This is a genomic window from Gordonia sp. NPDC003429 (assembly GCF_053588575.1).
The window spans coordinates 56,332-114,002 of sequence record NZ_JBSFQF010000009.1 but is presented as its reverse complement, the minus strand read 5'-3'; the positions used below and the strand labels follow the sequence as shown (position 1 = coordinate 114,002).

Annotated in this window: 52 protein-coding genes and 1 pseudogene (1 of these 53 running past the window's edge); 14 read left to right on the top strand and 39 right to left on the bottom strand. The window is 67.2% G+C overall.

Going from position 1 to position 57,671, the window contains the following annotated elements; all coding sequences use genetic code 11:
* The 8 genes from ACWDSI_RS12905 to ACWDSI_RS12870 form a co-directional block, all read right to left on the bottom strand.
* Positions 1–221: the beginning of a prenyltransferase gene (locus ACWDSI_RS12905; protein WP_449756770.1), read on the bottom strand. Its footprint begins 808 nt before the window's first position; only the first 221 of its 1,029 coding nucleotides appear in the window; it begins with the start codon at positions 219–221; its stop codon lies off the left edge, out of view.
* Entirely contained in the window at positions 218–961 is a 744-nt protein-coding gene (locus tag ACWDSI_RS12900; RefSeq protein ID WP_449756769.1) for a class I SAM-dependent methyltransferase, read from the bottom strand. The genes ACWDSI_RS12905 and ACWDSI_RS12900 overlap by 4 nt, the downstream gene beginning before the upstream one ends.
* Positions 962–989: 28 nt before the next feature.
* Positions 990–2,291 (bottom strand): glycosyltransferase family 4 protein, encoded by a 1,302-nt coding sequence (locus ACWDSI_RS12895; RefSeq protein WP_449756768.1) that lies wholly within the window; start codon positions 2,289–2,291, stop codon positions 990–992.
* Between the two features lie 47 nt (positions 2,292–2,338).
* The gene (locus tag ACWDSI_RS12890; RefSeq protein ID WP_449756767.1) at positions 2,339–4,027 is read right to left on the bottom strand and encodes an FAD-dependent oxidoreductase; all 1,689 of its coding nucleotides are present in this window, start codon (positions 4,025–4,027) and stop codon (positions 2,339–2,341) included.
* Positions 4,028–4,147: 120 nt separating this feature from the next.
* Positions 4,148–5,134, bottom strand: coding sequence for an SMP-30/gluconolactonase/LRE family protein (locus ACWDSI_RS12885; RefSeq protein ID WP_449756766.1), 987 nt, complete (start codon positions 5,132–5,134; stop codon positions 4,148–4,150).
* Between the two features lie 46 nt (positions 5,135–5,180).
* Entirely contained in the window at positions 5,181–5,759 is a 579-nt protein-coding gene (locus ACWDSI_RS12880; protein WP_449756765.1) for a DUF3558 domain-containing protein, read from the bottom strand.
* Positions 5,756–6,655: a DUF3558 family protein gene (locus ACWDSI_RS12875; RefSeq protein WP_449756764.1), complete on the bottom strand. Its 900-nt coding sequence runs from the start codon at positions 6,653–6,655 to the stop codon at positions 5,756–5,758. Before ACWDSI_RS12875 ends, ACWDSI_RS12880 begins: the two co-directional genes overlap by 4 nt.
* Before the next feature lie 70 nt (positions 6,656–6,725).
* A complete protein-coding gene (locus ACWDSI_RS12870) occupies positions 6,726–6,920 on the bottom strand; it encodes a hypothetical protein (RefSeq protein ID WP_449746667.1) in 195 nt (64 codons plus the stop codon).
* A gap of 152 nt (positions 6,921–7,072) precedes the next feature.
* Between ACWDSI_RS12870 and ACWDSI_RS12865 the strand changes: the two genes are divergently transcribed.
* Positions 7,073–8,788, top strand: coding sequence for a DUF222 domain-containing protein (locus ACWDSI_RS12865; protein WP_449756763.1), 1,716 nt, complete (start codon positions 7,073–7,075; stop codon positions 8,786–8,788).
* 28 nt (positions 8,789–8,816) lie between these two features.
* Here ACWDSI_RS12865 and ACWDSI_RS12860 read toward each other — a convergent pair whose 3' ends face one another.
* The 6 genes from ACWDSI_RS12860 to ACWDSI_RS12835 all read right to left on the bottom strand — a co-directional run bounded on the left by ACWDSI_RS12860 (position 8,817) and on the right by ACWDSI_RS12835 (position 17,445).
* A complete protein-coding gene (locus tag ACWDSI_RS12860; RefSeq protein WP_449756762.1) occupies positions 8,817–10,406 on the bottom strand; it encodes a hypothetical protein in 1,590 nt (529 codons plus the stop codon).
* Between the two features lie 119 nt (positions 10,407–10,525).
* On the bottom strand, positions 10,526–12,211 hold the full coding sequence (atzF, locus tag ACWDSI_RS12855) for an allophanate hydrolase (RefSeq protein WP_449756761.1): 1,686 nt from the start codon (positions 12,209–12,211) through the stop codon (positions 10,526–10,528).
* Positions 12,208–14,229, bottom strand: a complete 2,022-nt coding sequence (locus ACWDSI_RS12850; RefSeq protein ID WP_449756760.1) for a 5-oxoprolinase/urea amidolyase family protein — start codon at positions 14,227–14,229, stop codon at positions 12,208–12,210. The genes atzF and ACWDSI_RS12850 overlap by 4 nt, the downstream gene beginning before the upstream one ends.
* 13 nt (positions 14,230–14,242) lie before the next feature.
* Complete coding sequence (locus ACWDSI_RS12845; RefSeq protein WP_449756759.1) at positions 14,243–14,959, bottom strand: urea amidolyase associated protein UAAP2; 717 nt, start codon at positions 14,957–14,959, stop codon at positions 14,243–14,245.
* Positions 14,960–14,970: 11 nt separating this feature from the next.
* A complete protein-coding gene (locus ACWDSI_RS12840; RefSeq protein ID WP_449756758.1) occupies positions 14,971–15,843 on the bottom strand; it encodes an urea amidolyase associated protein UAAP1 in 873 nt (290 codons plus the stop codon).
* A gap of 54 nt (positions 15,844–15,897) precedes the next feature.
* Positions 15,898–17,445, bottom strand: coding sequence for an amino acid permease (locus tag ACWDSI_RS12835; protein WP_449756757.1), 1,548 nt, complete (start codon positions 17,443–17,445; stop codon positions 15,898–15,900).
* A gap of 236 nt (positions 17,446–17,681) precedes the next feature.
* Here ACWDSI_RS12835 and ACWDSI_RS12830 point away from each other — a divergent pair, with 236 nt between their 5' ends.
* Both ACWDSI_RS12830 and ACWDSI_RS12825 read left to right on the top strand, forming a co-directional pair.
* Complete coding sequence (locus tag ACWDSI_RS12830) at positions 17,682–18,335, top strand: TetR/AcrR family transcriptional regulator (RefSeq protein WP_449746675.1); 654 nt, start codon at positions 17,682–17,684, stop codon at positions 18,333–18,335.
* A 79-nt stretch (positions 18,336–18,414) separates the two neighbouring features.
* On the top strand, positions 18,415–18,918 hold the full coding sequence (locus tag ACWDSI_RS12825; protein WP_449746676.1) for a MarR family transcriptional regulator: 504 nt from the start codon (positions 18,415–18,417) through the stop codon (positions 18,916–18,918).
* Positions 18,919–18,992: 74 nt separating this feature from the next.
* Here the strand turns inward: ACWDSI_RS12825 and mmsB are convergent, their stop codons facing one another.
* Genes mmsB through ACWDSI_RS12810 form a run of 3 tightly spaced genes read right to left on the bottom strand, consistent with a single transcriptional unit; the run spans position 18,993 to position 22,607 of the window.
* Complete coding sequence (gene mmsB / locus ACWDSI_RS12820; protein WP_449756756.1) at positions 18,993–19,862, bottom strand: 3-hydroxyisobutyrate dehydrogenase; 870 nt, start codon at positions 19,860–19,862, stop codon at positions 18,993–18,995.
* A 35-nt stretch (positions 19,863–19,897) separates the two neighbouring features.
* On the bottom strand, positions 19,898–21,061 hold the full coding sequence (locus tag ACWDSI_RS12815; RefSeq protein ID WP_449756755.1) for an acyl-CoA dehydrogenase family protein: 1,164 nt from the start codon (positions 21,059–21,061) through the stop codon (positions 19,898–19,900).
* Positions 21,062–21,068: 7 nt separating this feature from the next.
* Positions 21,069–22,607, bottom strand: coding sequence for a CoA-acylating methylmalonate-semialdehyde dehydrogenase (locus ACWDSI_RS12810; protein ID WP_449756754.1), 1,539 nt, complete (start codon positions 22,605–22,607; stop codon positions 21,069–21,071).
* A 202-nt stretch (positions 22,608–22,809) separates the two neighbouring features.
* Here ACWDSI_RS12810 and ACWDSI_RS12805 point away from each other — a divergent pair, with 202 nt between their 5' ends.
* A complete protein-coding gene (locus tag ACWDSI_RS12805) occupies positions 22,810–23,268 on the top strand; it encodes a flavodoxin domain-containing protein (RefSeq protein WP_449746680.1) in 459 nt (152 codons plus the stop codon).
* 5 nt (positions 23,269–23,273) lie between these two features.
* On the opposite strand, the gene ACWDSI_RS12800 is transcribed toward ACWDSI_RS12805, so the two are convergent.
* A complete protein-coding gene (locus tag ACWDSI_RS12800; protein WP_449746681.1) occupies positions 23,274–24,149 on the bottom strand; it encodes a DMT family transporter in 876 nt (291 codons plus the stop codon).
* Between the two features lie 97 nt (positions 24,150–24,246).
* Positions 24,247–24,777 carry a DoxX family protein gene (locus tag ACWDSI_RS12795; protein WP_449746682.1) on the bottom strand — a complete coding sequence of 177 codons (531 nt, stop codon included), beginning with the start codon at positions 24,775–24,777 and terminating at the stop codon, positions 24,247–24,249.
* 146 nt (positions 24,778–24,923) lie between these two features.
* Here ACWDSI_RS12795 and ACWDSI_RS12790 point away from each other — a divergent pair, with 146 nt between their 5' ends.
* From ACWDSI_RS12790 to ACWDSI_RS12775, 4 genes are all read left to right on the top strand, one after another.
* Complete coding sequence (locus ACWDSI_RS12790) at positions 24,924–25,226, top strand: hypothetical protein (protein ID WP_449746683.1); 303 nt, start codon at positions 24,924–24,926, stop codon at positions 25,224–25,226.
* A complete protein-coding gene (locus tag ACWDSI_RS12785) occupies positions 25,223–25,717 on the top strand; it encodes a SixA phosphatase family protein (RefSeq protein ID WP_449746684.1) in 495 nt (164 codons plus the stop codon). The genes ACWDSI_RS12790 and ACWDSI_RS12785 overlap by 4 nt, the downstream gene beginning before the upstream one ends.
* A 160-nt stretch (positions 25,718–25,877) precedes the next feature.
* Positions 25,878–26,240, top strand: coding sequence for an ArsR/SmtB family transcription factor (locus tag ACWDSI_RS12780; RefSeq protein WP_449756753.1), 363 nt, complete (start codon positions 25,878–25,880; stop codon positions 26,238–26,240).
* Between the two features lie 74 nt (positions 26,241–26,314).
* Positions 26,315–27,931: a SulP family inorganic anion transporter gene (locus ACWDSI_RS12775; RefSeq protein ID WP_449746764.1), complete on the top strand. Its 1,617-nt coding sequence runs from the start codon at positions 26,315–26,317 to the stop codon at positions 27,929–27,931.
* 19 nt (positions 27,932–27,950) lie between these two features.
* Here the strand turns inward: ACWDSI_RS12775 and ACWDSI_RS12770 are convergent, their stop codons facing one another.
* The 5 genes from ACWDSI_RS12770 to ACWDSI_RS12750 all read right to left on the bottom strand — a co-directional run bounded on the left by ACWDSI_RS12770 (position 27,951) and on the right by ACWDSI_RS12750 (position 33,804).
* Positions 27,951–28,964 carry an esterase/lipase family protein gene (locus tag ACWDSI_RS12770; protein ID WP_449756752.1) on the bottom strand — a complete coding sequence of 338 codons (1,014 nt, stop codon included), beginning with the start codon at positions 28,962–28,964 and terminating at the stop codon, positions 27,951–27,953.
* Positions 28,965–29,006: 42 nt separating this feature from the next.
* Complete coding sequence (locus tag ACWDSI_RS12765) at positions 29,007–30,245, bottom strand: Y-family DNA polymerase (protein WP_449756751.1); 1,239 nt, start codon at positions 30,243–30,245, stop codon at positions 29,007–29,009.
* 91 nt (positions 30,246–30,336) lie between these two features.
* A complete protein-coding gene (locus ACWDSI_RS12760) occupies positions 30,337–31,068 on the bottom strand; it encodes a hypothetical protein (protein WP_449746688.1) in 732 nt (243 codons plus the stop codon).
* A 239-nt stretch (positions 31,069–31,307) separates the two neighbouring features.
* Complete coding sequence (locus ACWDSI_RS12755) at positions 31,308–32,108, bottom strand: carbon-nitrogen hydrolase family protein (protein ID WP_449746689.1); 801 nt, start codon at positions 32,106–32,108, stop codon at positions 31,308–31,310.
* A gap of 4 nt (positions 32,109–32,112) precedes the next feature.
* On the bottom strand, positions 32,113–33,804 hold the full coding sequence (locus ACWDSI_RS12750) for a flavin monoamine oxidase family protein (RefSeq protein WP_449746690.1): 1,692 nt from the start codon (positions 33,802–33,804) through the stop codon (positions 32,113–32,115).
* 19 nt (positions 33,805–33,823) lie between these two features.
* On the opposite strand from ACWDSI_RS12750, the gene ACWDSI_RS12745 reads away from it, so the two are divergent.
* The 3 genes from ACWDSI_RS12745 to ACWDSI_RS12735 all read left to right on the top strand — a co-directional run bounded on the left by ACWDSI_RS12745 (position 33,824) and on the right by ACWDSI_RS12735 (position 36,374).
* Positions 33,824–34,024: a hypothetical protein gene (locus ACWDSI_RS12745; RefSeq protein ID WP_449746691.1), complete on the top strand. Its 201-nt coding sequence runs from the start codon at positions 33,824–33,826 to the stop codon at positions 34,022–34,024.
* A 176-nt stretch (positions 34,025–34,200) separates the two neighbouring features.
* Entirely contained in the window at positions 34,201–35,604 is a 1,404-nt protein-coding gene (locus ACWDSI_RS12740) for a PepSY-associated TM helix domain-containing protein (RefSeq protein ID WP_449746765.1), read from the top strand.
* On the top strand, positions 35,601–36,374 hold the full coding sequence (locus ACWDSI_RS12735) for a DUF5134 domain-containing protein (RefSeq protein ID WP_449746692.1): 774 nt from the start codon (positions 35,601–35,603) through the stop codon (positions 36,372–36,374). The genes ACWDSI_RS12740 and ACWDSI_RS12735 overlap by 4 nt, the downstream gene beginning before the upstream one ends.
* 21 nt (positions 36,375–36,395) lie before the next feature.
* Here the strand turns inward: ACWDSI_RS12735 and ACWDSI_RS12730 are convergent, their stop codons facing one another.
* Complete coding sequence (locus ACWDSI_RS12730; RefSeq protein WP_449756750.1) at positions 36,396–37,271, bottom strand: hypothetical protein; 876 nt, start codon at positions 37,269–37,271, stop codon at positions 36,396–36,398.
* A 164-nt stretch (positions 37,272–37,435) separates the two neighbouring features.
* On the opposite strand from ACWDSI_RS12730, the pseudogene ACWDSI_RS12725 reads away from it, so the two are divergent.
* Together ACWDSI_RS12725 and ACWDSI_RS12720 are read left to right on the top strand one after the other, a co-directional pair.
* Positions 37,436–37,809: pseudogene (locus ACWDSI_RS12725) on the top strand (VOC family protein).
* A 32-nt stretch (positions 37,810–37,841) separates the two neighbouring features.
* Positions 37,842–38,363 carry a hypothetical protein gene (locus ACWDSI_RS12720; protein WP_449746695.1) on the top strand — a complete coding sequence of 174 codons (522 nt, stop codon included), beginning with the start codon at positions 37,842–37,844 and terminating at the stop codon, positions 38,361–38,363.
* On the opposite strand, the gene ACWDSI_RS12715 is transcribed toward ACWDSI_RS12720, so the two are convergent.
* Genes ACWDSI_RS12715 through ACWDSI_RS12670 form a run of 10 tightly spaced genes read right to left on the bottom strand, consistent with a single transcriptional unit; the run spans position 38,279 to position 47,617 of the window.
* The gene (locus ACWDSI_RS12715; protein ID WP_449746696.1) at positions 38,279–38,911 is read right to left on the bottom strand and encodes a hypothetical protein; all 633 of its coding nucleotides are present in this window, start codon (positions 38,909–38,911) and stop codon (positions 38,279–38,281) included. The genes ACWDSI_RS12720 and ACWDSI_RS12715 overlap by 85 nt on opposite strands.
* Positions 38,908–39,771, bottom strand: coding sequence for a serine/threonine protein kinase (locus ACWDSI_RS12710; protein WP_449756749.1), 864 nt, complete (start codon positions 39,769–39,771; stop codon positions 38,908–38,910). The genes ACWDSI_RS12715 and ACWDSI_RS12710 overlap by 4 nt, the downstream gene beginning before the upstream one ends.
* Before the next feature lie 48 nt (positions 39,772–39,819).
* Entirely contained in the window at positions 39,820–40,779 is a 960-nt protein-coding gene (locus tag ACWDSI_RS12705; RefSeq protein WP_449756748.1) for an MlaD family protein, read from the bottom strand.
* Entirely contained in the window at positions 40,776–41,804 is a 1,029-nt protein-coding gene (locus ACWDSI_RS12700; RefSeq protein ID WP_449746699.1) for an MlaD family protein, read from the bottom strand. The genes ACWDSI_RS12705 and ACWDSI_RS12700 overlap by 4 nt, the downstream gene beginning before the upstream one ends.
* Complete coding sequence (locus ACWDSI_RS12695; protein WP_449756747.1) at positions 41,801–42,910, bottom strand: MlaD family protein; 1,110 nt, start codon at positions 42,908–42,910, stop codon at positions 41,801–41,803. The genes ACWDSI_RS12700 and ACWDSI_RS12695 overlap by 4 nt, the downstream gene beginning before the upstream one ends.
* The gene (locus ACWDSI_RS12690; RefSeq protein WP_449756746.1) at positions 42,904–43,920 is read right to left on the bottom strand and encodes an MlaD family protein; all 1,017 of its coding nucleotides are present in this window, start codon (positions 43,918–43,920) and stop codon (positions 42,904–42,906) included. Before ACWDSI_RS12690 ends, ACWDSI_RS12695 begins: the two co-directional genes overlap by 7 nt.
* A gap of 54 nt (positions 43,921–43,974) precedes the next feature.
* On the bottom strand, positions 43,975–44,940 hold the full coding sequence (locus tag ACWDSI_RS12685) for an MlaD family protein (protein ID WP_449756745.1): 966 nt from the start codon (positions 44,938–44,940) through the stop codon (positions 43,975–43,977).
* The gene (locus ACWDSI_RS12680; RefSeq protein ID WP_449756744.1) at positions 44,937–45,959 is read right to left on the bottom strand and encodes a mammalian cell entry protein; all 1,023 of its coding nucleotides are present in this window, start codon (positions 45,957–45,959) and stop codon (positions 44,937–44,939) included. Before ACWDSI_RS12680 ends, ACWDSI_RS12685 begins: the two co-directional genes overlap by 4 nt.
* 13 nt (positions 45,960–45,972) lie before the next feature.
* On the bottom strand, positions 45,973–46,836 hold the full coding sequence (locus ACWDSI_RS12675) for an MlaE family ABC transporter permease (RefSeq protein ID WP_449746704.1): 864 nt from the start codon (positions 46,834–46,836) through the stop codon (positions 45,973–45,975).
* A 1-nt stretch (position 46,837) separates the two neighbouring features.
* Positions 46,838–47,617, bottom strand: coding sequence for an MlaE family ABC transporter permease (locus ACWDSI_RS12670; RefSeq protein ID WP_449756743.1), 780 nt, complete (start codon positions 47,615–47,617; stop codon positions 46,838–46,840).
* Positions 47,618–47,892: 275 nt separating this feature from the next.
* Between ACWDSI_RS12670 and ACWDSI_RS12665 the strand changes: the two genes are divergently transcribed.
* Positions 47,893–48,501: a TetR/AcrR family transcriptional regulator gene (locus tag ACWDSI_RS12665; protein ID WP_449756742.1), complete on the top strand. Its 609-nt coding sequence runs from the start codon at positions 47,893–47,895 to the stop codon at positions 48,499–48,501.
* A gap of 221 nt (positions 48,502–48,722) precedes the next feature.
* On the opposite strand, the gene ACWDSI_RS12660 is transcribed toward ACWDSI_RS12665, so the two are convergent.
* The 4 genes from ACWDSI_RS12660 to ACWDSI_RS12645 form a co-directional block, all read right to left on the bottom strand.
* Positions 48,723–52,679: a DNA-directed RNA polymerase subunit beta' gene (locus tag ACWDSI_RS12660; protein WP_449756741.1), complete on the bottom strand. Its 3,957-nt coding sequence runs from the start codon at positions 52,677–52,679 to the stop codon at positions 48,723–48,725.
* A 39-nt stretch (positions 52,680–52,718) separates the two neighbouring features.
* Positions 52,719–56,231 (bottom strand): DNA-directed RNA polymerase subunit beta, encoded by a 3,513-nt coding sequence (rpoB, locus tag ACWDSI_RS12655; protein ID WP_449746708.1) that lies wholly within the window; start codon positions 56,229–56,231, stop codon positions 52,719–52,721.
* 254 nt (positions 56,232–56,485) lie between these two features.
* Complete coding sequence (locus ACWDSI_RS12650; RefSeq protein ID WP_449756740.1) at positions 56,486–56,848, bottom strand: hypothetical protein; 363 nt, start codon at positions 56,846–56,848, stop codon at positions 56,486–56,488.
* On the bottom strand, positions 56,811–57,671 hold an 861-nt coding region (locus ACWDSI_RS12645; RefSeq protein WP_449756739.1), incomplete at its 5' end, for a hypothetical protein. The genes ACWDSI_RS12650 and ACWDSI_RS12645, both read right to left, overlap by 38 nt.

The following is a 57,671-nucleotide window of genomic DNA, read 5'->3' as shown; positions in this document are numbered from 1 at the left end:
GACCACTCGTAGGCGCGTTCGGCCTCGTCGACGAAGCCGGTGACCGACAGCGCCATCGCCGATTCGATGTGGTCCCACGGGTCGGTCTGTCCGCCCGGAAACCACGGCAGCGCCCCGGAATCCTCCTGCATGGCAGCGATCGCCGCGCCGGTGGCATGCATCTGTGCACCGGTGACCACTCCGTCGATCGAGAGCGCCCCGATGTCGGGAGCGGTGGTCATACCCCGCGGGTGTCCTCGGGTGTGCCCGAATCGGGTTTGCGCAGGTAGAGCGCCACCGACTTACCGATGACCGGGTTGAGTAGTCGTTCGCCGCACCGGGTCAGCGCGGGTGCCGACATCATGTCCCACACCAGCAGCCGGTGGTAGGCGCGCACCAGCGGGTTCTGATCGTTGTCCACACCGACGGCGCACTTGAGCCACCAGTAGGGGGCGTGCAGGGCGTGGGCATGGTCGGTACCGGTCACCTCGAGTCCCGCGGCGGTGAGCTTCGCGCCGAGTTCGGAGGCCTTGTAGATCCGGACGTGGCCACCCTCGACCTCGTGGTAGGCGTCCGACAACGCCCAGCACACCTTCTCCGGCCAATAGCGGGGCACGGTCACCGCAGCCACGCCGCCCGGCCGCAGCACCCGCACCATCTCGGTGATCGCGGCCTCGTCGGACGGGATGTGTTCGAGGATCTCCGACATCAGCACCACGTCGAAGGTGCTGTCGGCATACGGGAGTCGCAGTGCGTCGCCGACCTCGGCGCGTGCCTTGGCCTCGGCGGGCACCTCACCCTCGGCCATCATCGCGTCGAACATCTCGCCGACGTCGGCCATGTCCTGTTCGGACTGGTCGAAGGCGATGACGTCGGCCCCGCGCCGGAACATCTCGAACGAGTGCCTGCCCTGCCCGGCCCCGATATCGATCGCCTTGGTGTGCGACCCCACGCCCAGCCGGTCGAAATCCACTGTCAGCACTCGCTCCCCTTTCGCTCCGCCGCACTCGTCATCGGCGGCGTTGCCCGTTTGTGTCGTCGCGGTTGGTGTCGTCGCCGTTCGTGTCGTCGCTCTGGACCCCGGCCAGCACGGTCTCGTAATGCGCGGCGGTTTTCGCGGCCACCGCCGCCCAGCTGTAGCGTTCCTCGACGCGTCGCCGACCCGCCGCACCCATCCGGGTGCGCGCGTCGGCATCGTCGAGCAGCGTGCCGATGGCCTGCGCGAGGCGACCCGAGTCCCGCGGCGGCACCAGCAGCGCGGCCTCACCGTTGTCGCCGACCACCTCGGGGATCGCTCCGGCACGCGTGGCCACCAGCGGTGTGCCGCAGGCCATCGCCTCCACCGCGGGCAGCGAGAACCCCTCGTAGAGCGACGGCACGCACGCCACTTCCGCCGAGGCCATCAACTGCGCCATCTCCTCGTCCTCGAGACCCGATACCACCCGCACCCGCGAGCCGATGGCGAGCTCTTCGATCATCGCCGCCGACGGGCCGTCGGGATCCAGCTTGGACACCAGGGTGAGTTCCACGTCGCGTTCGGAGCTGAGTTTGGCAATCGCCTCCAGCAGGTAGGACACACCCTTGAGTGGGGCGTCGGCGCTGGCCACGCACACCACGCTGCCCGGGCGCCGCTGCTGCGCCGGCCGGAACACGTCGGTGTCGACGCCGAGCGGGATGGTGGTGATGCGGCCCGACGGGATGTCGAATGCCTTGCGGATGTCCACCTCGCTGCTGCGGGAGACGGTGAGCAGTTCGGGGATGCGGCGTGCCACCCGCCCCTGCATCCGCAGGAACGAGTGCCAGCGCCAGGCGGTGATCTTGCGCCACCCCTTGGCCGCCTTCACCGCCAGGCTGCGGTCGCGCGTGATGGGATGGTGGATCGTCGCGATCAGCGGGAACCCGGCGCGCTGGATCTGCAGGAGTCCGTAGCCGAGGCATTGGTTGTCGTGCACGATGTCGAAGTCGTCGCGACGGTCGGCGAGCAGCCGCGCCACCCGCAGGCTGAATGTCAACGGTTCGCCGAAGCTCGCGGTCCACATCGAACCGACCTCGATCGCGTCGATCCAGTCGCGATACTCGCCGAGGCGCGGTGTGCGGAACGGGTCGGGTTCGTCGTAAAGGGCCAGGCTGGGCACCTTGGTGATCGTGACGCCGGCGTCGACGGCCACCTGGTCGAGTTCGGGGTAGGGCTGCCCGGAGAAGATCTCGACTTCATGTCCGAGGAGCGCCAGTTCACGACTCAGGTGACGTATGTACACCCCCTGCCCGCCACAGTGCGGTTTGCTGCGATAGGACAGCAATGCCACTCGCACCTCGCGCCCCTACCTCTCCCTCGTGTTCGCCCCACCACAGGCCCCCATCAGATCACCGATCCCGCGACCGTTCGCGCGGCGTCCTCGAGGTCGGTGATTCGTACCAGCTTCACCCGCCGTCGGCCGGCCTGCTTGCCCGCGTCCCGTTCGGCGGCATCGATGCTCTTCCAGCCGGCCAGGTCGACGCGACGCGCACCGCGGTCGGCGACGAGTTCGGGCACGTCGTCACGCGACGCGGTCGGCTGCGGCAACGTACCGGCGATGAAGTCGGCGATCAGGGATTGGGCCGTCTCCTGCCCGCACATCCGGTTGCGCCCGATGCCGCCGGTGGCGCCGCGTTTGATCCATCCCGTCACGTAGAGGCCCGGAATGATGTCGCCGTCGGCCGCCGTCTGCACTCGTCCCTCGCTGTTGGGGACCACGCTGTGCGCCGCGTCGAACGGAACGTCGGCGATCGGCATGCCGCGGTAACCGATGGCCCGCAACACCAGGCCCGCGTCGAGGTCGAAACGTTCCGCTGTGGGCGTCACCGCCATGTTCTCGCCGGTCTGGGCGTAGGTGTTGCGGACGCAGGTGAGCTTTTCCACCTTGCCGGACTCCCCCGAGATCTCCACCGGGGAGGCCAGGAACCGGAACACGATGCGCTTGTTTCCCGGCGTGGTGGGGCGTTCGGCGAACTCGCGGGCAAGCCGCACCTTCGTCGCGATCGTCGAATCGAGCGTGCCGTCGGACTCGGCCGCCTCCGACACGGGGTCGAGGGCCAGTTCGGCGGGATCGATGACGATGTCGACGCCGTCGACATCACCGAGCGCGAGGAACTCGCTGTTGGTGTAGGCGGCCTGGGCGATGCCCCGCCGGGCGAGCAGCACCACTTCGCTGATATTTGAGTCGCGCAACCTCGCCAGGGCGTGATCGGCGATGTCGGTGCGCGCCAGCACGTCGGGATCGGTCACCAGGATGCGGGCGACGTCGAGTGCCACGTTGCCGTTGCCCACCACCACGGCGCGCTCGCCGGACAGGTCGACGTCCAGATCGGCGTAGTCGGGGTGCCCGTTGTACCAGGCGACGAATTCGGTGGCCGGCAACGATCCCGGAAGGTCCTCGCCCTCGATGCCGAGTCGCTTGTCGGTGGGCGCACCCACCGCATAGATCACCGCGTGATACCGGGCCAGCAACTCATCGTGCGTGATGTGCGTGCCGACCTCGACGTTGAGGAAGTAGGAGAAGTTCCGTTTGGCGGCGGTGATGGCGAAGGTCTTCTCCACACCTTTCGTGGCGGCATGGTCGGGTGCGACCCCGGCACGGACCAGGCCATACGGGGTGGGCAGCCGGTCGAACATGTCGACGCTGATCTGGGGACGCCGGACCAGTTCTTCGGCGGCATAGAACGCGGCCGGACCGGCTCCGACGATGGCGATGTGCAGATCGCCCTCGGGCAGCTTCGGCGCCTTCGTGGGCGGGACGATGCCCCCGTCGACGTCGTGGTCGGTGTAGTAATCAGCGTTGATCTGCAGGTAGGGCTCGTCCCGCTCGGTGAGCTGATCGTCGGGCAGGATGGCCTCCACCGGGCATTCGTCGATGCAGGCACCGCAATCGATACAGGTGTCGGGATCGATGTAGAGGCTCTCGGCGGTGAGGAATTCCGGCTCGTCGGGCGTCGGGTGGATGCAGTTCACCGGGCACACGGCAACGCAACTCGCGTCGTTACAACAGGGCCTCGTGATGACGTGCGGCATGGTTCTGCTTTCTCGCCCAGCATGGGTGGAACGTGTTCTAGTTTTCCGCTGACTGTACATCAGTCGCGACAACCGGAGCGAGCGCGGGACACGCCCCGCCGGCCGTTCACGGCTGCCCATTCACCGTAGTCGTACGGCCAACAGTTCACCCGTCTCGGATGCCACCACGAGGCGCTGGGACTCCCCGGGCCGATGCGCGATGGCGGTGACCGGCCGGCCCACATCGACGACGCATCGCTCGCCGGTTTGCAGGTCGACGATGAAGACCTGGCCGGTGACGGTGCCGACCGCCAACGTGTGCGGTCCCAGTGCGTCCACATCGTCGAGGAACCCGGGCCGTGGAGCGGTCAGGTCGACGGCCGCCCGGGCCTTTGCCGGCGCGTCGAGCGGGACCGCGAGCACGCGGCCGGTGGCGCTTGCGGTGAGTGTGACGTAGAGGGTGTCGCCGATGACGACCGCACCGTTGGTGCCGGTGCCGTTGACCGTGCGTGTCGGCGCGAAGTTCTGCGGCGATGCCGCGGTCCACTCCTCGTCGATGGACCCATCGGGGCGCAGCCTCACCACTCCGAGCGCACCGTCGGTGACGTAGGCGTACCCGTGTGCGTCGAACGCCAGGCCGTTCGGTGCGCCGAGCCCGCGGGCCCACACCTGCGGCACCGGCCGGGCCGCAGCCGGGTCGAACCGCATCACCGTTGCGGTCCGGGGTGCGCCCGGCGCCCCGTTGAGTGGCAGGTTGCCCGAGTTCACGTAGAGCTTCCCGTCGGGGCCGGGGCGTACCGCTCCGGGTGCGGTCACCGGAACGGTTGCGGTCACCCGGCCTGTGGTGTCTCGACGTTGCACCGTGTTGTCCAGCAACCGCGACGTCCACAGATTTCCGGCGGCGTCGAAGGTGAGGTTCTCGGCCCACGCGGTCGGCGAGGGCGAGCCGAACAGCGTTGTCACGGTGGCCGCGCACTGCGGGGTCGGCGGTGGCGCCGCCTGCGCCGGTGTGGCCGCGAGGAAAGTGATCACCACCGTGACCCCTGCCGCCCAGACCCCTGCCACCCAGACCCCTGCCACCCAGACCCCTGCCGCCCGGATCACCGTGCTCCACAGCCGACGACCCACGTCGTTCTCCTGTCTCGCAGTCCGCCCCGGTGTCAGGGCCGGCCGGTCACTGACCGCCGTTGAGCAGTAATTCCATCAGTTTCTCCGGCGCTGCGCAGGGGTCGGCCGCGGCGGTCCCCCCGACCGGTTCCACCCAGAAGGTGTAGACGCCCCGACTGGGCGCGCGCGTGGTGACGCCGCAGACGGCCGGGCGTTTGGGGTCACGTTGGGTGAAGGCCGCCTGGCTCGCGATCTTGATGTTCTCTGTGGTGTACCCGAGACGTTTGGCCGTCTCCTTCTCGACGTTGTAGTCGCCCCACTCGAACCAGTTGAAGGTGACGTTCGCGGCGGCGGCGCCGTCGACGATCCACCGGCAGATCGCGCCGTTGAACGTTCCGCGTGCGCTGGTTCCACCGACGGCCTTCGCGATCTGGGCGGCCGAGAGCACCTGGCATTCCAGGGTGAGGCGGTCGAACTGATCGGTGTCGACGTTGCCGGGCTGTTCGGCGTTGGCCTGCTCGGAGGAGACGGCCTGGCCGTCGACGGTGCAGCCGGCCACCGCGGCGACGAGAAGCGCCGACACCAGCACTGCCAGGAAAAGACGGAGTCGGCTGTTCACGGACACCGCACGCGGCCGGGGACTCATGACGACCGCTCGATCGACATCTGGGCCAGCTGCTTGGCCGAATCACAGATCGCGTCGCTGCTCGGCGGTTGCTGGCCGAGCGGGACGCTGCCCGCGCTCAGCGACCACTCGAAGAAGTCGGCACCGAACCCGATGCCGATCTCGCAGATTCCGGAGTCGGATGCGATGAACCCCTTGTGCCCCTTGATCTCGATGTCTTTGGTGGAGTCACGCGAGAGTTGCTCGGTGGCACGTTCACGGCCGATCGGCGACCCCCGGTACCAGTTGAAGGATGCCACCGGGCCGGTGCGGTCGTCGCTGGCACTCCATTCGCACACCGACGGGTTGTTGACGGTGTTGGTGAGTGTGCCGATGTTGGCGATCCGATTCACCTCTTCGGTGGTCACTCCCCCGCACTCGCCGAAGAACGGGCCGGCGCCCGCCTTGCCGGGAGCCGTCGGGCCTTTCGGCGTCGCGGGATCGTTGTTGTCCGACCCCGACGAACACCCCGCCACGAGGCCGACGATCGCCGCGGCCACCACGATCAGCATCCCGCCGTCGCGCATCCGCAGCCGGTCGAGTTCACGTCGTTCACGTTTGGTGGGCCGCCCGGCCCCGCGGTCACGACGCGGCTGACCGGCCAGGATCTCCTTGGCGGGCGGGGGCGGGCTGCGATCGATGTAGCACTCGGCGGCGGCGGGCGCGGACACCCGCTTGCTGATCAGCCGGGTGACTTCGACGATTCGTTCCCGGCCGGCGAGTCGGACCCGTACCTCATCGCCCACCACGACGTTCTGCGCCGGTTTGGCGGTGGCCCCGTTGACGCGGACGTGGCCGCCGCGGCATGCGTCGCCGGCCGCCGACCGTGTCTTGGTGAGGCGGATCGCCCAGATCCAGCTGTCCACCCGTGTGCTCATGTGTTCCGGACGCTCACGACGGCAGGAAGGGAGGATGCGGCGACGACAGATCCTCGCACGTGATGCCCGCCTACTTCTGCCGGGTCAGCAGGTACACGCCGCCGGCCACCGCGACCACTCCCACCACCACCGCCAAAAACCAGTTGGTGAAGATGCCGAGGAGCAGAAAGACGACAATGCCGGGCGACACCGCCACCAGGCTCATCCCCGGATGCTGGCGGACGACCTGCGACAACGCCTTGCTCTTGGCTGGATCAATCGCCATGCGCTCCACAATAGCCAACGCCGACGAGGAGCCGATGCTTCTGCGCGCACGTCTTTGTCGGTGGCCGGAGGTAACGTGATCACACACTCATCGAACACAGGTTCGATGAGAAGGTCCGCGGGTGACCGTGCGACGGAAGGCGGTGATGGCGGATGGTCGACGCGGTGGTACCCCAACCGCTGCCGCACACGGCGTCGCCGTGGCCCGCGCTGGCCACGGCGTTCCTGGGCGGCATCGATCCCACCGCCACAGCCGCGGCCTCGGTCAACGACCTGTTGATCGGCACGCGCGAACTCGACCGCGGCCACGCGTACCTCACCTGGTGCGACTACCGGTCGGTGGCCGACCTCGCCGCACGCCTCGTCGATCACCGCAAGGGCGCCAACGGCTTTGCGGACGGATTCGCCGACCTCGCCAAACGCCTCTCCCGCACCCGCGGCATCACCCAACGCGCTGCCGAACGACTGATCGACGATGCGGTGGCTCTGTTCGAGCGGCTTCCGCGAGTCGCCGACACCTTGCGCGACGGGGTGATCACCCCGGAATGGGTGCGTGTCATCCTCTCGCGCACCGATCTCGTCGATGGCCGCTCCGCCCAGGCCGTGATCGACACCGAGATCGCGGCCACCCTCCGCCGTCGGCACAGCGGCTGGTCACGACAACTCGTCCGGGACATGGCCGATCGCGTCGTTTTTCGCCACGACCCCGACGGCGTGCGCAAACGCCGCCAACGCGCCCTCGACGACCGGGGCGTGTGGACCCACAACCGCGACGACGGCACCGGCGAGATCGGGGCCACCATGGCCGCCGAGCACATCACCGTCGCCGCCGCCTCGGTCCGCGCCCTTGCCGATCATGTCTGCCCCCGCGACTCACGCACCCTGCCGCAACGCCTCTCCGATGCGATGTTCACGCTCCTCACCGGCGCCGCATTCGGCTGCGACTGCGGCGACGACGCATGTGACGCGCCCAGTCCCGACGTCGGCCGCGGCCGGACGCCCGCCACCACCGTCGTCATCCACGTCATCGCCGACGAAGCCACCGTCGGCGGCGGTTGCGCGGGTGATACCCCCGGACCTTCCACGCCGCCCGGACCGGACAGTGATGTCAGACCCGAGGGTGATACCGGACCGGACAGTGGCCCGGCCGGACCGGCCGACCCGCCGCCGGGACACGAGCCGAGCGGTGGTGATTCCGGTAACCCCGGCTACCTCGTCGGCCATGGCGTCATCTCCCCCGAGCATGTGCGCGACCTCGCCGCCCGCCCCGAGGCGCAGCAGCGCCGGATCGTGCCGCGCGGGACGGCACCCGAGACCGTCGAACTCCCCGCAGGGCAACCGTCGAATCCCTACCGGCCGTCGACCGCCCTCGACGAGTTCGTCCGCCTGCGCGACGGCACCTGCGTCGACCCGGCCTGTCCCCGTTCGGCATTCGATGCCGACCTCGATCACGTCGCCGAATACGACCATGTCAATCCCGACCAGGGTGGCGCGACCGTGGCCGACGGGCTCAACAGTAAATGCCGTTTCGACCACAACCACAAGACCTTCACCGACTGGGTCGACGATCAATACCGAGACGACGACGGCCGTCTCGTCGTCGAATTCATCACGCCCGAAGGCCTCATCCTGCCCGGACCCGCCGAAACCCTTGAAGATCTCTTTCCCGGACTTCGCCGATACCGATTCCGCGACCCACCCAGACCGCCCCGATCACCTGTTGTCGACCCGCCACCGGGACTCACCACGCGGGTCGCGGCGAAGCACGCCCGCCGTCGCGCCGAGCGCCGCCGGAACCGTAAACGACGCACCAACAGGCCGATTCGGCGCGAACCCACCTTCGACGACCCCACGCCGCCGCCCTTCTGATCCGGCGCGGACGCCGCGGTCGGCGATGTCAGTCGGCGTTACCCGATCCCGTGTCGGCGGAACTCGTGTTCGTGCCGGTGTCGCTACCGGTCGAACCCTTGTCCGTCGGAGCCTTGTCGGTCGAATCCCCGCCGGATTCCGAACCGGTGACCGTCGGCGCCTGCGGCGCGCGGTGCTTTCCGAAGTATGACTCCGGGGAACGGTGCTTGCCCACATACCCGCCACCGCTGGACGAGTCCTCGGTGGTGTCGGACGGCCCGGTGCCGGGGGTCGGCTCCACAAGGCTTGTGACAGCGGGCTTCTCAGTGGTCGCCGGCTTCTCAGTGATCGTCGGCTTCTCTGTAACCGTCGGCTGATCGCTCGCGCCGGGTTGATCGGTGGTTTCCGCCATCAGCGTGCGGGCCGCGTCCGGCGCCGCGACCTGGGTGCCGGTCACGCTCGAGGTCTCGTACGGTCCGATCGACGGAATACCGAACGGGTAGTCGATCTGCGGAATCGACACCGATGGAACCAGTTCGGCGGTGTCGAGATCCCCGAGGTGGATCACCGGGATACCCACATGGTTGGCCTTGGTCTCCCCGTTCACCACGGTGTTCGGGTTCAGCGTCAGCGAGGACCCGAGCCAGTGGACCACCATCTCGCTCTGCGGGCCGTAGTCGCTGGTCACACTCACCACTACCGGCAGCCCGTAGGCGTCCTTCGCATCGCCTCCGAGGGAGAGTCGGATGAAGTCTTTGCTGAGGGTGGGGGTTTCACCATTGAGCAAGTCGGTGATCACCGTCGTGAATACGCCAGACGGGTCGCTGAGGACCGCGGTGGGATCGGTCAACGCGAACTGAACCTGCTTGATGGAGAGCGGCTCCTTGTTCTGGTCGAGTTCCTGATATCGGAAGTCGAAGGTGCCCAGCACGTTTGCGCAGGCGCCCACACCTTCCGCGTAGGCCGCGGTGAGTCCGCCGTAGCATCCGACGGCCTTGACGCCGGGGATCTTGACTCCCGGCAGCTGGTTGCCACCTAGGGTGAAACCGATGTCGTCAGTGTTCCACGCATTCGCCATTCCGACGATTGCGAACGCGAATGCCGTGCGTCCATCGCTCGCGCCGGCCGTCGCGAAGCTAGACGAGAGATACGAAACTGCGGTGGCCTGGCCACCCGTCGACGCCAGCCCGAATTGGAAGCCACTCCCGATCACCGTGGCGCTTCCCTCTGCGATCGGTGCTTCCGGAAGATGTAGGACTTGTTTCAGCGGGTCATACACCGACTTCGGGACAGTCTCGATTTGCACAGGAAGCACAATGGCAAGCCCCGTCCCGGTGGAGTCAGCGCAATTCGCGCCTCCGTGCGTCTCCCCGCTGCCACACAAGTCGAGACGGTACTGGCCAGACAATTGCTGTGTCGCATCGCTATTCGCGATGCCGCCTACCAGTTGCCCCAACAACGTGGCTGGGCTGATGCCGGTCAGCGCTTGCGCCTGGCCCTCCCCCATCGACTGCCCCAACCCCACCGCAGCCACGGCCGAGAGTGCCACCACGCCAGCGGCCGCGCGGCCCGCCCGTCGTTTCCTGCGTCGACTCTGCTTTTCGGCCCGACGGACTCCGCTGTGCGACGGCTGCGCCATGTGTTTCTCCCCTGTGCCTGCTGACTGAAGCCGCAACAGTTAACCATCGCAAACCCGACATCCGCCGCCGTTTCGGAGAATCTGTATATCCGCAGGTCAAATAGGTCGACCGACCCAGTTCACCACCGATCCCGATCCACCTGCTCACCGGCCTCCGCGGCGTCTGCGGCACATCCGAATCCGACGATCCAGCGGCCGTCGTCGAGTTCGATCTGGCCGAGAGACATCGGCGCAGGTAGGGCCGCCAGGAACTCGCCCAGCGCGGTCGGCGACAGCCGCCAGATCTCACCGCGAATCGATCGTCCCGCCACCGGGTCGCGAATCAGCCCGGGCTTGGCAGGTGTGGTGGCCAGCGCGACCAGACGGTACGACGGCGCCGTGATGATCTCGCCCGACCATCGCGCGCCCCGACCGCTCAGCTCGTGGGTGAGCGGACCGCCCCGCATGTGGGCGCCGAACACCGCGAGCTCCACCGACTCGGCGACGGACTCCGGCCACGCGGACCGCGACCGCGAGAACTCCGCCTCCCCCGCCGCCTCGTCCTGTCCGGCCAACCTGTCCGCAAGGTCGACAAGCACCGCATCCTCGTGCTGTCCAGCCAACAGCGTGACACCGAATTGCGCTGTGCTGCCATCATTCTCCACCACCTCACCGGCCGGGATCGCCAACGCGCACAGGTCGAACAGATTGCAGAAATTGGTGTAGGTCCCCATCATGCTGTTCACGCCGACCGGGTCGGCGGCAACCTCGGCGAGAGTCGGATGCGCCGGCGCGGTAGGCACCATCAGGGCATCCGCGTCACCGAGTTGCGCCATCGCCTCCTCCCGCAGATCGGCCAGTTTCCGATGCGCTCGCAACAGGTCGACGGCCCCGAACCTGTTCGCGCCCAGTATGATCGACCTCACCACCGGATCGATCCCGGAGACCGACGGGTCGGTGCCGGCGATGAAATCGCCGACGGCGTCGAATCGTTGCGCCACCAGCGCATCTTCGTACAACAGTTTGGCGGCGGCCAGGAACGCCGACAGGTCGATCGACTTGACCCTCATGCCCGCGGCCTCGGCCGCGCCCACCGCCTCGGCGAACGCCGCGCGCCACCGGTCGTCGAGTCCCGGCAGTTCGGCCGGCACCGCGATGGTGGGCTGCTCCGGCGCCGCAAGCAGCGCCGACGCACCGAAGGGGCGCGGACCGGCGGCGACGGCCATCACTCGCATAGCCGAATTCGCTTCCGCCACAGTCGATGCGAAGATGGTCACGGTGTCGTAGTCGGCGCACGCGGGCACCACGCCCGCGGTTGAGACGGCGCCCACGGTGGGCTTGATCCCGACAATGCCCTGCAGCCCCGCAGGCACCCGACCCGACCCGGCGGTGTCGGTGCCGATGGCGATGTCGGCGAAACCGAGCGCCACCGCGACCGCGGACCCCGAACTCGAGCCGCCCGATATCCGATCGGGACGACGTGAATCACGCACCGCACCATAGGGACTGCGAGTTCCGACCAGTCCGGTGGCGAACTGGTCGAGGTTTGTCTTCCCGATGATCACCGCACCCGCCGACCGCAACGCCGCCACACATGGCGCGTCCGCCTCGGGCACGTAGGCGTAGCCGGGACATGCCGCCGTGGTGGGCAGACCGGCGACGTCGATGTTGTCCTTGACCGCGACGACGACTCCGGCCAGCGCTCCGCCAGCGGCCACCGACGCGGCGTGCTCGACGGCGACGTCGCCCTGCGGCCGCAGGGTGATGAACACCTCCGGCCGGTCGGCGAGATCGATCCGGCGGTAGATCTCCGCGATCCGGCTCATGCCACTCTCCCCTCGTCGTCCCGACCGCCCGCCGGCCGCGCGAATTCGCCGCCTGCCGACCAACGCGCGCGTTCCTCGTCGCGGGCCATCTCCATCGTCGCGCGGGTGGCCGCGATGTCGTCGACGTTGTCGGCGAGGAACCGTTCGTGCTCGGCGAGCGAGAAGCTGCCGTCGGTGATGCGGACCGAATCACCGCGTCCGGCAGCCACATCGGCGCGCAGATCCAGCAACTCCTCGGCACTCACCGGATACCAGTGGATGCGGTCGAAGAAGCGCAGCAACCAGGGATGCTCGGGATCGAAGCCGGGTGCGGGCAGCGGGTGACGGTGATTCCACACCTGGGTGGTGCGCCCGACGAACTGGTAGCCGCCGGGGCCCTCCATTCCGTACACGCACAGGTAGGCACCCCCGATTCCCACCGCGTTCTCCGGTGTCCAGGTGCGCGCCGGGTTGTACTTCGTGGTCACCAGCCGGTGCCGCGGATCGAGTGGAACCGCCACCGGCGCACCGAGATACACATCACCCAAACCCAACACGAGGTAGTCGGCGTCGAACACGATCCGGTGGACGTCGTCGACCGAGTCGAGTCCGTTCATCCGCCGGATGAACTCGATGTTCCACGGGCACCACGGTGCATCCGACCGCACGCCGAGCATGTACCGTTCGATCGCCTCGCGGGTGGCCGGATCGTCCCACGACAGTGGCAGTTCCACCCGCCGGCTGGGCACCACCAACTCCGACACGGCCGGCAACTGGCTCTCACATTCGATCAGCCAGTCGAGCATCGACCGCTGCGACCACATGTCGGGATCCGCCTTGACCTGCAGCGAACGGATGCCGGGGGTCAGATCGATCAGACCGACGGGCCGCTGCGCCGAGATGTGTTCGGCCAGCGCGTGCACCCGCGCCCGCAACGCCAGGTCCAGGCGCATGTCCCCGTACTCGACGAGGATGTTGTCGTCGCCGCTGCGGCGGTAGGTGACCTCGGTGGAGCCGTCCGCGGTGGCGGTACGCCCCAGGATTCCGTTGTCGGGGTCGCCGCCGGTGGAGAGCACCTCGACAATTCCTGCGCGCCGCCCGGGACCGAACCCACGTGCCGATGCGACGTCGGAACCGCGCACCGCGACGAACCGCACGGTGTCGCCGGGCTTGAGCTGCCCCAGTTTCCAGCGTTCGGCCGACACCACGGTCACCGGGCACACGAAACCGCCGAGGCTCGGACCGTCGGGCCCCAGCAGGATCGGGATGTCGCCGGTGAAGTCCAAGGCACCCACCGAGTAGGCGTTGTCGTGGATGTTCGACGGGTGCAGTCCGGCCTCCCCGCCGTCGGTCCGCGCCCATCGGGGCTTGGGTCCGATGAGCCGGACACCGGTGCGGTCGGAATTGAAGTGCACCTCGTACGCGGTGGACATCAGGTCGTCGATGTCGTCGCCGGTGAAGAACTCCGGTGCGCTGTGCGGGCCCACCGTCACCCCGATGTGCCAGGTGTTGGTCATCGCCGGGTGTTCCTCGGTGAGCACCCGCACCGACGGCCCGCACGGCAGGTCAAGGGTGTCGAGGAGGTCGCCGTCGCTCAGCACACGTCCGTCCTTGCCACCGAAGCGGCCCATCGTGAAGGTCGCGCGAGAACCGAGATAACGCTCCCCGTCGAGTCCACCGGCGACGGCGATGTAGACGCGCATGCCGACGCCACCGACCGCACCCACATCGAGCACCTCACCTGGTTCGACCCGGAGCGGAACCCACTGTGCCACCGGCCTTCCGGCGATGGTCACCGGGGCCGTGGCACCGGTGACGGCCACCACGGCCGCGTCGGCGAACCGCAGCGACGGCCCGATCATGGTGGCCTCGAGTCCCGCCGCCGAATCCGGATTGCCCACAGCGGAATTGGCCAACCGGAAGGAGAGGTCGTCCATCGGACCCGACGGGGGCACCCCCACCTTCCAGTAGCCGAGCCGCCCGGGCCAGTCCTGCACGGTGGTGAGCGGTCCGGCGCGGAGCACACTGATCGGTGTCATCAGTCTGGTCTCCTCATCTGTCCGGTCGGGTGACGATCACGCGGACCGCCGTGGGATCGAACCCGTTACAGGGATTGTTGATCTGCGGGCAGTTCGAGATCAGTACCAGGGTATCGGCGTCGGCGCGCAACGCGAGTCGCTTCCCGGGCGCCGACAGTCCGTCGACGATTCCGAGCGAGCCGTCGGGATCGACCGGCACGTTCATGAAGAAGTTCACGTTGCCCACCATGTCGGCCTTGCCGAGGCCGTGGGGTGCGCCGCCGATGAGGAAGTTCTCGACGCACGCATGCTGATGTTTGGTGTGATGGCCGTAGCGCAGCGTGTTCGACTCCTGCGAACAGGCACCGCCCACGGTGTCGTGGTTGCCCACCTCGTCGGCGACGATGGTCATCATCGGCGTCGATTCCTGGTCGCGGATCACCGATCCCGTGGTGAGGAAGATGTTTCCCTGGGCGGCGATGGTGGCCTGCGCCGAGTAGCGGGTGGTGTGGTCGTGCGCTCCGAAGAACAGCGTGTCGACGGCCTGGTTTCCGTACAGGTCGACGATGGTGAGCACGTCACCGCGGGCGACCACGCCCGACCATGGTGCGCGGTCGCCGATCTCGGTGTCGAGAACGACGGCGCCGTTCACCAGGGCCAGTTCGGCGGCGGGCAGTTCGGAATAGGGACTTGTGGTGGTTGTCCGTGTGGTGGTTGTCCGTGTGGTGGTTGTCCGTGTGGTGGTTGTCATGGTGCTGGTCCTCAGAAATTCGCCGCGTGCCATACGTCTTCGGAATTGGCCACGGCGCGTTGGTATTCGGGCTCTGTTGAGTCGACGGTGTCGAGCAGGTCGGTGAGATCCGCGGGCGCCTTCCATGCGAGCAGTTCCAGCGGACCGGTGTCGAAGGTGGGTGACGGGTCGAGCGGATGGGCCGTGTTCACCACCGCGACCACGCACGGTAGGTGCAGGATGAGATCAACCGACTTGTCCAGCCCGGCAGACCCTTTGGAGGCCAGCGTGCCGTCGGCTTCCACCACCACACCGTGGAAGAACGACAGCGAGGGCGCCACATCGGTTGCGGTGAGACCATGTTTGGCGGCCGCGAGCAGGAACATCTCCCGGCCCGCCGGACTGGACGAATGGAGGTGCCCGTCGCCGTATTTCGCGGTGTTGCCGGCCAGCGTACTGGTGCCGCACAGGGCATCGTGATGGGCCGATTCGTCGGCAACGATGGTGGCCAGCACCCGGCCCTGATCGCTGAGCAGCGGATGCCCGGTCCCCAGGTACGCCTGCCAGGGCACCTTGACGGTGTCGGCGACGTTGAGTCGTTCCCACGGCGCGTCGGCGCGCCAGAGCAGCAGATGGGCGCAGGCAGAACCGGTGATGTCGCGCAACCGGATTCGGGTACCTCGGGCGAGCACCTTGCTGGTGTAGCGGCCACCCGGAACGGTTTCGGCCCAGGTGAGGTCGGCGGCGGCCACGCCGGCCGGCGGATCGGGCCACGCCGACGCGGGCACCACCGGCATCGAATCGGTGATGGTGCCCGCCTGCGACCGTGCGTGTGCACGGGCACCGGCGGTGGACCCGGTGGTGAGGGAGTCAGAAGCGATGGCGGGGTCAGAAGAGACGGTCATGTCGACCTCCTTTGATTGACGTGATCGAGCAGTGGCGGTCGGGAGGTTCGGGCGCTACGACGCAGGCCGAACCAGCGCATCCTCGGGTTCGGGCGCCCCCGGAAGTCCCTTGACCATGCGGTAGGCGACGTATCCCACGACGAGGGTGCCGATCACGAAGAGGATGGCGAAGTACTGCAGCACCCAGTTGCCACCGTCCGGGTCGTACACCTCGGCTCGCGGCCAGGCGATGTTGACCATCAGCGCCGCACCCATCACCACGGCGATCAGGTTCACCGGGATTCCCCACTTGCCGAGTCCGAAGATGGGCTTGCCGTGGCTGAGGTCGGTGCCGCGCAGGCGGTGGAGCAGTGCGGGCACGGTGACCATGAGGTACGCGAGGTAGACGATCACCACCGACACGCTGGTGATCGCAGCGAAGACACCGGCCTGCCCCAGGTTGACCAGCAGCACCAGGATGGCCAGTGCGGAGACCACGGCACCGGTGATCACGGGTGTGCCCGTCCGCGGATTCACCTTGGCCAGAAACGATCCGAACGGGAGCCGATTGTCGCGGGCCATCGAGAACATGACGCGCGACGCCGAGGCCTGGATCGCCAGGGTGGCGGAGAAGATGGCGACGGCGACGATGATCAGCAGCGCCTTGCCGAGCCATGTGTTCAGCTGCGAGGTGATCACCCACGAGATCCCCTGCGCGGAGAGTTCCGGGGCACCCAGCGACGGTGCCGCCATCAGCGCACCGATGATCATCAGGCCACCACCGACGAACGACACCAGCAACGCGTTGACGATCGCCTTCGGGGCGGTCCGTCGCGGGTCCCGCGTCTCCTCGGACAGCTCTGCGGCACTGTCGAATCCGTACATCACGTAGCACGCCATCAGCATCGAGGCCAGGAATGCGGGCAGATAACCGAAACCGTTCCCGTGCTCGCCGGTGTTGGCGATGGCCGCGGCCGGGGACCGCTGCGCCTTGACGAACATGGCGACCACCAGCGCGATCACGCCGATGATCTCGATGGTCACACCGGTGACGGTGATCTTGCCCATGAAGCTCACGCCGACCGCGCTGATGACGGTGCAGGCCACAATGGTGACCGTGCCGAGGATGATCGCGTTGGTGGCACCGGATACCGACGTGAGGCTGGTGTCGTCGCCGACGATCTGGAAGCCCGACCAGATCTCGGGCAGCACGCTCTGCATGGCGATCGCCAGGGCGGAGACGCTGACGATGTAGCCGACCAGCATGAACCAGCCGGCGAACCAGCCCACACCGTCACCGGCGAGGCGGCGCGACCACTGGTAGACCGCACCGGCCACCGGGAACTTGCCGGAGAGTTCGGCGAACACCAGGCACACGCAGAACTGGCATACGAAGACGATCGGCCAGGTCCAGAAGAACGCCGGTCCGCCGAGGCCGAAACCCAGTGCGAACAGGGCGAAGACGGTGGTCAGGATCGAGACGAAGGAGAATCCGGAGGCGAAGGCGGCATAACCGCCGATGCCGCGGTGCAGTTCCTGCTTGTAACCCAGCGCGGCCAGCGAGTCGGCGTCGGATTCCATGCCCGGTGACGATACGGGTGGTGTGGATGCGGTGGAGGTCATCGGTTCCGTCCTTTGAGGTGAATGCTGCGGTGAGTGCTCCCCGTCGAGCAGTTGTAACTGTCAGTTGATAGATAAACCCGCGGTATTTTCTATCACATGACAGTTTTGTTGCAAACAGGGAAACTCGTGCAACGGCCGTGTTACGCGGAGCCCTCGTTGCACTCTCCCGGTGGACTACACTCGGCGTCGCGAATCTGTCACTTGCACGGTGGCGGGCACATCGGAGAGAGCGCGCAATGTCAGCAGGTAGGTCGGCGAGCGGTGCAGCGGCCGGACCGGGACCGGGACGTCCCCGGCTCGTCGAGCAACGACGCCGCGGCGCCACCGGGCGCGAGGAGATCCTCGACGCGGCAGCCGAATTGTTCACCCGTCACGGCTACACCGGCACGTCGACGCGGATGATCGCCGAGGCGGTCGGTATCCGCCAGGCGTCGATGTATCACTACTTCAAGAACAAGGACGACATCCTCGCCGCGCTCCTCGACACCACCGTCGCCGCGTCGCTCGAACGCGCGCGCGAGTTGTCGGCCGACGATGGCCCCGCACTGGAGCGCTTGCTGGATCTGGCCCGGTTCGACGTCACCCAGCTCGCCGAGTCACGCTGGAATCTCGGGGCGCTGTATCTGCTGCCCGAGGTGGGCGACGACCGCTATCGCGAGTTCCGCGATGCCCGTCAGGAACTGGCCCACGCCTACGAGACGATGGCCACCGAGGTGCTCGGCGACCCCGCCGACACCCGCAGCCTCCTGCCCTTCCGCCTCGTCGAGTCGGTGATCATGCTGCGCGCCGACGAACAGCGCGGTGAACTCGGTACGCACACCGCCACCGGTCTCGTGGACACCATCACCGGCGCGATCCGAATGCTGCTGCAGCACAAGCCCAACGACTGATCGCGCAGCACCACTGCCATCTCGCGACGTCGCAGGCGTCACGCTCAGCGGTGCTGGTGCGGTCGGCTACGCTGAGCCCATGGCAGGCCGCAACATGAGCTTCGACCCCATCGCCGAGGCCAAGGTCAACTGGACCGACGCGGGCTGGGGCGCCGTGGCCGACGGCATGGTCGCGGTGACCTCGGTGATGCGCGCACACCAAATCCTCCTCGCCCGCGTCGAATCCGCGCTGCGGCCCTACGATCTCACCTTCTCGCGATTCGAACTGCTTCGACTGCTGGCCTTTTCACGCTCGGGTGCGCTGCCGATCACCAAGGCCAGCGACCGGCTGCAGGTGCACGTCACCAGCGTCACGCACGCCATCCGTCGCCTCGAGGAGGCCGCCCTCGTGCGCCGGCTCCCCCATCCCACCGACGGACGGACCACCCTGGTGGAGATCACCGAACTCGGCCGGTCGACCGTCGAGGACGCCACCACCACCCTCAACCGTGAGGTGTTCGCCGACGTCGGCATGAGTGAGGCCGAGATCACCGGACTCGTCGACGCCATCCACTCGTTGCGGCACGCCGCGGGCGACTTCTGAGGCACCGCCGACTCGGCGGATCCGTATGCGCTTTGCGTCGAATTCCGACGCACAACGCATCGTGATGCCGGACGTCAGCGCAGGTCGTCGATGATGGCGCTGAAATCGAGGTCGCCGTGGCGTCCGGCAAACGAGCTGTACAGCTGCGCCGCATGCGTGCCCAGCGGGGCCCGCGACCCGGTGTCGGCGATCGCGTCGAGCGCGAGCCCGAGATCCTTGTTCATCAAGGCTGCCGCGAATCCCGGCCGGAACCCGTTGTTGGCCGGGCTGGTCGGCACCGGACCGGGCACCGGGCAGTTGGTTTCGACGGCCCAGCAGTTGCCGGTGGCTCCGGTGATGACGTCGTAGAGCGCCTGATCGGAGAGGCCGAGTCGCTCGGCGAGCACGAACGCCTCGCCGACGGCGATCTGCTGCACGGCCAGCACCATGTTGTTGCACACCTTGGCGGCCTGTCCGGCCCCGCTGTCACCGCAGTGGATGATCTTGCCCGCCATGGGTTCCAGTGCCGAACGTGCGTGCAGGAAGGCTTCTTCGGTACCACCCACCATGAAGGCCAGCGTGCCCGCGGTGGCTCCCTTCACCCCGCCGGAGACAGGTGCATCGAGTTGCGCGAACCCGCGTTCGCTTGCGCGTGCGTTGATCTCGCGCGCATCGGCCACCGAGATCGTCGAACTGTCGATGAACAGCGCGCCCGTGGCCGACGCGGGCAGGACCTCGTCGTAGCAGCGTTTCACCACGTCCCCGTTGGGCAGCATGGTGACGATCACCTCGGCCACGGCCACCGCCTCCACAGCGCTCGGGAAGGTGTCCACTCCCGCGGCCTGCGCGGCCTTCACCGCCTCGGGTACCGGATCGAATCCGTGCACGGTGTGCCCGGCCTTGACCAGGTTGGCGGCCATCGGGCCACCCATGTTGCCGAGTCCGAGGAAAGCGATCGTCGTCATTGTCGAATCTCCACCTTGTCGATTGCTCGAGGAATTCAGTTGCCGTGCCGCGCGGCGATGGAACGTCCCACCACGACCCGCATGATCTCGTTGGTCCCTTCCAGGATGCGGTGTACGCGCAGATCCCGGACGATTTTCTCGATTCCGTACTCCGTGAGGTATCCGTAGCCGCCGTGCAATTGCAACGCCTGGTCGGCGACGGTGAAGCATGCGTCGGTCACGTAGCGTTTGGCCATCGCGCACTGCTCCACCTTGTCCGACGCCCCGGCATCGAGCGCTCCGGCCGCATGCCACAGCATCAGCCGTGAAGTCTGTAGCGCCGTCGCCATGTCGGCGAGCGTGAACCGGATGGTGGGTTCGTCGATGAGGTTGGACCCGAACGCCTTTCGTGACGCGACGTACTCGGCGGCCTTGTCGAAGGCCGCCTGCGCACCACCGAGCGACGACGCCGCGATGTTGAGCCGCCCACCGTTGAGGCCGTTCATCGCGATACCGAACCCGATACCCTCCGTGCCGCCGAGCAGGTTGGCCGCGGGCACCCGCACCTCGTCGAGGATCACCTGCGCGGTGGGCTGGGCATGCCAACCCATCTTGTGCTCCTGCGCACCGAAACTCAGCCCCGCAGAATCCTTTTCGACGAGGAAGGTGGAGATCCCCTTCGGTCCGGAGTCACCGGTGCGGGCCATGATCACATACAGATCCGACGAGCCGGCCCCGGAGATGAACTGCTTCACCCCGGTGAGGACGTAGTCGTCACCGACCCGCTCGGCCCGGGTCGCCAGCGCCGCCGCATCCGACCCGGCACCGGGCTCGGTGAGGCAGTAGCTGGCCACCGTGGTCATGTCAGCCAACCGCGGAACCCACTGTGCGCGTTGCTCGTCGGTGCCGTAGGCGTCGACCATCCAGGTGCACATGTTGTGGATGGAGAGGAACGCGGCTACCGCCGGATCCGCGTAGGCGAGCTGCTCGAAGATGCGCACCCCGTCCAGCCTGCGCAGGCCACTACCGCCGACATCCTCGGAACAGTAGATGGCCCCCATGCCGAGTTGCGCGGCCTCGCGCAACTCGGCGACCGGGAAGTGATTCTCGGCATCCCACGCAAGCGCGTGAGGGGCAAGACGTTTGGCGGCGAAATCGGATGCGGTCTCGACGATGACGCGTTCGTCGGAGTCGAGGCGGGTGTCGGCGAAGGTTGTCATACCCGCCTCATTCCATGGTCGGAATCACGAACTCGGCGCCGTCCTTGATGCCCGACGGCCACCGCGAGGTGACCGTCTTGGTCTTGGTGTAGAACTGGATCGAACTCGGTCCGTGCTGGTTGAGGTCACCGAAGCCCGACCGCTTCCAGCCGCCGAAGGTGTAGTAGGCCACCGGAACCGGGATCGGCACGTTGACACCCACCATGCCGACGTCGACGCGGGCGGTGAAGTCGCGGGCGGCGTCGCCGTCCTGGGTGAAGATCGCCACGCCGTTGCCGTACTGGTGATCCGACGCCAGCGCCAGCGCCTCCTCGTAGTCGTGGGCGCGGACGATCGAGAGGACCGGGCCGAAAATCTCGTCGGTGTAGATGGACATGTCCTTGGTGACGTGATCGAACAGGGTGGGCCCGACGTAGAAGCCGTTGGACAGGTCGTCATCCCCGTAGGTCTGTTCGTCGCTGCCGCGTTCACGGCCATCGATGACGAGTTCGGCGCCCTCGTCGACGCCCTTGCCGATGTAGCCCCTGACGCGTTCGAGGGCGGCGGCGGTGACCAGGGGGCCGTAGTCGGCCTTCGGATCGAGACTGTGGCCCACCCGCAGACCGTTGACCTTGTCGATGAGCTTGGCACGCAGGCGTTCCGCCGTCTGCTCGCCGACCGGCACGGCGACGCTGATCGCCATGCACCGTTCGCCCGCGCTCCCGTACCCTGCACCGATCAACGCGTCGGCGGCCTGATCGAGGTCGGCGTCGGGCAGGATGATCATGTGGTTCTTCGCGCCACCGAAGCACTGTGAGCGCTTTCCGTTGGCGGCCGCGGTGGAGTAGATGTACTGCGCGATGTCGGAGCTTCCGACAAAGCCGAGCGCCTTGACGTCGGGATGGGCGAGCAGGGCGTCGACGGCTTCCTTGTCGCCGTGCACCACCTGGAACACGCCGTCGGGAAGCCCTGCCTGCGTGAACAATTCGGCGAGACGGACCGGCACCGACGGATCTCGTTCGCTGGGTTTGAGGATGAAGGCGTTGCCGCAGGCCAATGCCGGACCGGCCTTCCACAGGGGGATCATCGCCGGGAAGTTGAACGGCGTGATGCCGGCCACCACACCGAGTGGCTGCCTGATGGAGTGCACGTCGATACCGGAGCCGGCACCCTCGGTGAACTCACCCTTGATCAGATGCGGTATGCCGATGGCGAATTCGATCACCTCGATGCCGCGCTGGATGTCGCCGAGGGCATCGGCGTGGGTCTTGCCGTGTTCGAGGGAGAGGGTGGTGGCGATCTCGTCGGCATTCTGGTTGACCAGGTCGACGAAGCGCATCAGGACGCGCGCCCGCCGCTGCGGATTCCATGCGGCCCACTCCCGTTGCGCGCGCACCGCGGTCGACACAGCGTCAGCGACTTCGGCAGTGCTCGCCAGCGGGACCGTCGCCGCGACGGCACCGGTGCTCGGATTGAACACATCGGCGAACCGGCCATCGGTGGCCGGCACCCGCGCGCCGTCGAGGTAGTGCGGAATGGACGGAACGGAAGCGGGAACTGCGGTCACCGGTGATCACCTGTTTCAGGGGTTGGACGTCGAATCATGTCAAATACTAGGATATCCAAGTAAATCTGTAAACGGTCCCCTCTCGCCGGGACACCGTCCTCGAGGCGGCCGAGGCGTGAGTTAGGCTAGCCTTGCCTCGTACCGCGCTCAGGTGGTTCGCCCACCGACAGCGGTGAGATCAACAGCAGCAAAGGAGTCCAGCGTGTCCGTCGTCATCCTCTACGGCACCGAGACCGGAAACGGTGAACTCGTCGCCGACGCCATCGCCGACGTGCTGGCCGTCGACCACGATCCGTCGATCTACGACATGAGCGAATTCGCCGCGGAGGATCTCGATCCCGCGGACTTCGTGATCCTGGTGTGCTCGACCTACGGCGAAGGTGAGTTGCCCACCGGGGCCGAACCGTTTGCCGACGATCTCACCGACACCGATCCCGATCTCACCGGACTGCGTTTCGCGATCTTCGGGCTCGGCGATTCCATTTACGGCGAGACGTTCAACCGCGGCGGCGAGATCATCGCCGAGATGTTCACCATCCGCGGCGCCACCAGGGTCGGTGAGCACTTCCGCCACGACAACTCGTCGAGGATCAAGCCGGCGACTGCCGCCACCGAGTGGGCGACCGCGCTGAGTCCGGCCATCGAGGCCGTCAACGCCTGACCGGTTCAGGCGATCCGCTTGAGCCGCGCGACCGTCGTCGCGGAGTCATCGTCGGTGACCGGCGATCCCTGGCCGCGCACCGCTGCCATCTTGGCCAGTTCGATCACCGACCGGATCATCAGCGCGAGCACGATGCCGAGGAACATCGCCGTCGGTACGGACACCTTGAGGTTCTCCCCGAGCAGGATGACGCCGAGTGCCATCGCCACCGCGGGCTCCATCACATTCATCGCCGGGAACGACGTCTGCAGGTCGCCGGCACCGAAACCCTTCTGCTGCGCGATGACCGCCGCGGTCGCGACGAACGCGAGAAGGTAGACCTCCGGCTTGGTGAACGTGTGCGCGAAATGGTGGGTCATCTGATAGATCACGGTCTTGACCAGCAGCGCCGACACACCGAACAGCGTGCCCGACGCCAGTCCGTAGAACAGCGCCTTGTAGTGCGGGCTGGAGCGTTCGGCGACGGCCACACATGCCAGGATCACGCCGGCCACCGCCACCACCGTCGCCCACATCACGAGATCGTGCGGGCGCCGCGCCGACGGCTCGGGCCGGGCGATCAGCAGGAAGGTCACGACGCAGGCGACGAGCACCGCGCCCCACGCCCACTCCTTGGCCGCCGGATGGCGGCGATCGGCCCACGCCTCAAAGGGGAGCGCGAAGAGCACGGCGAGCACCACGAGGGGCTGCACCAGCAGAATCGATCCCAGCCCGAGCGCCGACGCCTGCAGCGCAAATCCACACAGCGCGATCCCCGCACCGACCCACCATCCCCTGGTGATGGCTCCCGACGCCCGCGAGGCACGCTGCCGAAGCACCGTGCCCGAGGCGATCAGCAGCGCCGCGAGAATCGCGAGCAGCGCGGGAAGCCAGGAATGCACGCGACCAGGCTAGCCCGTCGCCCTCGGAGAATCCTGATAGACGAGCACCCTGCCGGGCAGCACCCCGGGTGAACGGGCGAATCCGACGGCGGCGAGGTCAGACCGCGCGGGCGGCGAGCGCCTTCTTGCGCCGACCGAGAACACCGACCGCCCCGAGCGTCGCTGCGCCGAGTGCGGCGACACCGATGCCCGCGGTGTTGATCTTGCGTCCCACCGCGGCGTCGATCGAGTACCTGCCCGGACCGGTCAGCGCCAGCGCGGCCGAGGCGAGACCGAGGACGGCCGGATACTCGAATCCGCCCTCCTGAGCGAAGAATCCGCTGGGCCGGTGCACATCGGCCGCCGCGAGCATCGCCGCACTTCCGGCGGCCGCCGCGAGACGTGTCCCGGCACCCAGCGCAACCAGGCCGCCCGCGGCCTCACTGGCCCCGGCCGCCAACGCCGAGGTGCGGGCGGGCTCGAAGCCCATCTGCTGCATGCCCGCGGTGGTTCCCTCCAGGCCATGCCCGCCGAACCAGCCCGCGAGCTTTTGGGTGCCGTGCGCGAACAGTGTGGCTCCCACCGCCAGTCGCAGCGTGAGCAGACCGGCGTCGAGTGCCTTGGAACTTGTCGAGTCATTGGATGCCATGAAATTGGACCGTAGTCCGCTTAGCCGTCGGAATGCCAACCAACAAGGGGAAGATGTGAGTGAACAGACACCCGGTGGCACCGCGGACCCGGACCACCCCGGCGTGGGTGCACCCGGGAGCCGATGGGGCGTCGTAGCGTGAAGACATGAGGTTCCGGTCCGACTTCGAACGCCTCGCCACCCTCGACGCCGAGACGATCGCGCGCGTGCTCGACGAGCGGCGCACCGACACCGCGGCGCTGATGTCGATCGTGACCGACTGTCTCGACGAGTCGCTCGACCTCGACGCGGAAGCCGACGAGGCCGAGTGCCGCGACGACACCGACCGTGCCGCCTACCTGCGCCAGGAGGCATCCGCGTGGCGGGCAACGGTCACCGCGCTGCGCCGGGTGATGGTCCATCGGTCGACGGCAACCCCTGTCGATGGCAACCGCCGGGGCGTCGCATGAGCGAACACCCGCGCACTCTCGTGCTGCTGCGGCACGGCAAGTCGGGGTATCCCGCGGGGGTGCCCGACCATGATCGGCCGCTGGCCGAACGCGGACGACGTGAGGCGGCGCTGGCCGGCCAGTGGATGCGCGACGAGGGTCTCGTCGTCGACGCGATCCTCTGCTCCAGCGCGACCCGCACCCGGCAAACCCTCGAGCGCACCGGGATCACGGCGCCGACCACTTTTCTCGACGAGATCTACGGCGGCACCCCCGACGACATCCTGGAGGCGCTGCGTGTTCACGCGCCCGCCGGCGCGAGCACGCTGCTGGTGGTGGGACATGAGCCCGGGATGCCGGACACGGCGCTCTCCCTCGACCCCGACGCAACCATCGAACGGTTCCCGACCTCGGCGTACGCGGTCGTGGCGGTGGGTACCCCGTGGGCCGAGATCGGGCTCACACCCGATCCCGGTGCACGTCTGTTCGGCGTGCGAATCCCCAGGGCATGACCGTGCCGCCCCGCCGCCTCACGCCCACCCCGCCGGACTGAGGAAAGAGCTCGGTAGCAACTCGGAAGTCGTTGCGCTACCATCACGATTGCGTAATTGCGTAATCCATGAATCCATGGGTTGCCTCACCCCGATCGCCGTCAGCGAGGAAGATTCCGCAATGTCAGACAACTGGCCGCAGCCGCTCTACGAGATCAAGGCGAATCTGTTCAAGGGACTCGCCCACCCCGTTCGTATCCGGGTGCTCGAGATCATCTCCTCCAACGAGGAGCCGACGCCGGTGAGCGAACTGCTCCGCGTCACTGGCATCGAAGCCACCACGATGTCGCAGCATTTGGCCGTCCTCAAGCGCCACCGCGTGGTGCGCAGCCGTCGGGGCGGAAACGCGGTGTTCTACGAACTGGCCAACCCCAAGGTGGCCGACCTTCTCGTGATCGCGCGGTCATTCCTCGGCGACACACTCGGCGTCGCCCGTGACCAGCTCGACGCCATGTGGGCGCTGCCCCCCGTGACACCGCGGTGAGCGCCGGACATCCCCCGATCGCACGCAGACTCCCCGGCCATCTCCGGTCGCTCCATCCGGAGCGACTCGCATCGCTGCTGCCCGGCCGCTCTGACTACGCCGGACTTCGCCGGACGTGGAAGGGCGACATCCTCGCGGGCATCACCGTCGGCGTGGTCGCGCTCCCCCTCGCGCTGGCGTTCGGCATCAGTTCGGGAGTCGGCGCCGCCGCGGGTCTGATCACCGCGGTGATCGCCGGCCTCGTCGCCGCGATCTTCGGCGGTTCACACGTTCAGGTGTCGGGTCCCACGGGCGCGATGGCAGTGATCCTCGCGCCGATCGTCGCCCAGCACGGCATCGGATCGATCGCGTTGGTCACGGTGTTGGCCGGGCTCATCGTGCTCATCGCGGGCGTGGTGGGTCTCGGTCGGGCCGTCACCTTCATCCCGTGGCCGGTCATCGAGGGATTCACCCTCGGCATCGCGATCATCATCTTTCTGCAACAGGTACCCGCGGCGTTCGGCGCGAAAGCCCCGGCCGGGGAGCGCACGCTGCCCGCCGCGATCGACGTGGTGGCGCACGCCGACTGGGCGGTCGCGGCCCGCACGCTGGGTGTGGTTGCCCTCATCGCAGTGCTGATGGTGGTCCTTCCGCGCATCCATCGCGCGATCCCGGAGTCGCTGACCGCGGTCATCGTCGCCACCCTTGTGGTGCAGTTCGGGCACATCGATGTGACGCGCATTGGTGAGTTGCCCTCGCACCTGCCCGCACCCACGCTGCCGCACGCGGATCCCGCGGCGATGAAGTCGCTGCTCGGCGCGGCACTGGCGATCGCCGCACTCGCCGCCATCGAGTCACTGCTCTCCGCACGCGTGGCGGCCACCATGTCGCCCACCGGCCCGTACGATCCCGACCGCGAACTGAGCGGGCAGGGTCTGGCCTCGGTGGCGTCGGGACTGTTCGGCGGTATGCCGGCCACCGGTGCCATCGCCCGCACCGCGGTCAACGTCCGGTCCGGTGCGCGCACCCGCGTCTCGGCGATCGTGCACTCGGTGTTCCTGCTCGGCGTCGTCTATCTGGCCACCGGCCCGGTGTCGCAGATCCCGCTCGCCGCACTCGCCGGCGTGCTGATGGTGACCTGCTTCCGGATGATCTCGGCGTCGACCGTCGTCAAGATCATGCGCTCCACGCGCTCCGACGCCGTCATCTTCGTCATCACCGCCATCATCACCGTGTGCTTCGACCTGATCGAGGCCGTGCAGATCGGCATCGTGGTGGCCGCGTTCTTCGCACTGCGGCAGGTGGCCAAGCGCTCGAGCGTCACCCGTGAACCGCTGCCCGGCGAACCGCAGCCCGGCGACGACCGGATTGCGTTGCTCCGCCTCGACGGGGCGATGTTCTTCGGTGCCGCCGAACGCATCTCGTCGGCGATGCAATCCGACGCGGGACATCCCGCGGTGGAGGTGGTGATCATCCGGATGTCACATCTGGGCATGCTGGACGCGACCGGAGCACACACGCTGGAGGAGATCGTCAGCGACCTGGAGTCGCGCGGAATCACCGTGATCATCAAGGGCGTACAGGCAGAGCATCTTCGGCTGCTCGAAGGTGTCGGCGTGATCGACGCCCTACGTCACGAGAATCATCTGATGGATTCCCTCGACGACGCGGTGGCCCACGCCCGCGAGCACCTCGTCGCGGCGCCGCACTGACTCGGCTGCCCCGGGCCGCTCAGCCGCCGGTGAACGGAGCCACCGCGACGCACGGCACCGGCCGCGGGTGCGCGGGATCGAGCGCGTTGAGAACGAGCGCTGCTGCGCGCCGGTCATAGACCAGTGACAGATGATCGGAATGATCGGCCGCGCACCCGTCCTGCACGGTGATGTTGGTGACATCGGTGCCGGGCGGTCCGGGCAGCAGACCGTCGGTGTAGTGCGCGTTGACCTCGTCGTAGCGGGTCACGATGTTGGTGTAGCGGATGCCGCGTTGGTACGGGCTGGGTACGCGCACCGCGTCGTGGAAGTCGGTGCCCGCCGGCCGCGGCGTACACCCGGCACACGTGGGGTCGGCCCGCCGCTGTCGGCCCAGCCGATCCTTGAGCGCGCCGATCACGTCGCTGCGGGTGTCGCCGAGATCATGTCCCTGCCGCCAATAGGGCGCCAGGGACACGTAATGGGCCACCCTGGGAGCGCCGCCGTAGTATTTCATCCAGTACACACCGACCTCGGTACCCAGCGAATGGCTGACGATGTTTACCTGGTCGGCGCCCGTCTCCCGCAGCACCTTGTCGACGAATTCCTTTACTTGCCAAGCACTCTCGGTCTTGTAGTCGAGCCCGCCCACCGCCGACGCCGGCCACGACGCGCCCAGCGGGGTGTAGGTGGGCGCGAACACGCAGTAACCCTCGTCGTGCAGGACCGGTGCCAGCCCCGCCCAGTTGGTCTGTCTGCCCCCGCCCACACCGTGCAACAGGACGACCGGCCGCGGGTGTTGGGGCGTCGGCCGGCACCCGAAGTCGTTGGTGCCGGCCAGGGAGCCACCCGGATTCGCGAGTTCGGCGCCGGTCCCGTCGCCCGAGTCGCGGGCGACCGGCGGCGCGGCGGGCGCGGCGGACGCCACCGCGGGACCGCCGACGATGGTCAACAAGGCGGGGGTCAAGGAGGCGGGGGTCAACAAGGCGAGGGTCAACAAGGCGAGGGCAGCGATCACTCCTGCCCGCCACCGCTGGTTCACGTTGACCCGCATCTGATTCTCCTCATCCGGCGCCGCCGGACGGCCGGCGGTCTCCTAGTCCGCTGTCACGTGCGTGGATTCGTCCACCGGCACGAGATCGAGCCGCACGCCGAGCAACCGCACCGGGCGGTCGGCCTCGAATCGGGCCAGCAGGTCGGCCACCACCGGATCGATCTCGTCCGCATCGGTGGTCGGTGCGGGCAGCTTACGCGACTTGGTCCGCGTGTAGAAGGTCGACGTGCGTACGGTGACCGCAACGCGAAAGGCTACCCGGCCCTCCCCGACCACCTGCGCCAGCAGCTCCTCGGTCAGTTCCGCTGCTGCCGAGAGCTTCTCGTCGGTTGTGACGAGATCGACGGGGAACGTGCGCGACTTGGAATGCGATCGCGCTTCCCACGGCTCCACCGTGATCGTCGCATCTCCCCCGCCGCGGCACAGCACATACAGCCAGTTGCCCTGATGCGGTCCGAACACCTCGATCAACCGCTCGCGCGGCGTCGCGATGAGTTCGCGGACGGTGGAGATACCTCGTGCGGTGAGCTTGTCCGCCGTCTTGGGACCCACGCTCCACAGTTCGCGGGTGGGACGATCTGCCATCAGTGCCAGCCAGTTGCGGTTGTCGAGCAGGAACACCTTGTCGGGCAGCGGCGCCACCGGAATCACGGATTGCCGTTCGGCGCCCTGCGGTAGCCGGTCGGGCTTCTTCGCGAACTCGGTGGCCATCTTCGCCCGCTGCTTGTTGTCGCTGATCCCGAGCGAACAGTCGAGGCCGGTCGCGCCGATCACCGTCGCGCGCATCCGGGCGGCGAGGTCGAGGATCTCGCGGTCACCGACCTCGTGTTCCCCGGCCCTGTGTTCCCCGACCTCATGTCCCCCGACCTCATGTCCACCGTCACGCCCGGGGCCGAGCTCTTCCACCCGCCCGATTTCCCCGACACCGATGTAGGCCTCGTCCCAGCCCCAGACCTCCACCGGATGGCTCAGTCCGCGAACGGCATCCATCACCTCCGCCGAGGCGGCATCGTAGGCGTCGGTGTCCAGCGGTAGATACACGGCGTCGCTCATCTTGCGGTATGCCGAGCGCAGCGGCATCCCGGCACGCACCCCTTCGGCGCGAGCCTCGTAGGAAGCGCAGGTGACCACCTTGCGGGGTTCGGTGGGATCGCCGTTCCCGCCGACGATCACCGGCACTCCCACGAGTTCGGGACTCCGAAGTCGTTCCACCGACACCTGGAACTGATCGAGGTCGATGTGCAGAAGCCACCGGAACCGTCGAGCAGCGGACGAGTTCACCCCACGAGACTACGTCCACCGGCGCACCAACAGCAGCGGCTCGGACCGGCGGATGAATACCGCCGGCCCGAGCCGTCCCCTCGTGCCGATCTCAGGTGGCCGACGCAATCCGCAGTGACGACACATCGAGCCCGACGTGCAGGCACGATGTTCGCAACGCGTGCGGGTTGTATCGCACGATCGACAGGTCTACGCCCTGCTCGTCGTCGGGGCCATCCGGGTCGCTTCCCCATCGGGTCGCGTCGGGAAGGGCGAAGAAGTGACTCGCCTTGCCGATGTAGATCGCCAGGAGTTGCCGATGCACGGGGTCGAACCCCTCGAGCGCATGGGCGAATACACGTCCGATCAGCGCCTTGTCGCGGTGCAACGGTGGCGGCACCAGATTCAGTCGTCGCGACGCGGTTCCGCAGTTGGTCGGGTCGGTCAGCACATGGAGAGCGACGAACAGGAAGGCCAACGCCACCAGGTCGACCTTGAACTCGTCACCGGACCGCCGGAAGTCCACCATCAGGCTGTGCGCTGCCCGCACCGTGAGACCGCCCTGAGACAGCGCGAATTGATCTGCCGCGCAACGGTCTTCACCGATCGCATCGATCAGCTGCCCGATCATCGCATCGAGGGTGCGATCATGGCGTTCGACGGCATCGTCGAGTCCGCGCAGGGTCTCGTCGACCAGCGCGAATCGCTCCGGACTGCCGCGCAGCAACTCGAGGCCGGGTAACACGATGGCCTTTTCGATCTCGATGGCCTCGATGAGAGGCGCGGGCCGGAGAAAGTGGGCTTCACGGCGCGCGGGAACGTTGATCTGCGCTAGCTCGGTCACATCATCCTCGTTTCGCCTCGACTACCACATGGGACACGAATCACGTTGGCGAAGAGGGATTCTCGCGACCGGGACGGCAACGTGGACATACCACGCCTACGGTAACGAACTCCCCCCACCGCGAGCTACTCACGAGTAGCTTACTGACCCGTAGGTAACGGTAAAGTATGCCGCCGACGTTGTCCACACCGAATCGTGATCCTTGACACATTGATCCGGCGATTCGCGATCGTCCGAGGTCAGTACATCTCGGGGCGCCGATCCGCGAGATACGGGAAGCGCCGCCGGGATTCGGCGATTTCGGCGCGGCGGATCTCGGCGATCACGAGTTCGGGTTCGCGCCCGGCACGCGCGAGCACCATCCCATCGGGACCGATCAACTCACTCAGCCCGCCGTACGCCAGATCGCCCTCGGTGCCGCAGTAGTTCGCGTACGCGACGGCGATCTGGTTCTCCAGTCCGCGGGCGGGTAGCAAAATGGTCTGCACCGCGTCGTATTCGGGCATGTTTGCCGTCGGCACGCACAGTACGTCGATGCCGTCGACAGCGAGTCGTCGCGCGAGTTCGGGGAACTCCACCTCGTAACAGATGAGCAGGCCGAGCGACCATCCGTCGAGGTCGACCACCGCTGGCGGCTCTGCTCCGGCGCTCACCGCAGCGCGGTCGATCTCACCGAACAGCTGGGTTTTGTGGTGGGCGGCGAGTTGCCGCCCGGACGCGTCGACCAGGCGGACGGTGTTGTAGACGTGATCATCCGCGCTCAACTCGGCGCAGCCGTAGAGGATCGCAATGCCGGTTCGCCGCGCGATCCCGGACACCGCGTCGGCCAGCGGGCCGCCCGACACGGGGTCGGCGAGTCGGCGCGCGGTGGCCGCATCGATGTTGTAGCCGGTGGCGAACATCTCCGGGGTGATGAGCAGATCGGCTCCCTCGGCGGCGGAGTCGACCGCCGCGGCCTCGAGCCTGCCGAGGTTTCCATCGACGTCGTCGGGCAGGGATTCGCACTGCAACAGCGCGATACGAAGTGTTTCGGCATTCATGTGATCATTCTCCGATGTCGACGGGCCCGAGGTCGGCGAAGACGTCACCTGGTCCGGGATTGCCCGGGTGACATTGTCCACCAACGTGATTGAGCACTCCCCATACGGCGTTGAGGCCCGTCTGCACCGCACCCTCCACCCAGGCGGGCGTGAACGACACGTCGTCGCCGGCGATGAAGATGCCCCGCTCGGCGTCGGGGAGCCCCTCCTGATTGTGGAAGTGTCCGTACATGCGGGTGTTGTAGCGGTAGTGGCCGGGCAGCGCACCCTTGAACGCGCCCAGGAAGTTGGGGTCGTCCTCCCATGAGACGGTGATCGGCCGCCCCACGATGTGCCCGGCGATGTCGACGTCCGGATAGATCTTGGCCAGCGCCGACAGGGCGAGTTCCACCCTCCGTTCCACCGGATGGGGCAGCACCTTGAGGGCATCGCTCATCCACGTGTACGAGAGGCAGATGACGCCGGGCCGGTCGGGGCCGTTGTCGAACAGGTAGGTGCCGCGGGTGAGACGATCGGTCAACGTCATGCTGAGCACGTCGCGGCCGGTGACGGGATCGGTGTCCTTCCAGAACGGGCGGTCGACCATCACGAAGGTCTTCGACGACTGCATGTAGCGAGTGCGATCCAACGCCATCCAGAGGTCCTGGCTGAACAGCGATTCGTCGCACTCGATCTCGGTGGACAGCAGCCACGCCTGGCAGGTCGCGATCACGGCCGGGAACACGCGGGTGTCGCCCCAGCGGTCGGTGACCTCGATGCGGTCGCGGCCGAGTCGGCGGATGGCGGCGACCCCGGCCTTGGGCACCCCGCTGTGCAGCGACGACAGGCTGGTGCCCACCGGCCAGTGCGCGATGCGGTGGGGTGTGTCGCTCCACAGTCGACGTGGTACCTGTTCGGCGCCGCCGACGATCAGGTACTGATCGCTGTCGCAATTGGTCACCACCACCCGCAGGATCTCGAGCATCGAGTTGGCGAAGTCGGAATCCCATCCGCCGGTGCCGAATCCGACCTGTCCGAACAACTCGCGATGCCGGAACGAGAGTGAGCCGAACTCCTCGGAGGTGGCCAGGAAGTCGTAGAAGCTCCGGTCGTCCCACTGATGAACCAGCTCGTCCCACATCTTCTTCAGGGCCACGGTGTCGCGCGCGCGGATGGCGTCCTGGAGTCCGGAGAAGCCTGCGATGCGTTCGAGCGCGGTGTCCCAGGCGTCGGCGACCTCGCGGTAGATCGGCGGCAGGTCGTCGAGCGTGCGGGCATAGTGTGTGCGGCCGCCGAGATCGACCACGGTGGAGCCCGCAGCCTCGGTCAGCGGGTTGGGAAACGGCTGCGCCCGCAGTCCCAACGAGTCGACGTAGTGGAAGAACGCACGCGAGGAGATCGGGAACCGCATGCCGCCGAGTTCGGCCACCTCCGGTTCGCCCGGGACGAACGGCTCCGACCGCAGTCGGCCGCCGATGCGGTCGGCCTCGTAGACCACCGGTCGTAGTCCGAGCCGCATCAGCTCGTACGCGGCCACCATGCCTGCCATCCCCGCGCCGATGATGGCGACCTCGGTACCCCGCGCGTGCTCGGGCACCGTACCGAGCCCGGAGGGGTGGGTGATCCAGTCGTCGTAGGCGAACGGGAAGTCGGGGCCGTAGATCGTGACGGGAAGATCGGCGAGAGGGCGATCACTGAGTGGGGCGTCGGGCTGCACGGCTCAAGGATATTGGCCCGTGCAGAAGGCCGCCGAGCGTGCCCAGATCTCGATCGAGCGTGCCCACAACCCCGTCGAGCGTGCCCAGATCTCGATCGAGCGTGCCCACATGCGCGTCGGTAACACTCCTCCGGGCACGCTCAACCCGACAGTGGGCACGCTCAACCCGAACCCCGGCGTCACGAGCCGACAGCCACTCTCAGTGGCGCAGGTCACATAGATGGCCGGGAACTGCGCGCTGCGGCCGCTCGACTACTCCTCACGACACCGATGAGCCGCGCCGCGGCGCCGCACCATCACACAGCCGGTCAGACCCGACCTCCGACGAAGGACAACCGACACGTGGTCAACACCAGATCCGAGTCCGCCCATGCCCCGACCGAGCAGCCCAGCGCGATCGACCCGCCCAGCCCGGACAGCGGTTCGGGTCGACGGCCCGCGTCGGCGGCGCAACGCTGGCGTCCGCTTCTGCTGCGGTGGCACTTCTACGCGGGCATTCTCGTGGGCCCCTTCTTGCTGGTCGCGGCGGTCACCGGCTTGCTCTATTCGGTGATTCCACAGATCGACAGAGCCGTGTATTCACACGAACTCACCGTCGACGCGTCAGGCGAGCGCACACTGCCCCTCGGCGAGCAGGTGACCGCCGCGCGCCGGGCCCATCCCGAGGGCACCATCGCCTCGGTCACCCCGGCACCCGGCTCCGGGGACACAACACGCGTGGTGCTGGCCGTCGACGACGTGCCGGCCGACCACAACCGGACCGTGTTCGTCGACCCGTACACGGGAGAGGTTCGCGGTGCGTTGACCACGTTCGGCGAGTGGCTGCCGGTGCGATCGTGGTTCGACGACCTGCACCGCAACCTGCACCTCGGCGTGATCGGCCGCAACTACAGCGAGATCGCCGCCAGTTGGCTCTGGGTGGTGGCGCTCGGCGGGCTGATCCTGTGGATCGGGTACCGGCGCCGAACGCACAAACTCCGCCGACTGCTGGTCCCCGACCGCGATGCCCCGGTCCGTCGACGCCGGCTGAGCTGGCACGGCGCCGTGGGTGTGTGGATCATCGTCGGCTTGCTGGCGCTGTCGGCATCGGGCCTGAGCTGGTCGCGGTACGCCGGTGCGAGCATCGGCGAGTTGCGCACGACGATGTCGTGGACCACCCCGTCGGTGGACACCGACCTGTCGGCAGACACCACACCGTCGCCCGCACACCACGAACACGACTCAGCCACAACAGTATCCGCCCCAACGATGTCCACGTCGGACTGGACGTCGGTCGACGAGACCGCCACGCGATCGGGGTTGCGCGGCCCGATGGTGATCAGCCCGCCCGCCACCGACGGCGCCGCATGGTCGGTGGCCGAGAACAATCGCGGGTACCCGAGCCGCTACGACGCCATCGCCGTCGACCCGCATGACTTCGCGGTCACCGACCGCGTGGACTTCGCGCAGTGGCCGCTCGCCGCCAAGCTCACCTCGTGGGCGATCAGCGCCCACATGGGCCTGTTCGGTGTGGTCAACCAGGCCCTGCTCGCGCTGCTGGCAATCGGATTGATCACCGTGATCGTGCGCGGCTACCTGATGTGGTGGCGGCGACGACCCACCCGTGGCGGCCTGCCCAAGGCCCCCGGGCGCGGCTCGTTGGGGTCGCTGCTGCCCGCCGAGGCCCTCGGGCTGGTTGCGGTGGTCGCGGTGATCGGCTGGTACGCACCATGGTTCGGAATCCCGTTGGCGCTCTTCGTGATCGTCGACACCGCCTGGGGCATCCGGGCGTCACAACGCGCCGTGGGAGGTCTGCGATGATCGAGAACCTCCTGTTGCGGTGGGTCGTCACGATCCTGTTCGCCCTCGCGGCCGCGCAGTGCGTGTACGCCATTGCGCGGCAACGGATGACGTGGCCCGGCTACGTCGGCCACATCCTGCACTTCATCATGTCGGTGGCGATGCTGGTGATGGCCTGGCCGTTCAGCATGAGCTGGCCCACCACCGGTCCCGCGATCTTCTTCGGCATCGCAGCGCTCTGGTTCCTGGTCAGCATGGCGATACCGGCGTCGGCCCGAGGCCACGACTGTGGTTGCGGGGAGATCTGCACGTGCGGCGCCAACTGCGGCTGTGTGCCACCGACCGACTCGGTGTACGGCCGCGGGGTGGCCGTCTACCACGCGCTCATGATGGCCGCGATGTCGTGGATGTATGTGGTGATGAACGGGACTCTGCTGCCGGGCGGGGATCAGGGCATGACCATGGGCGCGGGCGCGACCCGCGTGTTCCTCGCGTTGGGCGACCAGACGCTCGGAAGCGGACGGCTCCTCCTGGCCCACGATCACGGCGACGACGCGACGATGCCGGGCATGGACATGGACATGGGTCACGCCACCCAGCCCGGCTACGTCACGCCGATCAACTGGATCATCACGATCGGGTTCGCGGTGGCCGCGGTGGTGTGGCTGTACCGGTTCTTCGAGCGCCGTCGACGCGCGGGAAACCCCGCCAACGTCATGGCCTTTTCCGGATACCTCTGCCAGGTGTTCATGGCTGCCGGCATGGCGATCATGTTCGGTGTGATGCTCTGAGGCCTTACCGTCATCGACGATTCAGGTGTGTGCTTCGGCACCCGCGCGGACGCCGTTGACGGTCTTCAGCAGATCTGTTCGGTCGCCGGGGGTTCCGGTGAGGACCGTGAAGGCCAGGGTGTCTGCGGGACCCCCGGGTTTCGAGGCGTAGGCGAAGCGCATCGCCAAGCGGATGGCGGGCTGATTGTCGATGGTTCCCCGCAGATCGGCGAACGTCGTCGACGGGTCGGAGTTCACCCACCGGTACGGTTCGATTCCCAGCCTGGTGCCGAGCGCGTCGTTGTCGGCGGGGGTGCATGCCGCCGGGCACGACTCGATGCCGACCACCCCACCCGTTCGCTGCGTCAGATCCTTGCGACCGCAGCTCGCCACGGCCGTTGTCTTCACGTCGTCGGAGCCGCCGACGCACACCCAGTCGGACGGGATCTGGAACGAGAACGGGACGCCGCCGACGTAGGACACCCGTGACGGGTTGTCGGCGGCACCGAAGGTGGGACCGCTGACGAGGCCGGGCGGCCCGTCGGAGGATGCGCTCGTGGTGGTGCCGGTCGAGGTCGGGCTCGGGATCGACGACGTGGTCTGCTGCGCGGAACCGGCGGAGGAATCACGGCCGGTCGCCACGACGATCAACGTCGCGACGATCGCGATCACCGCGACCGTGGCGAACAGTCCCGCGAGAATCATCGACGTGCGTGGCGGCCGGGGCGTGAACGGGTTCGGTGCGTAGGGGTTCGGGCCTGGAAGCTGCTGCGGTGGATACGGCTGCTGCGGTGGGTACGGCTGCTGCGGTGGTTGCGGCTGCTGCGGTGGTTGCGGCTGCTGCGGTGGTTGCGGTGGGTACGGCTGCTGCGGCCCCCACTGTTGCCGCGGCTCCCGACCGCCGCCCATTCCCGTCACGACACCCCGCCTCGTAGTCCGCGTTTCGACTATCGGTCACCTTATCCGGTCGCGCGGACACCGGGCACGGCCGATCACGGACATCAGTTGTCCGCTATTGCCGAGATGCTGAGCCGGTCAGCATGTCCCGTGCCCCCGACCGGGGCCGATCACCGGAGGTCATCATGGATTGGACGCTCGAAGTCGCCTTTCTGCCCGTCACCGACGTCGACGGGCCAAGGAGTTCTACACGGGCATCGGCTTCCATCCCGACCACGACAGTTCACCGTCGGACGAGATCCGGTTCGTCCAGATGACCCCACCCGGCTCGCAGTGCTCGATCGCATTCGGCACCGGGATCGTCGACGGCGCCCCGCCCAACCCCGGAACCCTGATGCTGTGCGTCTCCGACATCACCGCCGCCCGCACCCAACTGCTGGCCGCCGGCGTCGACGTCAGCGATGTCGACATTCAGTCCTGGGGTCACTTCGTCTACTTCGACGACCCCGACGGCAACCACTGGAATGTGCAGTATCTGCCGTATCGCCACAAGGGATGACGGCTACCTGGTAATTGTGTAATCATGTAAGCATGACTTCATCAACCGTGTCGGATCGGGTCGGCGGATGGTTCATCGGCCGCCTTCCCGAGTCGTGGCAAGCCGAACCCCCGACCATCACCACCGACCGCGAAGAGATCGTCGTCCGATTGACGATCCCCGACGTCGAGCTCGGCGAAAACGCCACAGATGCGGCACGACAGGAAGCGCGGGCCGGACGTGCCAAAGCATTCCGCGAGGACACCCGCGCCGAGCGGATGAGTATCGCCCGCGAGGCCGAGCACCGATTCGACGCGAAGGTCGCGTGGGGGGTCAGCGTGGGCGACCACAGCGAACTGTGGACTCACCTTGCGGTGCCGGTGATGACCCGCCTGCGCCAGCCGCAGCGGCAGGTACTCGACACGTTGGTGGCCGCAGGCGTGGCCCGGTCGCGAGCCGACGCGCTGGCCTGGTGTGTGCGGCTGGTGGGTCAGCACGAAGACGACTGGCTCGCCGAATTGCGTGCTGCGATGCGATCGGTCGCCGACGTGCGTGACAAGGGCCCCACCGCCTGAGCATCACCGGGCTGATCCGCATCCGACCGACCACCCCGCGGTACCAGTAACACGCCGATGACACATGCAATCACGAAGCAGCACAACGTGATCCACGGCCACGCGGTGCGTTCCATCGAGTCGGTGCGCACGTCGACGTCCGCACCCAGCAGGGCCCGCTGCGCTGCGTCGTCGCAGACGAACCACACCACGGCGGCGATGCCCAGGGCGGCCACCGCGATGGCGGCGTATCCGGCGCGTGCCCGACGATAGGCCGGGCTGGCCGACCAGAGCGCGATCACCGCGAGCAGGCATGCCGCCGCGAGCGCCACCGCACCGCACATGCCACCCACCCCCGCCACCGAGATGTCGGACGCGGTCCCCGCGTGCGTGACGGCCGACGACGCGACGTCGGGTGATGCGGGCACCGGAAACCCTTGTGCACGTATCCAGGTCGCGAACACGGCGGCTGCGGCGAGAACCGCCGAGGCGAGCAGCGCCCCCGACAGCCAACCCGCCCCGGAGAGCCGACCGCCGGTGGGGCGCACCTGATCGCCCGGGGCGCTCACGGGGTGGGCGGGGCCGGAGCGGCAGGCGTCTGGCCACCGCCATCGCCACCGCCACCGGTCGAATCCTGTGGCGCCAGATCCGGTGTCCCGTCGCCGGCGGAGCCGTCCTGCGCCGCGCCCGCAATTCCCGCCACGTCGGTGATCAGCCAGTTGTCGTCACGGTCGAGGGTGATGGTGTAGGGAGTGACGGTGTTGAGTCCCTTGGGATTCTGCGTGCTCGTCATGTGTGTGGAGACGAACACCTGCACCACGAACTGCCGGTCGGAGCGGATGTCGACGGTCTTGGCGGCGATCAGCTTTGCGGTCTGCGACCACTGCACCTCCTGGATCAGCGGGGTCAGCGTGCTCACCGCAACGTCGAATCGCGAATTGAGCTCGGGTGCGGTCCCCTTCTTCAACGACGCCGACCACGGCTTGAGATCCTTGTAGTCGAAGGTGGCCGCCCCCACCGCATACTTTCCGGCCACGGTCTCGGCGGTCGCCTTGTCCTGCGCCAGCGTTCGGGCCGCGGTCAGATCGTCGGATCGCGTGACGAGCAGACTCGCCAGAACGGCGACGGCGATCAGTGCGGCGACGCACAGCGCCGACATCGCGGTGATGACCGGATGCCGACGCGGATTCAGGTACTCGCGCAACTCGCCTGCCACCGAACGCTTCTCGGGCTCGGGCGCCGCCGCGGGCGCTGTGTTCTCGGCCGACTCGGCGCCCTTGCTCTTCTTGTTCTTGTTCTTCTTCGGCTTCTTCGGCTTGTCCGGCGCCCCCGAGTCGGGTTCGGTGGCCGCGCCGGCGTCGAGAGTCGTGTCGTCGGCAGCGGTGTCCTCGGTGTCCGGTTCGGCGTCGACATCGGTGTGTGTTGTCATCTCGGGTTCCCCTGTCATTCGGTCACGTAGGTCATTCGGTCACATCGGTCACTTCGGTACGGTCACGTTGAGTTGAAGACTGTCGCCGGGCAACACCTTCATGGCCTGCTCGAGCAGGGTGGCGATGTCGAGGTTGGCCAGCAGCGATCCGGACCGCTGCGCGGCCGGAAGCAGTGCCGAGGCAATGGCGCCCATCGGCGGGGCGATCGTGCCGACCGTGGTGGCCGCGCGATTCAGCGACGGTTTCCAGCGTTCGCGGATCAGCCTGCCGCCGTCGGTGAATGTCGAGAACGGCTCCACCGCGGTGACCACGTCACGGATGCTTCGGCCCGCGTACTCCAGTTCGGCCCGGGTGGGGCGCAACGCAGGTCCGATCCACGCGCCGTCGCGCAGCATGGTGGTGGAGTTCCCGATGATCTTCTCCAGCGAGGGTTGCGAGTAGATCATGGTGGCCGCGAGCACCTGCGCCGCGGGAGTGAGCCGCTCGATGTCCGACTCGGTACCGGCCAGTGCGGTGGCGAGAGTGTCGACGAGATCGTTGATCAGCGACGAATCCACCTGATCGAGCAGTGTGCGGGTCGAACCGAGCAATTCGGGGACCGACGCCGGCACCTCCACCGCCGACGCCCGCAGGGTCTGTCCGCTGCGGATCGGCGGGGCCGTGGTCCCCTCGACCGGACGCAGGAAGAGACCGGATTCGCCGATCATCGACTGGTTTTCGATCACCAGCGCACTGTTCGCCGGTATCGCGTAACTCGCATCGTAGGAGATGCCGATGTGGACGTTACCGGCGCCGGCGTAGTCCACCGATGTCACCGAGCCGATCGGCACGCCACGATAGAGCACAGCCGATCCCGCATGCAGGCCATTGGATTTGGGTGCGGTGATGGTGGCGGTCGTCTGCTCGGAGAACGTGCTCATGTTGAGCACGCCCATCGACAGGTAGGCGAGCGAGACGACGAGCACCGCCAGCGTCGCGATCACCGACCACAGGTAGCGCGGTTTCACCGGATCGCCCCGATCATGCGGAGCACCGCGGTCACCGACGTGGTGACCTCGGCCCGGTCGGCTCCGGCGGTCACCTTGTCCACGGAGATCCCGCCGTTGCGGGCGAACGGCACCAGCTTGGTGGTGGTCAGGTCGATCACCTTGCCGATGTTGCCGTTGAACTCGGTCGACGTCGCCGAGTAGCTCCGCAACAGCGGCACGATCTGTGCCATGAACGGATTGAGCTGCGCCAAACGCGGTGCCAGCCAGCTCAATCCGATCGCCAGCGCGGCCGAGCCCGCCACCAGCTTGAATCCCTCGCTGATCGAGGCAGCCACTGAGCTGACTCCGAACTGCCCCTCCGGACTCATCGCGAACCCCAGATTGCCCGGGTCGGCGGCGATGTCGTCGGTGGTGGTCTTCAACGTGTCGATCATCGATCCGAGTTCGGCGGTGCCGCGCGCGAGATCCTGGATGTCCTCGGCGCCGACCCGGGAAGCGGCGGGCAGATTCTTGTCGGCCACGTCGACGGAACCGTTGACCCGGCGGATCGCGTCCTGCACCCGCATCACCGAGCCGCCGGACATGAAATCGGCGAGATTGGTGATGATGTCCTCGATCTGCGGTCCCGGGTCGGTGTCGTGCAGTCCGATGGTGTCGCCGTCGCGCATGGTCGCCGTCGACGGCGTCGCGGGTGGGATGAGCGCCACGTAGATGTCACCGAGCAGGGTGGACTGTCGCAGTTCTGCCCGCGTGCCCACCGGGAGCTGCGCCTGCGGCGTGATGCCCAGCGTGAGCCGCGCCGCCTGGGGTACCAGCTCGATGGACTCCAGCGAACCGATCTGGGTGCCGCGCGAGAGCACCCGCGCACCCAACGGGAGGTTGACCACCGAGGTGAAGTCGACGTAGATCGTCTTCGACGCCGCCGACGACGTCAGTGCGGGAAGCAGATTGGCCGGATTGGTCCCTCGGCCGAGGGCGACGACGGCCAAGGCGAGGACCACGGCCACCACACACAGTGCGGTACCCACACGGCGTCGGATCATCGGGATCGACCTCCTTGGATGGCCGACGCGATCAGCGCCGACACGTCGACCTCGGCGGTGCGCCCGCTTCGCGGATCGCATCTGCCGGTTCGGCTCGCATTCACCAAAGCGCACAACGCCGCGCTGCTCGCGGTGGTGGCCACTACCTTCGGCGACCGGTACGACACCGCGAATCCTCCTGCGGACCGATTCAGCGAGGTGGACAGATTCGTGGCGATGCCCGGCGTTTCACGAAGGATGGCGATCAGGTCGGGGGTCTTCGCGATGCCCACGTCGATCAGCGGTTGCGCGACGTCGGCGAGGTCGAGGACCGGTGGCAGCACGGTTCCCAACAGATCGTCGATGGCGGGTCCGGCCTGACCGAGTCCCTGGAAGATGTACACGAAATCCTCGATGAGCCTGCCCATCATGTGGGTCAACGACGCCGAGTTGACGCCGATGTCGCGCAACGAGTCCCAGTTCTGGGTGGTGATGTCGGTGAGCACGGCCAGGTTGTCGAACACGGTACGCATGTGCGCGAGGAACTCGTCGGGCTGTGCCATCAGCCCCGACATGTTGGTGATGATCCTGTTCATGTCACCGCCGGTGCCCGACACCTCGCGGGAGGCCACCGAGATCAGATCTCCCACGGGCTGCGACGTGTCGCTGCCCGATCCGCCGATCTGATTGAACATCGTCGTGAACGACTCGAACGCGGCGCTCACCGAGATCGGTGTGAAGGTCCGCGACAGCGGCACACAGGTTTCCGCGGCCAGTTGCGGGCCGCCCCGCGGATCGCTGCCCACCAGCTCCAGCCGGCGGTCGGCGAGCACCGAGTTGTTGATCGCCACCACCTTGAGATCCGGACTGAGCGGGCGGTTCTCTACGCGCATGCGCACCGTCACGTGCCCGTCGCGTGGTTCCAGCGAACTCACCGTGCCCACCGTCACCCCGCGGATGTTCACCGAATTGCCCGCATAGAGCCCTGCCGCGTCGGGGAGTTCTGCGCACAGCGACCGCGTATCGGCGGCCGTGGAGCGCAGGTACACCACCACACCGCCGGCGAGCACCGTCACGATGAGCAGTGCGGCGATCAGCGCGGGGGCGCGCCCGCGCAGGCTCAACATGTGCGCCCCGCGATCGGGATGCAGATCGACCGGTCGTCGATCACCTGGTCGGCGAAGTCGAGGGCGATCCCGTTGGGGTGCAGTGTTCTGGTCAACTTGTCGGCGATGCCGCGCAGGTCGACGATCGCATCGCCCATGCGGCGGGAGATCTCCTTGGTCTCCTCGGCGGACGCGATCACCTGCTGCAACGGCGGTTTGATCCTGGTCTGGTACGGCTCGCCGAGAATGCCGCCGACGTACAGCACGAGTTGCGCGAGCGCGTCGTAGGTGATGATGCCGCGATCCTTGTAGCCGATGATCAGCGACAGCACCGAATGGATACGGCCGATCATGGCGGTGATCGTGGCGCGCTGCGCGACCATTTCGGAGGTGTACTCGCTGCCCACATCGGCCACGCTCTTGAGCTGATCCTGTTGCTTGTCGAGGACCGCGGTCAGTTGCGCGACGTCGGACATGATGCCCCGCACCGCGCCCGGCGCGGCGTCGAGGCTGGTGGTCGCGGCGATCGCGGTGCCGCGCATTGTCAGTGAATCGATGCCGCTCGTGGTGCGTGCGGCGGCGTCGAGCACCTCCGACAACGAGTACGGCACCGACGTGCGTTGCGCGGGAATGGGTTGCGCGCCAAGGGGTGCGCTGCCCGCGGGTAGCAGCGCGACGTACGCGCCGCCGACCACGGTGAGCATCCGCACATCCAGCGAGGTCTGATCACCCAGCGCGACAGTCTGATCCACCGACAGGTCGACGTTCACGTTGTCGTCACCGAGGGACACGCGAGTGACCTTTCCCACGGTGATGCCGGCGATGCGGACCTCTGTGCCCTCCTTGATTCCCCCGGCCTCCGACATCACCGCGTGCACGGTGACACGCCCGGGTGGTTTGAGGTACAGCACCCCGGTGATGCCGATGAGCAGTGCCACCACGGCCACCACGCCGACCGCCCACAGAATCTGAGCGCGCCGCGACACCTGTTCGCGGACCGCAAAATCCTGGAGTCGGGTCAGGCCTTGCACAGCGTCACCCTTCCCCCACCGAGCAGCACGTCGCCCATCGGCGGCAACGCCACCTCACCGTGCGAGCAGGTGTCGTCGAATCCCAGGCGGCCCATGGCGTCGTTCACCGTCGACAGGAAGGTCGGCAACGCGCCGAGGATCCGCGTACTTGGTGGTGTTCGGGACGAGTTGCATGATGCGCGCGGAGATGTTGTCGTGCCCGCCGAGCGTCAGGTCGAAGGTGTTGCTCAGCAACTCGACGGTCGGCGGAAAGACCTTGGCGCCGTTGGCGAACGCCGACTTGAGCAGATCGAGCTTGGTCTCGAGGACGTTGAACAACTGGCCGAGCCCGTCGAGCATCACCTTGATCATGGCCGACTTGCCGTGCAATTCGGTCGAGATGACGCCGAGATTGTTCACGATCGTCTGGATCAGCGCGCGTTTGTCGGTGGCGAACCCGGTGAGCCGGTCGATGTCGCCGAGCACGTCGCCGATCCCGACGGTGCCCTCACCCTGGAGCAGGTCGAGCATGTTGCGGGCGAACGTGTTGAACACCTGTGGGTCGGCGCCCTGCAGCAGCGGACGTAAACCGTTGAAGAGCTTGGTGATGTCGAAGGAACCGACGGTCTCCGCGGCCGGTATCACCGTGTGTGGGTCGCGCGGGCGAGCCGGCGCGGCGCCACCGCTGGTCGGCTCCACCTCGGCCTTGGTGATCGCGAGATAGCGCTGACCGACCAGGTTCTGGAACCGGATCGCGAGACCGTCCTTGTCGGTCAGCCGGTTGGCGGTGCGGACGGTGAACTCCACCTCGGCAAGTCCCGAGGGCTGCAGCTCGATGTCGACGACCTTGCCCACCTGCACACCGCGCACCCGGACATCGGCGTTGCGGTGCAACCCGAACACGTCGGAGAACTGTGCGTGGTAGGTCTCGACGTCGCCGCCGACCGGCCGGTTGATCGCCTGCACGATCGCGTACAGCGCGAGGATCACCACGGCCAGGATCAGCAGGAGCCGTCTGGCGGCCGACGACGCGCTCCTCATGAGCCGCTCCTCGCCCCGGCGAGCAGCTGGTTCAGCGGTGTGGCCACGCCGGGTACGAGGTCGAGATTCGCCGAGACCGACAACGTGGTGCGCCCGGTGGCCGGATCGGTGTGGAAGGCGCCGCCGAAATGGTCGATCAACGCGCCCACCTGTGCGGGGGTGACCCCTTCCAGCGACTGCCGCATCGGCGTCGCGAATGCGTTGGTGAGGTCGAGGAATGCGCCGAACCCGGCCATGCCGTTGAACAGGGCTCCCATGCCGCCGAACAGATCTCCGATGTCGCCGATCATCTGAGTCACCTGCTCGGTGTAGTGGTGGTCGCTGAGCAGCGGGTTGGTGGTGATGGTGATGAGCGAGGTGATGGCGCCCGCTCCCGCGGCGCCCACGCCGTTGAGCGCGTCTGCGGCGGTCGGCAGCAGCGGAGCCAGCCGCGACGTCTGGCCCCGCTGCAGGGTCTGCAATGCCACCATCGCCGAAGTCAGGAACGGTGCCATGCGGATCGTGGTGTCGCTCAACTGGTTCAGCAGCGCAGTCAGTTCGGGTGTGAGAACCGGCAGGGTGAACGAGCCGGCACTGCGCACCGTCGCGGTCATGGTGTAGTCCGACGGCGGCTGCGCCAGCGCGATCACGCTTCCGCCGGTGACCGGTGAACCCGATCCGGTGGGGTTCAGGCGGACGGCGTCGGAGCCGAACAGGTTGCGGGACACAAAACTCACCGCGGTGTCCTGGGTCAGCTCACCCATGGCGTCGGGCCGCACGCACACCTCCATGCGGGTCACGTCGCGTCGGGAGACGTCGAGCCCGCACACCGAACCCACGGTCTCGCCACGGATGTCGACGGGAATCCCTTCCTGCACACCGTCGGGCAGCGAGGGCGCGTCGATCGCAAAGCGGACCGTGTCGGGTCCACCGGAGAACGGTTTGAGCACCAGCAGCGCGACCACAGCGGCGGCCACCAGCACGGCCACGATCCCCCGCATTCGCAGCGACCGTGAGGAGGGTTCCCTGGTTCTGGTCATGCGACGGTCCCGGTCATGCGAAGTTCAATCCGGAGTTGAGTCCCCAGAACATCAGCGACAGCACCATGTCGGCGGCCACGATCAGCACCAGACTCGCGCGGATGGCGCGGCCCGAGGCGATGCCCACCCCTTCGGGCCCACCGGAGGCGAAGTAGCCGTAGTAGGTGTGCGCGATGATCACCAGGATCGCGAAGACCACCACCTTGATGGTCGAGTAGACGACGTCGACAGGGCTGACGAAGGCTTCGACGTAGCGGTCGTAGGCGCCCGCGGAATTGCCGTAGATGACGCTGACGACGACGCGGGAGGACAGGTATGCCAGGCACAGCGACAGGAGATAGAACGGCACGATGGCGGTGACCCCGGCGATGACGCGGGTGCCCACGACGAACGGGATGGGCCGGATGGCCTGCGCCTCGAGGGCGTCGATCTCCTCGGAGATGCGCATCGACCCGATCTCGGCGGTCATCCGGCAGCCCGCCTGGGCGGCGAAACCGACGGCCGCGATGATCGGCGCCATCTCACGGGTGGCCGCGTAGCCGGTGATCAGCCCGGCCATCGGCGACAGATTCAGCGACGACAGCGAGGTGACGCCGAGGATGCCGATCATGCCGCCCACCGAAAGTCCCAGGATGGCAAGCACACTGGCGATCCCGCCGCCGACGAGGATCGATCCGTTGCCCCACGTGGTTTCCGCGAACGCCGCGAAGGTCTGGTTGCGGTAGGCGCGGATGGTGTGCGGGAGGCCGGCCAGCACGTCGAGCACGAAGGTGACCTGCCGTCCGATGTGCTCGAAGGGGCGACCGACCTCGTCGCCGACTCGCTCCATTCGCGGGAACTTGGTGCTCGGGATGAAGATCCCGGATCGCTGGGCCACCTCAGATCACCTGCGGCGGGATGAACAGGGTGGTGACCTGGGTGATGAGCACGTTGATGACCATCGACGCGACGATGCCGAGCACGACGGCGGCGTTCACCGCATCGGCCACACCGCGCGCTCCCCCGGCCGCCTCGAGGCCGCGGCGGGACGCGATCACCACCACCACGAACCCGAAGACGACCGATTTGCCCAGGCAGATCCAGAGGTCGGTGGTGGAGGCGTAGCTGCCGAACGACTGCCAGTACGAACCGGCGATGACACCCTGTCCGACGATCGCCACGATGAAGCTGGCGGCGACCGCGATCACGATGATCAGGACCGAGAGCACCGGCGCCACCAGCACCATCGCGACCATCCGGGGTGCCACGAGCCGCCTGGTGGGGTCGATGCCGAGCACGCGCATCGCGTCGATCTCCTCGCGAACCGTCCGCGCGCCGAGGTCGGCGGTGATGGCCGAGGCGCCCGCTCCGCCGAGCAGCAGCGCCGCGGCCATCGGGGCGCCCTGCTGGATGACGCCCATGCCGCCCACCGCGCCGGCCATCGACGTGGCGCCGAGGTTGCTGGTCAGGCCGCCGATCTGTACCGCGATGATGACGCCGAACGGGACGGCCATGAGCAGCGCGGGCAAAACCGTGATGCTGAGCAAGAACCACGCCTGGACGGTGGCCTCGCGGAAGGGAAAGCGGCCGCCGACCATGTCGGACACGGCGATGACCGAGGTGCGGACGCCGAGTCTCACGGTGCGGCCGAAGCCTTGCACACTGTGAGCCAATGCCACGTCCGATACCCCCGAGGTTCAATCTAGCACTTGTTTGGTTTTGAGACGAAGTGCCGCCATCGTTCCGACAAGGCCTCAGCGAGTATCACACACCTCGGTGACCGTTGTCACACATGATGCCAGAGCGTGGAACCTCACCTGCACGTTCTGGAGGAATCCGTTGGCTCGAAACGGACGTCGACGGAGCGGTCGGTTCGTCATGGCTGAGACACGACCGTGGGTTATGGTTCATCAATGTGGACCACGAGATGGCGCCCGGTGGCGGGTGACGGGAAGTGACGACGCTGACCACCGCCCACGATCGTCGCACCGAGGACCAGCGGAAACAGGAACGTCGGATCACTGAGGCCGCCGCGGTCGAGTTCATCCGATCCGGCGTCCGGCGCGCGAACATCGACCGCATCGCCGGTGACGCGGGGGTCAGCCGCAGCACCCTGTATCGCCGCTTTCCCACCAAGGACGATCTCGTCGCGGCGGTGATCCTGCAGCTGCGACGCGACTTCGTCCGGCAGATCGGTGTCGAGATCGGGGGTCTCGATCCGCGTGCGGCGGCCGTCGAGGGTTTCTGCCTGGCGATCAGTGAACTGCGCCGCAACGAACTGGTGAAATGCATCGTCGCCGACGACCCGGGGGCCATCGACCTGGTCATCGGCTTCGGCAGTCCCCATGTGGAGGCACTCGTCGGCGAGTTCAGCAACGACATCGTCGCCTCACTGCGCGCGGCGGGCGCCTCGATGCCCGACGAGGATCTACGACTTGTCGCCGAGACACAGTTCCGGCTGATCACGTCCTTCGCACTGACCAAGTCGCACGCACTCGACATCGACGACCCGCAGGCGGTGCGCCGCTATGCCGAGAAGTTCCTCGCGCCGATGATCTGGTAATGGTCACCGATATAACCGCGGCGTGATCGCGACGCGAAGACCATTATCGTCGTCACCCCGCGGAGCAACCGCGGTTATATCCGCACCCGACCACGACAACGGCCCCCGCACCTTTGAAAGGTGCGGGGGCCGTTGTGATCTCGACAGGCTCGATCAGCGGGTGGGGCCGATCAGCGGGTGGGGCCGATCAGCGGGTGGGGCCGATCAGCGGGTGGGGCCGATCAGCGATAGTCGCTGCCGAAGCCGTAGTCGTCGAGCGGCACCGCAGCGCCGGCGGGGGCACCGAAGGTGCCGTCCGGGCTGTAGTAGGTGTCGTCGTAGGACGGCACCGCGTAGGCGGCCGCGCGGGCCTCCTCGGTGGGCTGCACGGTGATGTTGCGGTAGCGGTTGATGCCGGTACCGGCCGGGATCAACTTACCGATGATCACGTTCTCCTTCAGACCGATCAGCTTGTCGCTGCGGCTGTTGATGGCCGCATCGGTCAGCACGCGCGTGGTCTCCTGGAAGGACGCCGCACTCAGCCACGACTCGGTGGCCAAGCTCGCCTTGGTGATACCCATCAGCACCGGACGTCCGGCGGCGGGCTCGCCACCCTCGGTGACCACCTGACGGTTCGCGCTCTCGAACTCGGCGCGCTCGACGAGCGAGCCGGGCAGGAACTCCGTGGAACCGTGATCGATGATCGTCACGCGACGCAGCATCTGACGCACGATGGTCTCGATGTGCTTGTCGTGGATCGACACACCCTGGCTGCGGTAGACCTCCTGGACCTCGTTGACCAGGTGCACCTGCACCTGACGCGGACCCATCACGCGCAGCACCTCGTGCGGGTTGGCCGAGCCCTCCATGAGCTGCTGGCCGACCTCGACGTGGTCGCCGTCGGCGAGGAGCCGCTCGGAACCGTCGTCGTGCTTGAACACGCGCAGGCGCTGACGCTTGGAGATCTTGTCGATGACCACTTCCTCGGAACCGTCGTCGGGGACGATGGTGATCTTGTAGAAGCGGTCGTCGTCCTCCAGGCGCACCCGGCCGGAGACCTCGGCGATCGGCGCGACACCCTTGGGCACGCGCGCCTCGAACAGCTCCTGCACACGCGGCAGACCACCGGTGATGTCGTCGCCGACACCACCCTGGTGGAACGTACGCATGGTCAGCTGGGTGCCGGGCTCACCGATCGACTGGGCCGCGATGATACCGACGGCCTCGCCGATGTCGACGAGCTTGCCGGTGGCCATCGACCGTCCGTAGCACATCGCACACACACCGGTCCCGGTGGTGCAGGTGAGCACCGAGCGCACCTTGACCTGCGTGATGCCCGCGGCGAGCAGGGCTTCGATGGCCGGGTCGCCCAGGTCGTGTCCACGCTCGACGACGACGTTGCCGTCGGCGTCGAGGGCATCCGAGGCCAGCGTCCGCGCGTAGGTGGAGGTCTCCACGTGCGCGTCGCGGATCAGGGTGCCGTCGGCCAGCTTCTCCGCGATCGTGGTCATGATGCCGCGTTCGGTACCGCAGTCGGTCTCCCGCACGATGACGTCCTGGCTGACGTCCACCAGACGACGGGTCAGGTAACCCGAGTCGGCGGTACGCAGCGCGGTGTCGGCCAGACCCTTACGGGCACCGTGGGTGTTGATGAAGTACTCGGCCACGGTCAGGCCCTCGCGGAACGAGGACTTGATCGGACGCGGGATGAACTCACCCTTCGGGTTGGTCACCAGACCCTTCATGCCCGCCAGCGAGCGAATCTGGGTCATGTTGCCCGCCGCACCCGACTTGACGATCATCGGGATCGGGTTGTCGTCGGGGTAGTGCTCCTCCATCGCCTGGCCGACCTCTTCGGTGGCCTGCTTCCAGATCTCCACCAGGGCGTCACGACGCTCGTCGGGGGTGAGCGCGCCGCGCTGGAACTTGCGCTCCAGGCCGTCGGCCCGCTCCTCGTACTTGTCGAGGATCTCCGCCTTGTGCGGCGGCACCAGCACGTCGGCCATCGACACGGTGACACCCGAACGGGTGGCCCAGTAGAAGCCGACATCCTTGAGCTTGTCGACGGTTTGCGCGACCACGATCATCGGATACCGCTCGGCCAGATCGTTGATGATCACGGCCTGACGCTTCTTGGGCATCTGCTCGTTGACGAACGGGTACTCCACCGGGAGCAGCTCGTTGAACAGCACCCGACCCAGCGTGGTCTCGATGTCCCACGCCTGCCCGTACTGCCAGCCGTCCGGGAACAGCTCGGCCTCGATGTCGGCGGGCGGACGCTGGTCGGTCAGGCGCACCTTGATCAGCGACTGCACGCTGAGCACCCCGCGGTCGACGGCCATGATGGCCTCGGCCGGGGTGGAGTACACACCGCGCTCCACGTCGTCGGCGGTGGCCGGGCTGTACTCGCCGATCGCACCCGGGGTGAGGGTGGTCAGGTAGAACAGGCCGGTCACCATGTCCAGACGCGGCATGGCCAACGGGCGACCCGATGCCGGCGACAGGATGTTGTTGCTCGACAGCATCAGGATGCGGGCCTCGGCCTGCGCCTCCGCGCTCAGCGGCAGGTGCACGGCCATCTGATCACCATCGAAGTCGGCGTTGAACGCCTCACAGACCAGCGGGTGCAGCTGGATGGCCTTGCCCTCCACCAGCTGCGGCTCGAAGGCCTGGATTCCGAGGCGGTGCAGCGTCGGCGCACGGTTGAGCAGCACCGGGTGCTCGGCGATGACCTCTTCGAGGACATCCCACACCGCGGGACGCTGCCGCTCCACCATGCGCTTGGCGGACTTGATGTTCTGCGCCTGGTTCAGGTCGACGAGTCGCTTCATCACGAACGGCTTGAACAGCTCGAGCGCCATCAGCTTCGGCAGACCACACTGGTGCAGCTTGAGCTGCGGGCCCACCACGATGACCGAACGGCCCGAGTAGTCGACGCGCTTACCGAGCAGGTTCTGACGGAACCGGCCCTGCTTGCCCTTGAGCAGATCGCTCAGCGACTTCAGCGGGCGGTTACCCGGTCCGGTGACCGGGCGGCCGCGACGACCGTTGTCGAACAGGGCGTCCACCGACTCCTGCAGCATCCGCTTCTCGTTGTTGACGATGATCTCGGGGGCACCGAGGTCGATCAGTCGCTTGAGGCGGTTGTTGCGGTTGATGACGCGACGGTACAGATCGTTGAGATCGGAGGTCGCGAAGCGGCCACCGTCGAGCTGCACCATCGGACGCAGCTCCGGCGGGATCACCGGCACCGCGTCGAGCACCATGCCCAGCGGCGAGTTGCCCGACTGCTGGAACGCCGCGACCACCTTGAGTCGCTTGAGCGCGCGCAGCTTCTTCTGGCCCTTGCCGGTGCGGATGGTCTCGCGCAGCGACTCGGCCTCTGCGGCGATGTCGAAGGCCTCGAGGAGCTTCTTGATCGCCTCGGCACCCATCGCACCGGTGAAGTACTCGCCGTAGCGGTCCTGCAGCTGGTGGTAGAGCTTCTCGTCGATGATCAGGTCGCCGGGAGCGAGCTTGACGAACTTGTCCCACAGCTCTTCGAGACCGTCGAGCTCACGCTGAGCGGCGTCGCGCATGCGACGCATCTCGCGCTCGGCACCGTCACGCACCTTGCGGCGCACGTCGGCCTTGGCACCCTCGGCCTCGAGCTCGACGAGATCGGCCTCCAGCTTCTGCTGACGCTCGGCCAGGTCGGCGTCGCGCTGATCGCCGACAGCCTTCTTCTCGACCTCCATCTCGGCCTCCAGCGTGGAGAGCTCGTTGTGACGGAGCTCGTCATCGACGGAGGTGATCACGTAGGCGGCGAAGTAGATGATCTTCTCGAGATCCTTCGGCGCCAGATCCAGCAGGTAGCCCAGGCGGCTCGGGACACCCTTGAAGTACCAGATGTGGGTGACCGGTGCGGCCAGTTCGATGTGGCCCATCCGCTCACGACGCACCTTGGCCTTGGTGACCTCGACGCCGCAGCGCTCGCAGATGATGCCCTTGAAGCGCACGCGCTTGTACTTGCCGCAGTAGCACTCCCAGTCGCGAGTCGGTCCGAAGATCTTCTCGCAGAACAGGCCGTCCTTCTCCGGCTTGAGCGTGCGGTAATTGATGGTCTCCGGCTTCTTGACCTCACCGTAGGACCAGTTGTGGATGTCGTCGGCCGTGGCCAGGCCGATCTTCAGTTCGTCGAAAAAGTTGACGTCGAGCACTTGTTACCTTTCGGCTCTTCTAGTCAGATTCGGTGAGGGTTAGTTCGCCAGGTCGTCGACGGTGGCCGACTCGTTGCGCGACAGGTTGATGCCGAGGTTGGCCGCAGCGCGTTCCAGATCCTCGTCGTCGGTGTCGTGCATCTCGATCGCGGCGCCGTCGGAGCTGAGCACCTCGACGTTGAGGCACAGCGACTGGAGCTCCTTGAGGAGCACCTTGAACGACTCGGGGATGCCGGGCTCGGGGATGTTCTCGCCCTTGACGATCGCCTCGTACACCTTCACGCGGCCCACCACGTCGTCGGACTTGATCGTGAGCAGCTCCTGCAGGGTGTAGGCGGCGCCGTAGGCCTGCATGGCCCAGCACTCCATCTCACCGAAGCGCTGGCCACCGAACTGGGCCTTACCGCCGAGCGGCTGCTGGGTGATCATCGAGTACGGACCGGTCGAGCGTGCGTGGATCTTGTCGTCGACGAGGTGGTGGAGCTTGATGATGTACATGTAGCCCACCGACACCGGGTACGGGAACGGCTCGCCGGAACGACCGTCGAACAGCGTCGCCTTGCCGTCGCCGTTCACCATCACATCGCCGTCGCGGTTGGGCAGCGTCGAGGACAACAGTCCGGTCAGCTCCTCCTCGCGGGCACCGTCGAACACCGGGGTGGCGGTGTTGGTGTCGGGCTCAGCCGAGTACATGTCCTCGGGCAGCTTCGACGCCCAATCCGGAACCCCGTTGGCCACGTTGATGTTCCAGCCCGCCTTGGCGATCCACCCGAGGTGGGTCTCCAGGATCTGGCCGATGTTCATACGACGCGGCACACCGTGCGTGTTCAGGATGATGTCGACCGGGGTGCCGTCGGGCAGGAACGGCATGTCCTCGGCGGGGAGGATCTTGCCGATGACGCCCTTGTTGCCGTGCCGGCCGGCCAGCTTGTCGCCGTCCTGGATCTTGCGCTTCTGGGCCACGTACACGCGGACCAGCTCGTTGACGCCGGGAGCGAGATCGTCGTCGTCCTCGCGGCTGAACACGCGCACGCCGATGACCTTGCCGGTCTCACCGTGCGGCACCTTGAGCGACGTGTCACGCACCTCGCGGGCCTTCTCACCGAAGATGGCACGCAGCAGGCGCTCCTCCGGGGTCAGCTCGGTCTCACCCTTGGGGGTGACCTTGCCGACCAGGATGTCGCCGTCACGAACCTCGGCACCGATACGGACGATGCCGCGCTCGTCGAGATCGGCGAGCACCTCGTCGGAGACGTTCGGGATGTCCCGGGTGATCTCCTCGGCACCGAGTTTGGTGTCGCGGGCGTCGATCTCGTGCTCCTCGATGTGGATCGAGGTGAGCACGTCCTCCTCCACGAGCCGCTGGCTCAGGATGATCGCGTCCTCGTAGTTGTGGCCCTCCCACGGCATGATCGCCACGAGCAGGTTCTTGCCCAGCGCCATCTCACCGTTCTCGGTGCACGGACCGTCGGCCAGCACCTGGCCGGCCTCCACCCGCTGACCCTCGTCCACGATCGGACGCTGGTTGGTGCAGGTGCCGTGGTTGGAACGCGCGAACTTGCGCATCCGGTAGGTGTCGCGGGTGCCGTCGTCGCTCATCACGGTGATGTAGTCGGCCGACACCTCCTCGACCACACCGGTCTTGGACGAGACGATGACGTCGCCACCGTCGACCGCGGCGCGCAGCTCCATGCCGGTGCCGACGAGCGGGGACTCGCTACGCACCAGCGGCACGGCCTGACGCTGCATGTTGGCGCCCATCAGGGCGCGGTTGGCGTCGTCGTGCTCGAGGAACGGGATCATCGCGGTCGCGACCGACACCATCTGCCGCGGCGACACGTCGAGGTACTCGACCTCGCTCGCGCCGACGAACTCCACCTCGGAGCCCTTCTTGCGCACCAGCACACGGGTGTCGGTGATGCGACCGTCGGCGTCGTAGGCGGTGTTGGCCTGGCCCACCAGGAAGCGGTCTTCCTCGTCGGCGGTCAGGTAATCGATCTGGTCGGTGACCACACCGTCGACGACCTTGCGGTAAGGCGTCTCGATGAAGCCGAACGGGTTGACCCGCGCGTACACGGCCAGGTTGCCGATGAGGCCGATGTTGGGACCCTCGGGGGTCTCGATCGGGCACATGCGGCCGTAGTGCGACGGGTGCACGTCACGGACCTCGAGGCCGGCGCGCTCACGCGAGAGGCCGCCGGGGCCCAGCGCGTTGAGGCGACGCTTGTGGCCCAGCCCGGCGAGCGGGTTGTTCTGGTCCATGAACTGCGACAGCTGGCTGGTGCCGAAGAACTCCTTGATCGCCGCCACCACGGGACGGATGTTGATCAGGGTCTGCGGGGTGATGGCCTCCACGTCCTGGGTGGTCATGCGCTCACGCACGACACGCTCCATACGCGAGAGGCCGACGCGGATCTGGTTCTGGATCAGCTCGCCGACGGTACGGATACGACGGTTGCCGAAGTGGTCGATGTCGTCGACCTCGATCGGCACCTCGAGGCCTTCCGGACCGGCCACCTTCGCGAGGGTGAGCTGGTGCGGATCGGCGTCGTGCAGGCGCACCAGGTACTCGACGATCGCGACGATGTCGTCCTTGGTGAGCACCGACGGACCGGTCATCGGGTTGCTGGTGAGGCCCAGCTTCTTGTTGACCTTGTAGCGGCCCACGCGGGCCAGGTCGTAGCGCTTCTCCTTGAAGAACAGGTTCTCCAGCAGGTTCTCGGCGGACTCGCGGGTCGGCGGCTCGCCTGGACGCAGCTTGCGGTAGACCTCGAGCAACGCCTCGTCCTGGTTGGCGGTGTTGTCCTTCTCCAGGGTGGACATCATGATCTCGGAGAAACCGAAACGCTCGGTGATCTCCTCGGTGGTCCAGCCGAGCGCCTTGAGCAGCACGGTGACCGGCTGGCGACGCTTGCGGTCGATGCGGACACCGACGGTGTCGCGCTTGTCGACGTCGAACTCGAGCCAGGCACCGCGACCCGGGATCACCTTGACGGTGTGCAGGGTCTTCTCGGTGGCCTTGTCGATGGTCGCGTCGAAGTAGACGCCGGGGCTGCGGACCAGCTGGCTCACCACGACACGCTCGGTGCCGTTGATGATGAAGCTGCCCTTGTCGGTCATGATCGGGAAGTCGCCCATGAAGACGGTCTGCGACTTGATCTCGCCGGTGTTGTTGTTGATGAACTCCGCGGTCACGAAGAGCGGCGCCGCGTAGGTCATGTCCTTGTCCTTGCACTCCTCGATGGAGGCCTTGACCTCGTCGAAGTGCGGATCGGAGAACGACAGCGACATCGAACCGGAGAAGTCCTCGATCGGGGACAGCTCGTGCAGGATGTCCTGCAGGCCGCCGGTCGGGTTCTCGTCACCGCGGGCGATGGCCTTCGCCCGCCACTCGGGGGACCCGACGAGCCACTCGAAGGACTCGAGTTGGACATCGAGGAGGTTGGGTACCTCCAGGGGTTCGCTGATCTTCGCGAACGAGGCGCGGTGCGGTGCGCCGGGGATTGTTGAGGTGGACTGGCGGTCGACTGCCAAGGTGCGTCCTTCCAACACTGTGTTTCTGCCTGCCGTGGGTGGCGCGGCTTTTGGGGGCCGTTCGCTGGTGACACCTGAGACCGGCGATCACCACAGCACACCCAAACAGTGGCCGGAAGGATCGGAAGATGGACAGGAGGCAGCCAGCGCAACGTCCAACTGTAGCAGAAAATAGACGCACTTTGTCAAGTGACGTCTGGAAGACGATCTAGCGCTGGTGGCTGCCTGCACTGTGATCGCTGGACACAGATTGGCCCCCCATCGCGCCCACGTCAAGCGCTACGCGCGAAATTGTGGAAGAAAACCACTCTCTCACCTGCACCGGCGCCGCTAACGGCCCCGTCGAGCGTGCCCGAAATCCGGTCGAGCGGGCCCAGATCTCCGTCGAGCGTGCCCAGATTTGCGTCGAGCGTGCCCAGAAACCCGTCGAGCGTGCCCAGAAACCCGTCGAGCGTGCCCAGATCTCCGTCGAGCGTGCCCAAAATCCGGTCGAGCGTGCCCAGATCTCCGTCGAGCGTGCCCGAAATCCGGTCGAGCGTGCCCAGATCTCCGTCGAGCGTGCCCAGATCTCCGTCGAGCGTGCCCGGGATCAGCTGATCAGACGTCCTGAACCTTCGCGATGAGCCAGGAGTCACCCTGCTTGCGCATCTGAACCTGGTAGCGCGGTGTGAGACTCTGCGTGGGAACGCCGTTCTGGGTTCCGGAGATCACCATGTTCACCAGAATGGTGGCCTGCGATCCGTCGGAGTCGCCGGTGAGATCACGGACTCCGATGGCGTCGATCTGGCAGTCGGTGGTGGCCTTTGCCTGCTCCAACACCTGCTTGAGCGACCCGACCTGCTTGTTGAACTGGTCGAGCGCCTCACCGGTGAGGCCCGCGCGTGCCTTCGCCGACCATTCGTCGAACTTGACGCCGGTGGCCGAGTTGGCGGCGCAGATCTTGGTCTGCGCCTGCGATATCAGTTCGGTGGTGGCGCCTTGATCGATGAACGCTTTGTTGGGGCCGATGTCGGCACCCGGCTTCAGCGCCAGTATCACTGCGACGACAGCGAGAAGCGCTGCAATGCCCGCCAGAATCGCCACCGAGCGCGGACCGAAGCCGATGGAGGCCGACGACGGCGTGGGCAGGTTGCGTAGTGAGGTCCGCGCACCGGGGACCTCCGGCGGCGTCTCGGACGGCTTGAGCGTCGAGACTCGCGAGATCGGCCGGGTTTTGCCGGCCGGCCGTGGGCGTTCGATGACCTCGGTCTTGTCGGCGTCGACGTCGGACTTGTCGGCGACGGTCGAATCGCTGTCGACCGGTTCCTGGGCACGCTCAACCGGTTCCTGGGCACGCTCAACGGGATCCTGGGCACGCTCAACCGGATCCTGGGCACGCTCAACCGGATCCTGGGCACGCTCAACCGGATCCTGGGCACGCTCAACCGGATCCTGGGCACGCTCAACGGGATCCTGGGC

Excerpts from the sequence above, each read along its gene's own strand:
- ACWDSI_RS12890 (WP_449756767.1), bottom strand. The coding sequence starts at position 4,027 with ATGCCGCACGTCATCACGAGGCCCTGTTGTAACGACGCGAGTTGCGTT.
- ACWDSI_RS12880 (WP_449756765.1), bottom strand. The coding sequence starts at position 5,759 with ATGAGTCCCCGGCCGCGTGCGGTGTCCGTGAACAGCCGACTCCGTCTT.
- ACWDSI_RS12875 (WP_449756764.1), bottom strand. The coding sequence starts at position 6,655 with ATGAGCACACGGGTGGACAGCTGGATCTGGGCGATCCGCCTCACCAAG.
- ACWDSI_RS12870 (WP_449746667.1), bottom strand. The coding sequence starts at position 6,920 with ATGGCGATTGATCCAGCCAAGAGCAAGGCGTTGTCGCAGGTCGTCCGC.
- ACWDSI_RS12865 (WP_449756763.1), top strand. The coding sequence starts at position 7,073 with ATGGTCGACGCGGTGGTACCCCAACCGCTGCCGCACACGGCGTCGCCG.
- ACWDSI_RS12860 (WP_449756762.1), bottom strand. The coding sequence starts at position 10,406 with ATGGCGCAGCCGTCGCACAGCGGAGTCCGTCGGGCCGAAAAGCAGAGT.
- atzF (WP_449756761.1), bottom strand. The coding sequence starts at position 12,211 with ATGAGCCGGATCGCGGAGATCTACCGCCGGATCGATCTCGCCGACCGG.
- ACWDSI_RS12850 (WP_449756760.1), bottom strand. The coding sequence starts at position 14,229 with ATGACACCGATCAGTGTGCTCCGCGCCGGACCGCTCACCACCGTGCAG.
- ACWDSI_RS12845 (WP_449756759.1), bottom strand. The coding sequence starts at position 14,959 with ATGACAACCACCACACGGACAACCACCACACGGACAACCACCACACGG.
- ACWDSI_RS12840 (WP_449756758.1), bottom strand. The coding sequence starts at position 15,843 with ATGACCGTCTCTTCTGACCCCGCCATCGCTTCTGACTCCCTCACCACC.
- ACWDSI_RS12835 (WP_449756757.1), bottom strand. The coding sequence starts at position 17,445 with ATGACCTCCACCGCATCCACACCACCCGTATCGTCACCGGGCATGGAA.
- ACWDSI_RS12830 (WP_449746675.1), top strand. The coding sequence starts at position 17,682 with ATGTCAGCAGGTAGGTCGGCGAGCGGTGCAGCGGCCGGACCGGGACCG.
- ACWDSI_RS12825 (WP_449746676.1), top strand. The coding sequence starts at position 18,415 with ATGGCAGGCCGCAACATGAGCTTCGACCCCATCGCCGAGGCCAAGGTC.
- mmsB (WP_449756756.1), bottom strand. The coding sequence starts at position 19,862 with ATGACGACGATCGCTTTCCTCGGACTCGGCAACATGGGTGGCCCGATG.
- ACWDSI_RS12815 (WP_449756755.1), bottom strand. The coding sequence starts at position 21,061 with ATGACAACCTTCGCCGACACCCGCCTCGACTCCGACGAACGCGTCATC.
- ACWDSI_RS12795 (WP_449746682.1), bottom strand. The coding sequence starts at position 24,777 with ATGGCATCCAATGACTCGACAAGTTCCAAGGCACTCGACGCCGGTCTG.
- ACWDSI_RS12790 (WP_449746683.1), top strand. The coding sequence starts at position 24,924 with ATGAGGTTCCGGTCCGACTTCGAACGCCTCGCCACCCTCGACGCCGAG.
- ACWDSI_RS12785 (WP_449746684.1), top strand. The coding sequence starts at position 25,223 with ATGAGCGAACACCCGCGCACTCTCGTGCTGCTGCGGCACGGCAAGTCG.
- ACWDSI_RS12780 (WP_449756753.1), top strand. The coding sequence starts at position 25,878 with ATGTCAGACAACTGGCCGCAGCCGCTCTACGAGATCAAGGCGAATCTG.
- ACWDSI_RS12770 (WP_449756752.1), bottom strand. The coding sequence starts at position 28,964 with ATGCGGGTCAACGTGAACCAGCGGTGGCGGGCAGGAGTGATCGCTGCC.
- ACWDSI_RS12755 (WP_449746689.1), bottom strand. The coding sequence starts at position 32,108 with ATGAATGCCGAAACACTTCGTATCGCGCTGTTGCAGTGCGAATCCCTG.
- ACWDSI_RS12735 (WP_449746692.1), top strand. The coding sequence starts at position 35,601 with ATGATCGAGAACCTCCTGTTGCGGTGGGTCGTCACGATCCTGTTCGCC.
- ACWDSI_RS12720 (WP_449746695.1), top strand. The coding sequence starts at position 37,842 with ATGACTTCATCAACCGTGTCGGATCGGGTCGGCGGATGGTTCATCGGC.
- ACWDSI_RS12710 (WP_449756749.1), bottom strand. The coding sequence starts at position 39,771 with ATGACAACACACACCGATGTCGACGCCGAACCGGACACCGAGGACACC.
- ACWDSI_RS12700 (WP_449746699.1), bottom strand. The coding sequence starts at position 41,804 with ATGATCCGACGCCGTGTGGGTACCGCACTGTGTGTGGTGGCCGTGGTC.
- ACWDSI_RS12695 (WP_449756747.1), bottom strand. The coding sequence starts at position 42,910 with ATGTTGAGCCTGCGCGGGCGCGCCCCCGCGCTGATCGCCGCACTGCTC.
- ACWDSI_RS12685 (WP_449756745.1), bottom strand. The coding sequence starts at position 44,940 with ATGAGGAGCGCGTCGTCGGCCGCCAGACGGCTCCTGCTGATCCTGGCC.
- ACWDSI_RS12680 (WP_449756744.1), bottom strand. The coding sequence starts at position 45,959 with ATGACCAGAACCAGGGAACCCTCCTCACGGTCGCTGCGAATGCGGGGG.